This is a genomic window from Bradyrhizobium sp. USDA 376, from assembly GCF_054063675.1.
In genome coordinates this window covers 7,721,666-7,775,016 of sequence record NZ_JBSSGN010000001.1, presented here as the reverse complement: position 1 = coordinate 7,775,016, position 53,351 = coordinate 7,721,666, and the positions used below count along the sequence as shown (strand labels likewise).

The following is a 53,351-nucleotide window of genomic DNA, read 5'->3' as shown; positions in this document are numbered from 1 at the left end:
GCCTGTTTGGCCGCGCCGGCGGCTTCATGGGCGGCCTTGCGGCCGGCTTCCTCGGCGCAGGCCTGCTCGGCATGCTGTTCGGCGGCGGCCTGTTCGGTGGTCTCGGTGGCCTGTCGTCGATCATTGGCCTGATCATCCAGATCGCGCTGGTGGTGTTGGTGGTGCGGCTGGCGATGTCCTGGTGGCAGCGCCGCCACTCGCCGCAGGCAGCCTATGCCAATGCTGACGCCAGCGCCGGTCCGGGACCGCAGACGAACTACCGCAGCGGCCTCGGTGGCGGTGGACTTGGTGGCTTCGGCTTCGGCGCCAACAACGCGCCGCTCGAGATCAAGCCGGACGACTATGAAGCGTTCGAGCGCCTGCTCGGCGATGTTCAGACCGCATGGTCGAACGAGGACGTGGCCAAGCTGCACACGCTCGCAACGCCGGAAATGGTCTCCTATTTCGAGCAGGATCTCGCCCAGAACCGCGCGCGCAATGTCGTCAACAAGGTCACCAACGTGAAGCTGTTGCAGGGCGATCTCGCGGAAGCCTGGCGCGAAGGCGAGACCGACTACGCCACGGTGGCGCTGCGCTTCGCGCTCACCGACAAGACGGTGGACCGCAACACCGGCGCGGTCGTCGCCGGCAGCGAGCAGCCGGGCGAGGCCACCGAAGTCTGGACCTTCGCCCGTCGCCCGAACGGCGGCTGGGAATTGTCGGCGATCCAGCAGACCAACTGATCGCAGACGAGATGAGAAAACCAGGGCGTCGTGCTTCGGCACGGCGCCTTTTTCTTTTGGGCATCTCGCAGCGCGGCATCGGAATAAGCGGGCGTGCCTCGGGTTGAAAATCAGGCGGCCAACGAAAAACACAACTGGGAGGACAAGATGATCCGTATCGAGAGATCCGTGACGATTTCGGGCCTCGCGCTCGCGCTGGCCGTGCTCGCGGCACCATCCGTGCACGCGCAGTCGGCCGACATGACATTCTTCGTGACCTCCAGCGGCCCGGGCAAGGGCGCCGATCTCGGCGGCCTGGAGGGAGCCGATGCGCAGTGCCAGAAGCTCGCGCAGGCCGCCGGTGCCGGCGGCAAGACCTGGCGCGCCTATCTTTCGACGCAGGCCGCCGAGGGCAAGCCGGCCGTCAACGCGCGCGATCGCATCGGCAAGGGACCGTGGCAGAATGCCAAGGGCACGGTCATCGCCAAAGACGTTGCCGACCTGCACGGCGCGGCTAACAACCTCACCAAGCAGACCGTGCTCAGCGAGAAGGGCGAGGTCAACAACGGCGCCGGCGACACGCCGAACCGGCACGACATCCTCACGGGATCGCAACCGGACGGCACCGCTTTTGCCGCGGGTGACGACAAGACCTGCAAGAACTGGACGTCGAGCACGCAAGGCGCGGCGGTCGTCGGCCATGCCGATCGTAAGGGCCTGCGCGACGACGAACCGTCGAAGTCATGGAACAGCTCTCACCCCTCGCGCGGTCCCGACGGCGGCTGCTCGCAGGCCGATCTGAAGAGCACCGGCGGCGACGGGCTGTTCTACTGTTTCGCGTCGAATTGAATTAAGGCGCGAAGCTCTCTCCACGTGTCTTTGCGAGCGTAGCGAAGCAATCCAGAGTCTTTCCGCGGAGACAGTCTGGATTGCTTCGCTGCGCTCGCAATGCCGGAGTATGTCGCGCGGCCGTTCCGTCCGACCCTGACGGAACCTTAGCCTGCATGTTACATTGGTCCGATCGCCCCCACGTTCACGGACCCCTCCCATGAAATACGAGCTCTATTACTGGCCCGAGATCCAGGGCCGCGGGGAATATGTGCGGCTGGCACTGGAGGAGGCGGGGGCCGCTTACGTCGATGTCGCGCGGGGGCCGCGCGGGACGGCTGCGATGATGAAGATGATGGAGGCGCAGACGGGCACGCCGCCCTTTGCGCCGCCGTTCCTCAAAGCCGGCAAGCTCGTGATCGGCCAGACCGCCAACATCCTGCTCTATCTCGGCGCCCGCCATGCGCTCGCGCCGAAGACGGAAGCCGGCCGGCTCTGGGTGCACCAGCTCCAGCTGACGATCACCGATTTCGTGGTCGAGATCCACGACACCCATCACCCGCTCGGGCCGTCGATGTACTACGAGGACCAGAAGGCGCCGGCGAAGAAGCGCACGGCCGAGTTCTGGGACGAGCGCGTGCCGAAATATCTCGGCTATTTCGAGCAGCTGCTTGCGAGTAGTGGCGGCGCGTACGTCACCGGCCGTCGGCTCACTTACGTCGATCTCTCGCTGTTTCAGATCGTCGCCGGGCTGCGCTACGCCTTCCCTAAGCGCATGAAGGCGTTCGAGACAGACATCCCGGGCCTTGTCGGCCTGCACGACCGCGTTGCGGCGCGGCCGAACATCAAGACCTATCTCGACAGCCCGCGCCGCATCGCCTTCAACGAGCAGGGCATCTTCCGCCGCTATCGCGAGCTGGACAATTAGTCGGTCCGGAAAACGTCCGCATGTCGCACGGGCGTGTATGCGCACTCACCACACGCCGGGCACCAGGCGATAGCGCACCCGTGCGGCGTAGTCGGCATAGCCCGGCAGCCCCTCGCGCAGCGTGCGCTCCTCGATGCCGATGCGGACGACAAACAGCGCAAGGAACAGTGGCGCCATCGCCAATCCCCACCACGAGCCCAGCGCCAGCGGCAGGCCGGCGAAGAACAGGATCATGCCGCTATACATGGGGTGGCGCACATGCGCGTAGGGCCCAGTCGAGATCACGTGCTGCGCGCGCTCGGCTTGCAGCTTCACCACGGGCGCCGCGAACGAGTTCTCGCGGAACACTGACATCGTGAACAGCATGCAGAGCAGAAACAGCACGAAGCCGAGAACCACCAAGGCGAGCGGCATGTCAGACGCAAGCGAACGCCGGTCCAGCCCCATTACGATCAGCCAGGCCAGCATCGCCGCGATGAAGGCGGTGATGAAGGCTTTGTCGGCCGGAGGCTGGTCCCTCTGGATGACCGGACGCAGACGCTCCGCCAGCAGCGCCGGATCGAGACGGTAGAGCCACCAGCCGCAGAGTGGGCCGAGCAGGGCGGAGGTGACGAGGAACACCCAGGCCGAAGGCCAGTGCAGCGTGCCGGCGGATGCGAACAGCAGCGCGCCCATCGCGACGGTGAAGATCGTGTTCTGCAACAGGAGGCGTACGATCATGCGCAGCTCCCAGATTCGGGCGCGCGCGAGTGTGGTCCGGCTATCCGGCAAAGATGCGGCCGGACACGCAAAAAGCCCGATCGACCAGATCGGGCGATTCATCCTGAGGGGCCGATCAGGCGAGCTGATCGATCCGCGTGCCCTGACCCGGCGGCAGCGGCGCGGGCGGCTGCGGCTTGTAGGTCGCCTCGGTGTCCTCAGTCTTGGTCTGGTCGTCCTGCTGCTTGGTCGTGTCGTAGTTAGGTACCACGATCGCGATCGGCGGCGGCGCTAAAACCTTCATCCACAAATCCTCACGCATGGAAACAATTCAGCCTGCCCCGACAGGAGCGAAATTTCCTTCAAGGCAATCGTTAAAATGCGAGGGATTGGGAGGGGCGCTATGATGCGCTATTTCCGCGCCTCATCCGCGCCGTGCCACGAAGGCGACGAGACCTCCCTCGTCATTGCGAGGAGCCCTTGCGACGAAGCAATCCAATCTTTCACCGCGGAAAGATTCTGGATTGCTTCGCGGAGCCTGTCATCGGGCCGTGCTTCGCGCGGACCCGTGTGTGGAGAGAGCGAGTGTCCCTATTCGTCCTTGCCGCGCGTGATCGCGATGGACGCGTCCGTCTTGGTGCGGGTGCATTCCATGTTGAGGCGCCGGTAGCGCATGCTGATCTTGTCGCCGCGGAGCAGTCCCATCCGCTTCAGGCAGCGTGTCGCGCCGGTCGTGGTGTCGTCCTTGGTCACGGTGAAGACGATCGCCGCCATCGAGCCCACCAGCGCATAGAACTCCGGCGTCGGCTTGCGGTCGCCCTTGGCATAGAGCTCGATCGAATATTTGTCGCCTCGGCAACCCACCGACAGCTCCTTGGCCGCCGGGTGCGTCAGGTAGACGACGTTGGCGGCCCGGAAATTCACCTTGAGGCGGTCGATCTGGTTCGCCAGTTCCTTGGCGCTGTCGTCGCAGCGATCGGCGCGCGCGGGCGAGACGAGAGTCACAAGGCCGGTGATGGCGGCGGCGACCAGGATCGCGCCGCGGACGTTCAAGTTCAATGTCATGATAAAAAGCCCCTTGGGAGGCGCATTCAAGCGTTGGCGGACGCGGAGCGCAAGGGTGGGGTCTTCCTTGTTGGCAGGCGCGTGATATAAAGAACACATGAGCAAGGAGCAGGTAAAAGCCGTTCTGGACCGCGTTCTGACCTGGCCGCCCGAGCGCCAGGAGGACGCGGCGAAGATGCTGATACTCATGGAGTCGCAGGACGAGAGCGTTTACCGGCTGACCGATGAGCAGGTCGAGGAGGTTCGCCGCCGTCGGTCGGATCCGAACGCGAGGCGGCTCACGCTTGAGGAGTTTAAGGAACGCCTCAATCAGCGCCTCGGCGAATGAAGGTCGTCATTCACGAGTCGGCGGCTCGTGATCTCGACGAGATTATTGACTAGATTTCTCAGGATAATCCCCGCGCAGCGGCCCGGATAGCTAATCGCATCAGGGCGAAGATAGAGCGTATTGCTGTTTTGGGCCTGCCCAACATAGGCCGTCCGGGCCTGCTCGAAGGGACGCGAGAGCTTGTCGAGGCTCCCTACGTCATCGTTTACGCGGTCGACCAGCCAAACCAGCTAATCGACGTATTGGCCATCCTTCACGGGGCGAGGGATCGCGAAATCTAGGGTTCACCCATGAGCCAGGCGGGCTTTCGGGGCGCTTCCCTTTGCGACAAAAAAGCTTAGAACGCTTCTATGCTAGAGGCCCGCCAGGGCTCCAAAACCCCGAGATACGCCCCATGAACGCTCCCACCGCCTTTCCCGACCAGTCAAAGCCTGTTCCGCCCTACAAGCACACCCCGTTGTTCCCGCTGGGCAAGGATGAAACGCCCTACAAGAAGATCTCGTCCGAGGGCGTCAGGGTCGAGAAGGTTCTCGGCAAGGACATGCTGGTGGTGTCGCGCGAGGCGCTGCGGGTGCTGTCGGAGGCGGCTTTTGGCGACATCAACCATTATCTGCGCCCCGGCCATCTGAAGCAGCTCCGCGCGATCCTGGAGGACAGTGAGGCGAGCCCGAACGATAAGTTCGTGGCGCTGGACTTTTTGAAGAACGCGAATATCGCGGCCGGCGGCGTGCTGCCGATGTGCCAGGACACCGGCACTGCGATCATCATGGGCAAGAAGGGCTGCAACGTCATCACCGACGGCGACGACGAAGCCGCGCTGTCGGAAGGCGCGCGCGATGCTTACTTGCGCCGCAATCTGCGCTACTCGCAGGTCGCGCCCTTGTCGATGTACGAGGAGAAGAACACCGCCAACAACATGCCGGCGCAGTGCGAGATCTACGCCGAGGGCGACGACGCCTACAAGTTCATGTTCATGGCGAAGGGCGGCGGCTCCGCCAACAAGAGTTTTCTGTTCCAGGCGACGCCGTCCGTCCTGACCAAGGACCGGCTGCTCGCGTTCCTGAAGGAGAAGATCCTGACGCTGGGCACCGCCGCGTGCCCGCCCTATCACCTCGCCATCGTGATCGGCGGCACTTCGGCAGAGCTCTGCATGAAGACGGTGAAACTTGCCTCCGCACGCTATCTCGACGCGCTGCCGACCCACGGCTCGCCCGACGGCAATGCCTTCCGCGACGTCGAGATGGAGAAGGAAATCCACAAGATGACGCAGTCGCTCGGCGTCGGCGCGCAATTCGGCGGAAAGTATTTCTGCCACGACGTGCGCGTGATCCGCATGCCGCGCCACGGCGCCTCGCTTCCGATCGGGCTTGGCGTGTCCTGCTCGGCCGACCGCCAGGTGCTCGGCAAGATCACCAAGGACGGCGTCTATCTCGAGGAGCTCGAGCACAACCCGGCGCAATACCTGCCGCAGGTCGAGCAGTCGCTCGGCGGCGAGGTCGTCAAGATCGATCTCAACCAGCCGATGAAGGACATTCTGGCGACGTTCTCGAAGCACCCGATCAAGACGCGGGTCTCGATGACCGGCACCATGATCGTCGCGCGCGATAGCGCGCATGCCAAGCTGCGCGAACGCCTGGAGAAGGGCGAGCCGCTGCCGGACTACTTCAAGAACCACCCGGTCTATTACGCCGGTCCCGCCAAGACGCCCGAGGGCTATGCCTCCGGCGCGTTCGGCCCGACCACCGCGGGCCGCATGGATTCCTTCGTCGACCAGTTTCAGGCTGCCGGCGGCTCGATGGTGATGGTGGCCAAGGGCAACCGTGCGCCGGCTGTGCGCGAGGCCTGCAAGAAGTACGGCGGGTTCTATCTCGGCTCGATCGGCGGCGCCGCGGCGAATCTCGCCGAGCACTGCATCAAGAAGGTCGAGGTGCTCGAATATCCCGAGCTCGGCATGGAAGCGATCTGGCGCATCGAAGTCGTCGATTTCCCGGCGTTCATCATCATCGACGACAAGGGCAACGACTTCTTCAAGGAGTTGAATTTGGGCTAGCTCTTCACCTCGCCCCGCTTGCGGCGGGGCGATCGCCCTTGAAGCAGCTTCCCCGCGGCGCATCCTTCGAGACGCCCGCCGTTGGCGGGCCCTCAGGATGAGGCAGAGTACGCGGCTGCGGTTTCTGGGGACACCGACGTAGCTTAGCCTCATCCTGAGGAGACCGCGAAGCGGTCGTCTCGAAGGACGAGGCGCTTGCTCAGCCGTAGCCAGGAAGTATCTGCGATTGCCCCGCCGCTTGCGTGGCGAGGGGGATCAGATAGCTAACTGCAATTCGTGACCTGGTTGGAGCACAGCGAGCGCCACCAGCCGCGGACGCCATCGTGGCTCTCGACCAGTCCCCAAAAGCCGCTGCACGCCAATAGCCGCTTTGGTCCGCCGTCGCCGTCGATCGGGCCGCCGAGCTCGTGCTGGGCCGGCGTCCATTTGGCATCGACGAAGGGTGCCTGGAACAGTCCGCCCGCGCGCGTATAGCCGTTGGCGTAGTTCGCGCCGACCTTGTTGGAGGCGACCCAGCCGCGGCCGGCATAGGGCTTTGGCGCGCTGCGCGGATACCGCTTCTCGTCCTCGTAATCCTTGCCCGGCGGCTTGGCGCCCTCGATCAGGAACCAGCCATCCCTGAAGCCGATGATACGGAATTCGGTGAGCCAGCCGCCGTCGAGCGTGTTCTCGGCGCCGCCGAGCTTGAGCCGGTAGGGCGGCGGCAGGGTGCCGAGTACGCGCGCTTTCACTGAGGGCTCAGCGCGCACGTTGAGGCCGCTCGGGTCCTTGTCGATGGACCAGGCGCCGAGATCGCAGGGCTCGGTGCCATCAGGGAGGCCGGCGCGCTTTGCGGCGAGTTCGGCGTGCAGCTTTGCGAAATCGGTGTCGTCGTTATCAGCATCCGGCTCGGTGCGCGGCTTCAACTCGGCCGAGACCGCGCGCGTCGCATCCGGCGTCAGCGTGACGACGAGAGCCTGGCGCGCGGCGAACACGCTCGCCGGTGTCTTCGGATCGTTCGATGTCGCCGGATAGACCGCGAGATAGCCGGTCGAACCTTCGGTGCGGTAGGCGAGGCCTGCGACATAGCCTGCCGGCACCATGGCGAGCGCGCTTGCGCGCCACGCCGGTTCGCTGTCATCCGCGCGCGCTGCCTGTGTTGTGACACACAGCATCATCGCCGTGATGAGACGGAGCGCGCGCATCGGTGCAGCGTGCGCTTACGCCCGCGCGCCCGTGAACGGGAAGCTGCCCATCGGGCCGATGCCCATCTCGCCGTTGATGCTGTCGCCGGAGACGGTGCCGGTGAATTCGAGCGTGAGCGGCATCGGGTTGGTGATCGAGACCTTCCAGGAGACGTTGTCGCCAGAGACGGTGCCGTCGAAAATCTCGGCGGTATTACCTTCCGCGCCCTGCGTGCCCGTGAGCGTGCCGTCTGCAGCCTTCACGCTCAGCGTCGCCTGGCGGTCGCCCATCGGCGTCGTCATGGTCAGATTCCAGTTGCCGTCTACGGCCATTCCCGTCTCCCGAACAAATCCCGGCGGGCCGCGACGATCCGCGGCCCGTCCTGAGCGAGCCTATAGCCCAACTCGCAGCTCCTGCCTAACCCTCCGGTAGGGCATTTAGGCGCGGGCCGCGGCGCGCCGGCGGCTGGTGACGATGAGCCTGAGAACCACGTACTGCACGGCGAAGGCCAGGATCTTGGCGCCGCCCGCGACCACCGTGATGTAGAACGCCCACAGCTTCAGATCGCCGGTGGCGGCGACCGCGATCATGCCGGCGCCGATCACGAACATCAGCGCGGCCCAGGCATAACCCGCAGCGGTCACATATTCCGGGACGGTCTCGGTGACGATCGGCGGCATGTAGCGCAGCATCCAGCCGCGCTTGAGCATGATGGCGCCGATCGCGAAATGCGCGATCGAGGGCTTTGCCAGCATGAACCGGGGATCGTTGGTCAGCAGCGTGACCGTGCCCAGCACGACGACGAGCGCGAGACTCGCATAGGTCATGTAGTTGAGCTGCTGTCCCTTGACCCGGGCATAGATCACCTGCGCGATCGCGCCGGCGATCGCCACCGACGTCGCCAGCACGACGTTGTCGGTGATGAGATAGACGGCCAGGAAGACGATGGCGGAGAGAAAGTCGGAGGCGAGGCGGGCGAATACGTCCTTCATCGTCAATCCTGTTCAGCGGGCGTCGGGGAGAGCGCGGGCGGGCGTACCGTACTTGATCTGGCGATACTCGGGATACCATTTTGTGAAATAGATCGCACTGTTGCGGGCGGCGAAGGCGACCGCAAGGCTCGACCAGAGCGGCAGGCCGGGGACGTAGAGCAGCACGAGATTGGCGGCCGCCATCAGCAGCGCGGCCACAGTCCACGCGCCGGTGATGACGTAATTGGCAGTGAGAAAGCCGGGCATTGCCGCGGTCTCGGCCGGGACGGATTCGAGCGCATATTGCAGCGTGAAGGGATGGCGGAGAAGCATCGAGCCCAGCGAGATGACGAAGATCCCGACATCGACCGACAGCTTGACGCCGAGCGTGCCGAGCGCGGGATCGATCAGCGTAAGGTAAAGGCCGATTGCGGCGAACACGATCGCAGAGCCTGCAGCCAGGGTCTTCACCGAGCGGCCGCGCGCGACATCGATCGCGACGGTGGCGAGGCAGATCGCGGAGGCCGCGAGCACGCTGATCTTGGTTGACGTCACCAGCATTAGAAAAGTGAAGGCGCCGTAGGGCGCGAGGATCAGGAAAATCGCCATGGGCCGCCTCGGTCAGGCCTATCTTTACGATGTAAAGATTAGTAGTTCAGGCACGATGCCGGGTCAAGCGAAATCTTTACAGTGTCAAAATGACGTAAGCGACCTCTAGGAGGTGAAGGGCTGCAACGGCTTGGTCTGATGCCTCCTCGGCTAATTCCGCCCAGGGCAGGTGTGCCAGGAGCGGCAGCGCGGCGGCGGTCAACAGACCGAGGCAGAGCAGGATGCCGCCGTTGAAGACGGTATCGCGGCTCCGCCGCAGCCGGATCATCTGGAATGCGAGCGCGGCGCCGGACAGGGCGAGGAGGGCGAGGCAGGCCGTGGTGATCGAGGGCATGTGCATGGAAAACTCCTCTTTCGTCATTCCGGGGCGCGCGTCAGCGCGAGCCCGGAATCCATCGGGCAGCAAGGTGTGTAGCGAAATAGATTCCGGGCTCGCGCCAAGTGGCGCGCCCCGGAATGACGAGAGCTACGCCGCGCCCACCCAATTGCCGTGAAAGCCATCCGGCACGCGGTGACCGAGCTGCACCAATGCGGCGGGGCCGGCTTCGATGTCGGTGGCATTGAACACGGCGAGGTCGCTGCGGTTCTCTCGCGCGCGCCAGACCACCGCGAGCAGCCAGCCGTCCCCCTCGGGCGCATCCTTCGATCGCTCGACGAAAACAGGCTCGGAGATGGTGTCGCCGGCAGGGAGCAGGTAATGCCCGAGCCGCCTGCCGTTGCCGTCGACATGGACGATACCGGACAGTGCGCCGAACATCGGCAGTCTTGGATTGGCGCAGGCGTACCAGCCGTGACGGCTCTTCAGCCCGGCGCGGCGATCGTCGATGCGCGGAAATTCGCCGGTGAGGTCATCCAGGTATGTCTGCTGGAAGCGGTCGGTATTCCCGGAGAGATCGAACGTCCACCGGCAATGGCGGGCGCGCGATTTCTCCGGATCCGTCGGCCGGCCGTCGGGATGCGGAAACAGCGGCGCCTCCTCGAACTGCATGACGTCGGCGACGATGCGGTCTCCGTCCTCCCAGGCATTCATGACGTGGAAGACGTAGCAGGCCTCGCTGCGAAACCAGACGATGTCCTTCGCGGTGCCGCTGCGCTTCATCACGCCGACATAGGCGCCCTTGTCCGGCTCCCAGGCATAGGGCGGCCGTCCGCTCATCGCGCGCTCCATGCTGCCGGTGATGGGCAGGATCGGAAACAGCACGTGGTTCGCGGTGACGATGAAGTCGTGCACCATGCTGGCATAGGGCGCCTCGAAGCGTTCGAAACGCGTCGCCTTGCCGGAGGCATCGATCGAACCGTAGGAGAGGGCAGGCGTCAGCGGCCCCGCGGCGTTATAGCCGAAGAACACCAGTTCGCCCGTGACGGGATCGACCTTCGGATGCGCCGTAAAACTGCCGGCAACGCGGCCCTGGTAGTTGTGATAGCCGCGCGTCGCCAGCGAGCCCGGCTCGATCTCGGTCGGCAGATGCGCTTCTTCCAGCGCCAGCAGCTTGCCGGCGTGGAAGATGATGTTGGTGTTGGCGACGCCGCCATCGGTCAGATTTGCCGGGGCATCCGGCAGCTTGCGGCCGAAGCCGCCGAACAGCGCGCGGCCGGCGTCGTGCTCGGCGAGCCATTTCGGCGTGCGGACCCAGCGGTTGCGGTAGCTGGCGCGACCGTTCTCGAGATGAAAGGCGTGCAGCATGCCGTCGCCGACGAACCAGTGTGCGCCGGGAGAATCGAACTGCGGATTGGGGCCGTTGCGATAGAGCGTGCCGTTCAGTTCGCGCGGCAATTCGCCGATGATTTTCAGGTGGGGCGCGTCGGCCTCGAACGGGATCGGCCGGAGGTTGTTGCGGCGCTCGGCGATGGCGTCGTGCTGCACGGCATATCCCTCCCTATCTTTACATCGTAAAGATCGAATAAGGCGGATCTCGGCTTCCGTCAAGTGAAATCTTTACACTGTCAATATTGCGTCATATAGCTTGCAAATGGCCAAGACCGACACCAAGGACGAAACGGCGCGAAGCTCGCGCGCCCCCAAAAAAGCCACGTCGACCGCAGCATCGCGCACCTCGCGTCGCGCGACGAGCGCGAAGACCGAAACGCCGTATCATCACGGCGCCCTGCGCGAAGCGCTGCTCCAGGCCGCCGAACGCGTGCTCGAGCGCGACGGCCTCGCCGGCCTAACCTTGCGCGCGGTGGCGCGCGAGGCGGGCGTCTCGCATGCCGCGCCGACGCACCATTTCGGCGATCTCACCGGCCTGCTCAGCGAGCTCGCCGCCGTCGGCTTCCGCCAGTTCAACGCGGCGATGGCGTCGTCCTGCGATGCCGCCACCACGCCGCTCGAGCGCGCGCTGGCGCGGCCGAAGGCCTATGTCGCCTACGCACAGGCCTATCCCGGCATGTACGGCATCATGTTCCGCACCGAACGCCTCGATTATTCCCGTCCCTCCCTGGACGAGGCGGCGGAGGCTTCTTTCGCCGGGCTCGCCAACGCCATCGGCGCGATGCGGCAGGAGCAGATCAGCGGTGACGCGCTGACGCTGGAGCAGGGTGCCGCGATCGCGCGGGCCTGGTCGATGGTGCACGGCTTCACCACGCTGCTGCTGGACGGGCGCCTCAAGGATATTTTAGGGCGGCTACCCGAGGGGACCACGGCCGAACGCCTGCTCGAGGCGATGCTGACCGCGCCCATCACCACGAAATTTCCCGTGTAGCGGCGGTTTGGCGCTCTAAAGCACGATGAGATTTGGATGAATCGTCATCGCGCTTTAGGTTGTTGTTTACGCATGATCTTTCCGGAAAACCGCTTCGCACTTTGCGCTAACGCGGCCCTCCGGGTCCGGATCATGCTTTAGCGCATCGTCGCGAGCTCGACGGCGCGGCCGCGCGTGCCGACGATTCTTACCTCGTCCTTGCCGCAAGCGAAGCTGCGCGCGTCATCGTCCGCGGCCTTGCGCGCGAGCTCGTTGGCGTTTGGGTTGGCGATCGCATCGACATAGGCGACGTGGCAGACCGGGCCCGGCGGCAGCCTGGTCACGACCAGCATGGCCTTGGTGTTCGGCCGTCCCTGCTGGTCCGGATCGGCGCTGTCGGCGATGTGCCAGCGCTGGATGATCGCGAACGGCTTTGTGCCCGCGGCCCGCCATTCGACCGTGGTCTCCGATGAATTGAACGGGGCGAACCAGACCTTTGCCGCAGGTTCCCCGGCCGCTTCCTTGCGATTGCGCCCGACCGAGACGATCTCGCGAAGATCGTCTTCGGCGATCAGCACCATGAGGCCGGCCTTGCCCGGACAGATGCGCGTCGTGCTGCCGTCGAGCTCACTGGGCTTGCCGACCTGCCGGCAGTTCTTCGGTGCCGTCGAAGTATAGGTGCTGCCCACGGATTGGGCGTTCGCACCATCGAGGACGGTGCTCGTCAGCAACATGGCGAGGCACGCGGAGGTGATGCGGATCATCATTCGACCTTGATGCAGCGGGAACTCCGTACCATCAGACGTCTTCATTGTGGGCAAGGTTCAAACAGGCCCGCGAGAGACCTGACAGCGGCGCGGAATCGTTCTAGAAGAGCGGCTTCGCTTGAGGCATCGGGCCTCGTTCGCGTCCTCATTTCTCTCGATCATGCCAGCCATCGCTTCCAGCAAATCCTATCGCGTCGGCCGCTCCAAGACCGGGCTCGGCCTCTTCGCCACCAAACCGATCAAGAAGGGAACCCGGATCATCCGTTATTACGGACCGATCCTGGACTCCAGGATTCCCGAGCAGGACGAGATCGAGAACAAATACCTGTTCGAGCTCAACGGCCGCTGGACCATCGACGGCTCGGTGCGGAAAAATCTCGCGCGCTACATCAACCATTCCTGCCGGCCCAATGCGGAGTCGGACGTCCGCCCGCGCGAGCGCAAGGTCTTCATCCGCGCCATCAGGAACATCGAGCCGGGCGACGAGATCAACTACGATTACGGCACCGACTACTTTAAAGCCTATCTGAAGCCGATCGGCTGCAAGTGCGTCTCCTGCGAGGCCAAGCGCAAGAAGCTGCGTGCCGAGGCCCGGGCCGAACGCACCAAGGTGAAGGCGCGAACAGAGCGCAAGGCGGCCAAGAAGGCGGCTACAAAGGCGGCCAAAAAGAAGAAGCTCAACGGCCACGCGTTCGGTAAGGCCAACGGCCGCGCGCGGGCGTAGCCACGGAATCCAAGAAGCAGTCATTCCGGGGCGATGCGTAGCATCGAACTACGGTGCGCCCTTGCGCACCTGAGAATCTCGAGATTCCGGGTCTGGTGCTGTCGCACCAGCCCGGAATGACGGTGATCGGCAGGTCACGCCGCCATCACACCCGCACTCTTCCGCAATCCCACATATTGCAGCTCGGCAAACACGCCGGTGGCGATCGCCTGCGCCACGACCATGAGCTCGCCGGGGAGGTTCGGCGACACCGCGCCCGAAAACAGCAGTGCGATGCTGCCGACGGTCCAGGCCGCGTTGCCGATCACGACCAGCAGGACGAGCGGTTTTGGCACCGCGGCGCGCGAGGCAAGCCAGCCGACCAGCGCGGTGTAGGCGATCAGGAACAGGCCCGTCTCGCGCAGCAGCGCTTCGGGCAGGTTGAACAGCGTTGCGAACGCGCTCGCGCCGAAGGTGAAGCCGAGAGCGGCGACGCCGCTGAAGATGGCGTCGGCGAGCAGGGCACGGCGCAGGAAGGTGGATGCATCGATCATCGTAGGTCTCCTTGCTTGGGCTGGGTGGAATTCAATGCAGTCCGCGCCAAAAGGCGCGGAGCATGCGGGCGAGGCGGAATGGGCAGAGGCTCTTGCCGACGCCGTGCTCGAAGGCGATGACCTGCGCGACGACATAGTCGCCGGTCGAGTGCACCAGCGGCTCCGGCATGTTGAGGCTGCGCGCCAGCATCCGGGTTGCGAATGCCATGGCCCAGGGAAAGACGTGGTCTGCGAGGGTCCGGTAGAGCAGCAGCGCGATCATGGTCATCTCCTGTTGCGACCAAAGATGCGCGCGCCTGCGCCCCAATTCGATTACCTCGCGGGTAATGGAAGGGCCGAAATCCGCGTGCTAGGTTTTCGACCATGAACGCACATGCATCCACGGCACAGACCGAACGCAGCCAGCCGGTCCATATCGGCGACCATTTGCGCGAATGGCGGCAGCGCCGCCGCATGAGCCAGCTCGATCTGGCGGGCGAAGCCGAGATCTCGGCACGGCATCTGAGTTTTGTCGAGACCGGCCGCGCCGCGCCCTCGCGCGACATGGTGCTCAGACTCGCGGAGCGCCTCGACGTGCCTTTGCGCGAGCGCAACGTGCTGCTGGTCGCGGCCGGCTATGCGCCGGCGTTCCCGCAGCGCCCGCTGGAGGATCCCGCCTTGAAATCAGCCCGCCAGGCGATCGACCTCGTGCTCAAGGCACATGAACCCAATCCCGCGCTTGCGGTGGACAGGCACTGGAACCTGGTCTCCGCCAACCGCATGGTGGCGCCGCTGCTCGACGGCATTCCGCGGCATCTGCTCGGCCAGCCCTTCAATGTGCTGCGGCTCGCGTTCCATCCGGAGGCGCTGGCGCCGCGCACCGTCAATCTCGCGGAATGGTGCGGGCATCTTTTGGAGCGACTGCACCGGCAATGCGAGGCCACGGCCGATCCGGAGCTGATCAAGCTCTATAACGATCTCAAGAGCTATCCCATCCCGGCGCGTTCGGCTCCGCTGTCGAGCGACAATGTCGCGATCCCCTTCAAGCTGCGGCATGGCGGGGAGATCCTCAGCTTCTTCTCCACCACCATGGTGTTCGGTACGCCCGTCGACATCACGCTGTCGGAGCTGGCGCTGGAGACGTTCTTCCCGGCGGACGAGCGTACCGCCGAGCGCTTGAAGCAGATGGCGGCCGGCCTGCAGTAGCGCCGTTTACAGGAGGAAGCGGCGCTCGCATAATCCGCTCATGGACACACGCGCGTTCCGGCGATTGCGGCCGGCCAATCCCGTCGGCGATCTCCTGCGTGGCTGGCGCACGCGTCGCGTGTTGAGCCAGGCAGAACTGGCGTTCGAAGCCGGCATCTCGATCAAGCACCTGAGCTATGTCGAGACCGGAAAGGCGGCGGCAAGCCGGGACATCCTCCTGCAGCTCGCGTCCGCCCTCGATCTGTCGTTGCGTGATCGCAATGCGCTGCTCGAGGCCGGCGGCTTCGCGCGGCAATATGGCGAGCGCGATCTGTCTGCGCCAGAGCTTGCAGAGGCGCGGCGTGCCATCGTTCTTCTGCTCAGCCGTCACGAGCCGTTCCCCGCGATCGTCACCGACCGGCGCTGGAACGTGATGCAGGCCAATCGCGCCGCCTCGCGCCTGATGACCATGCTGCTGGGGAGAGAGCGCATGCAGCGGCCGCTCAATCACATGCGCATGTTCCTGGCGCCGGACGAGCTCAAGCCGTTCGTCGAGAACTGGCCGACTGTTGCGGCCGCGCTGCTGGCGCGGGCGCGGCATGAGGCGATGGCGGCGCCGCTCGACGAGGCCTTGCAATCGACCTGGCGCGAATTGATGCGGTTGCCGGAGCTTCCTGCGCCTGCGACCGAGGACAACGCCATGCCGGGGCCACTCTGCGAGGTGCGGCTGCGCAAGGGCGATATCGGCATTGGTCTGATCGGTGCGGTGCTGACGCTCGGCACACCGCAGGACGTGACGCTGCAGGAGCTTCGCGTCGAGATGTTCATGCCGGCGGATGCCGCATCCGAGGCCGCGCTGGCCGCGCTCGCGGCTCAGGACGCCTGAGCCTGCACGGTTTCGCGCCGCTCGAAGCTCATGGCCTGCATCACCTCCGCAAATGGTCCCTTGAGGTCGCTCAGCGTCGCCGTGGTAAGGCCCGCGCCGCTGGCGCCGACGCGCGTGGCGGCACGGATGAGGATCCATTCGTCCTCGGGCGGGCGGAAGAAATAGAGGCTGATCTCCGGATTGATGAAGGTCCAGTCGCGCATGTCGACGATCTGTGCGACGCCGCTGGCAAAGTCCGCGGCCTGCACCGCCTGGAGCAGCGGCGTGTTGGGCTCGCCCTCGACCAGCGGCGCATCGAGCCGCATCCAGGCCGCCGCCGGGCCCGGCTTCTCCAGTGCGCCCTCGATGAGGCGCACCGAGACGTTCTGGAAATAGGGGCTCCATTTCTGCGCGAAGGCCGGCGGCGGGCTGCCTGCCTCGGGCGCCTTGTCGAGTGCCACGGACCTCGCGAAGGGGTCGACGGGCGACTCCCCGCTCGGTGCCGTCAGCAGCGCCGTGCAGCGGCCGATCTCGTTCTCGCCGTCCATCAGCCGCACCTGCAAGGTTTTGGCCTTGCGGCCGTCGCGAAGCAGTTCGGTGACGGTCCTGAACAGGCGCAGGCCCGCCGGTCGCCACAGATCGAAGGTCAGGCGCCGCACCGCAAAGCCGGATTCGGCCGCGTGGCGCGCGACGTCGCGGGTCATCAGCGCGGTGGTGGCGCTCCCCTGCAACATGTCCGGCGACCACGGACCGCCGGCATGCTCGGTGGCCCGGAATTGATGGCCTTCCGGCTTGAAAATGGCGGTCATCGCGGTCTCCCTTGGGCTTGATGGTGGCCGCAACTATCGGGGCGGGGGCAACCTGCCACAATAACCGCAGAGGTGAAGTCGTGAGCCATGCAGGACGGGTGCCTTGCGCCGCCCCCGGTTCGGCTTATCTTCCGGCGAACCCTCGAAGTGCCCGAAGGAGGCGCCTGACATGAGCACGCTCAAACCGCTCCAGATCGATGTCGTCTCCGACGTGGTGTGCCCCTGGTGCTATATCGGCAAGCACCGGATCGAGAGCGCGCTGGCGCTGGTGCCCGACGTTCCCGTCAAGCTCAATTTCCGTCCCTTCTTCCTCAATCCCTGGGTGCCGCGCGAGGGCATCAGCCGCGAGGCCTATCTCACCCAGAAGTTCGGCTCGGTCGAGGCCTATAAGGGCATTGCCGGGCGCGTCGTCGCGGCCGCGAGCGAGGAGGGGCTCGTCTACAAGCCGGAGCTCGTGGCGCGCCAGCCCAACACGACCGACTGCCATCGCCTGATCCTGTGGGCCGAGGCAATCGGCAAGGCGCCCGAGATGAAGCAGCGGCTAATGGAGCTGTATTTCCGCGACGGCGGCGATCTCACCGATGTGAACGTGCTGGTGCAGGCGGCCGCCGACATCGGCCTCGATGCCGACGACGTGCGCAAGCGCCTTGCCACCGACGAGGACGTCGCACGCGTTTCGGCGGACGCGCAGGAAGCGGCCGAGAAGGGCATCTCCGGCGTGCCGACTTACGTGTTCGCGCAGAAATACGCCGTCTCCGGCGCGCAGGATCCGAACCTGCTTGCCCGCGCCATCCGTCAGGTCTCTGAGGAGATCAACGCGCAGGCGGCGGAGTAGCTTCTTATTTTCGAAGCAGACGGACCACGCGTCGCGCGGCATCGTGCGCGACGTTGAGGCCGATCAGTGCTGCGTGAACCAGCGTCACCACCGGATCGTTCCGCCGCAGCGGAATCAGCACGTCGCCAATTGCGAAACGCCCGCGCCAGATCGGGTTGATCATGGGATGGTCGGCGCTCGCCGTCGAATCCGCGCTGGCGATGGCGGGATCGGCGCAGAGGTGCCGGGTGAGGTCGAGCGTGAGCTGCACGCCCGGCGAATATCTTGCAAAGCGCTCGTCGATGCCGAGCTTGAAGAAGAAGGCACGGTCCTGGTGACGCAGCACGATGCCGGCGGCGACCGGTGTCGGACCAGAGCGAAGCGTGACGATCTCGCACTGCGCAGTCTCTGCCAGGGCCGGCACCGCGCGCCGGATGAAGGTTGCATCACCTGCATGCTGGACCAGTGCGGTGCCGCGCCTGCCCTTCCAGCCGCTGGCTTCGAGCTGCAAGAATGTTTCGAGCGCGGCCCCGATCTCGTCGGGCCGGCACGCGACGTCGAACGCGACAGGCCCATGTTCTTCGAGACGATGGCGCTGGCGGCGCAGCTCCTTGAGCTTCCTGGCGCCGAGCGCCTCCCGGAGCAGCGTCTCGCCGTCTTGCGTCGCATCGAGGCTGGCACGGATGTAGGAACTGAGGACACGCGGCTTCAGGCGATCGCGGTTCAGAACTTCATTGAGTGCGGTCATCGCCGCGCCGTCGAGCGCGATGTCGTTCAGCACGAGCGCATGTGCGCCGGCTTCGCGCGCCTGCTGCAACAGGCGCGTGGCCGCCTCGATCGGAACGTCGCGATCGATTAGCGGGCTGCACAGCGTGCCATAGGGATGCGCGCTCACCAGCGCGGGCAGGGGAATCTTGCAGGCGCGCCAGAGTGAGATCACCGGCATCAGTCCGACCAGCCGCGCCGAAGATGCGTCGAATGCTGGCAGTGCCGCGGCGTTGGTGCGACCGCGCGCACTTGCGCTGACGGCAAGCTCCCAGGCGGGCAGGTAATATCCGTTCGGCTCGACCGCGCGCTGCGCGAGCGCGCGCCATTGGCCGGCATCGACCGCCGCAAGCGGGACACGCGCGCGCGCGGTCGCGACATCCCTTGCCGATGCCGGATTGATCGCAGCCTGATGCGCGATGTCGACCACGTCCCGTCGTCCCCGTTCACGCGAGCTGAGCCCGTGTTCCGGGTCATGCTTAGCGCAAAGATTGGAAAATACCGTTGGGACGCCGCTGCAATTCGGGTGGTAATATTAACGTCTTGTTGAGCATCGGGGCGCCGATTGTACGGATGATGCGGTAGGATTGCTCCCGACCCGGAGGATCGCGATGATCGTCACGCCTTTCACACCAATGGCCTCGCTCCTGGGCGGAGCGCTGATCGGATTGTCCGCCGTTCTGCTGATGTGGGCAACGGGGCGCATTGCCGGCGTCAGCGGCATCGCGGCACGGCTGTTTCCGCCCTATGAGGACCGCGAATTCGCCGGGCGCCTCGCCTTCGTCGCCGGTCTCGTCGCCGCGCCCGTGCTGGTGCGGCTCGTCACTGGAGACCTGCCGGTGCAGACGATCGCGGCAGGGCCGGCCGTCCTGATCGTCGGCGGATTGCTCACCGGTTTCGGTTCGGTGTGGGGCAGTGGCTGCACCTCCGGCCACGGCGTTTGCGGCTTGTCGCGGCTGTCGGTGCGCTCGCTGGTCGCGACCATGACCTTCATGGCGGCCGGCATGGCGACCGTCTTCGTGATGCGGCACTGGAGTTGATGACGATGGCAATCCTGGTTCAATTCGCGATCGGCCTGATCTTCGGCATCGGCCTCATCGTCTCCGGCATGTCGAACCCGGCCAAGGTGCTGAACTTCCTCGACATCGGCGGCATTCCGGCAGGGACATGGGATGCAAGCCTCGCCTTCGTGATGGCGGGCGCGGTGGCCGTGACCTTCATCGGCTTCAGCCGCGTCCTGAAGCTCGCGCGTCCGTTTTTCGCCGATCGATTTTATCTGCCGACACGACGAGACATTGATCCCAGGATCATCGCAGGTCCCGCGATCTTCGGTGTCGGCTGGGGACTGGCGGGCTTCTGTCCGGGTCCGGCGCTGACCGCGCTCGGATTCGGTTCGGCCTCCGCCATCATCTTCGTTGCGGCGATGTGCGCCGGCATGGTGCTCGCCCGCTTCATCGCTCACCTGCCGTCATTGACGCGCGTCGTCACGCCGGCCGATCCGCTCGAAACCTGACGTCGCGGCTTACGCGCAATTCCCGCAGCAATCCATCGCCGCCTGATTTCGTTCAATAGGCATGCGAAAGCGGGACCGGGCGAGTTGTCTCGTCCGGTCCCCCCGTCAAGCCTTCATCGATCACCAGCGGTCGTCGCCGACGCCCACACCGACGCTGACGCCGGGCGTGCGAATGCCGACGCCGGCGCGCGGGCCGTCATCCCAGTCGCGGTGATACATCCGGCGCTCGTAATAGCGCTCGCGCGGCACGTAGTTATAGGAATCGCGCACGATGACACGCGAACCGCCGCGCGTGCGATAGCAGCGGCCGGCATCGTCGCAGACAAGTCGCACCTGCTGGACGAGATCCGGATTGGTGTATTCGCTGCTCGTGTAGATATCGGAAGCCTTCGCCCCCGAGGCGGCGGCCAAAGCACCCACGCCCGCCAACAGCGCAATAGTCAACGTCCTCATCATGTCCTCCTCGAAACTGCCCTCGGCGGTAACAAGAAGGGGAGGCGGTGATCGTTCCGGCAGAAATGCGGGATTTTCCCGGAACCGCATCTTTGTTGATGGCAGTTTGTTCCTAGATCGGCTCGTAAGTCTCGGTCCCGCAAATGTCGTCGGCTTCGGCGCGCCGGCGATCGACGACCTTTCCGCCATTGATGGTCACGATGTAGGTCTGCGCGCCGAGCGGGGTGCCGGTTGCGGAGGTGAGCTGGGCGCGAACGCAGGCGGTCCAGCCCGGCCCTCGCACCTCGTGATGGGGCGGGGCGACGTGAACCTCACGTGGATAGGACGTGGTGAGAAACACCACGTCGATCTGCTCGCGCACCACGCGCTTGACGTCGGGGGGCGGCTCCGGCGGAGGCTGCTCGGCTTCCTTGATGCGCATGAACTCGGGCACTGGCGCCCGGCTGTCGGCAAAGCCGCAAGCACCGAGCGCGAGCGCGCCGGCCAGCAGCGCCGCATTGGCAATGATCCGCAACATCCGTGAATGTCCCCTGCGGGCCAACAGATAGGCACGAATGCGATCCGGCGAAGCCCGCCCCGATCAAGATTTGCTGAAGGGGCGGAACCTGCGGGCATTTGCTATTACGGGATTGCAGGCTAGGTTTGTACCTCAGGCGAGGGGGATTGCACCAATGAGGGTTTTGGTCATAGCGGCTGCGGTGCTGGCGCTGGCGTGCGGCTCGGCTGAGGCGCAGGGTCGGCGCCAGCCCAATGACGGCGCCAAGCCGGCGGATAACAAGCCGAAGGTCGACGAGACAGCTTACAAGGCCGCGCTCGAGCGTATTCCCGAGCCGAAGGAAAAGTACGATCCGTGGGGCGGGGCCCGTCCGAGCGAACCCGCCAAGAAGCCGAAATGAACTGGGGCATCGCGGACTGGTCCGCGAATTCCGCCAGCGCTCGCTCTGATTACAATGCAGCCACGCGCCGCCCCGGGAGAGTTCGGTGGCGGCAATGGCGCAACGCGCGCTTCTCGCCACGATGAGACTCGACGGACACCGGCGGTCACTCCGAGGGTCAGCACCTCGATCGGCGACGGCAATGTTGCGTTTGGCGGACGAGGGCCGTCGCCGGGGTCGCGCGCGATCGATCGTCCCAGGGGACGATTTCTTGATGTCATCGGCGATCACACTCGCGATCATCGCACTCGTGGTCGCGAGCTTGCGCGGTCGCAAGCTTACGCCGGCGCGCCGTCACCATATCGAGCAATCATGATCGTGTTGTGCATGTGATGCGAACGCGCGTTCACATCGCGAGTGCTATTGCACGAAAGCGAGGCCGATGCGTTTGTGGCTGCGCCACACGGGACGGCAATTCCGCACGAAATTGTCGCGTGCGATCGAGAGTGTGAACGATTGCGGCAATGTGACGGGACTATCGATGTCGATCGCCGCGCCGCCCTCCGACATGTTTCGCACCGTGCACGCGATGCCGCCGTCTTCGAAGGTGATCGTTCCGCCCTTGAAAACACGGTGACGCTGTGCTGTGCGCTTCTCGATCATCGGCGTTAATCCATCGTGACGATTGTGAAATAGTGCATAGAAATTACGTTGAAATGAACTCAATACTGGCGCTACTTGCATGGCGCTTCAGACTTCGTTTACGACGTTGAAGCGGTGAGTCACGACCCGCCGACTTTCCTCACGATCCTTTCCTTTATGGCGTTACGCGCCGATGGAGATACTGATGAAGACTTCGCTTTCGCTTCTGTTCGCCGCAGCGCTCTCGCTGTCATCGATGCCCGCCCACGCCGTCAAGTGGGACCTTTCGACCATGACCTGCAAGCAATTCCTCGATAGCGGCGAAGACAACATCGCGGTCGTGCTGACCTGGATGGACGGCTGGTACAAGGGCGACGAAGACAATGCGATCATCGACACCGAGGTGTTCATCGAGAACGCCAAGAAGTTTGGTGCCTATTGCGGAAAGAATCCGACCGTCAGCGTCGTCACCGCGGCCGACGAGATCCTCGGCAAGTAATTCTTGAAGCGCGCCGACTGAGACGCGATCGCAATCGTGCCTCGGTCTGGCTTCGACGTCATCGAGAGCCGCGCTGCGCCTTGCGCTCACGCGGCTCTCTTCGTTTTGGATGCTGATCAGCCCGGCAGCATCGCGAACGCGCTCGACACCATCGCCACCGGCTTGTTGTCGGCGGCCGACAGCAGCGTGACGCGACCGAAGCTCATGGTGCGGCCGAGCCGCACCACACGGGCGTCGGCGAGCACGTCCGATGAGGAGGCCGCGCGCATGAAATGCGTGGTCTGGTCGACCGTGGTCATCGGACGGTAGCCGCGATTGGCGGCAAGGATGGCGATCACCATCGCGGTGTCGGCGAGGGCCATCAGCGCCTGGCCGCAGACCACTCCGCCGCTCCGGCAGAGCCGCTCCGAGAACGCCATGCGCAGCAGTGCGCCCGGCTGCCAGTCGGGCTCATCCGCCGGCGGTGCATGCTCGATGCGCTCGACCGAGAGGTTGAGGTCCTGGACCCAGGGCGCGAAGACCTCGCCGAGGATGCGTCGGGCATCATTGATGCCGAACTCGGCTTCTGGCTGCGATGGCATTGCTGGCGTGTCCTCCATTGTTGCCGGATGTTTCGGCCATTCTGCCCGCATCGGCGCGGCAAAGTCACCCGGCTGGTGCTGGTCCCGTCGGCTTGAAAATGCCCGACTTGGCCCGATATGATGCCGTGGTTGGGTAACGGGTGGGCGAATGTTGCGTCGGTATGTCCTCGTCTTTGGTCTGATTGCGCTCGGTCTTGCGCTGAACGGGTGCACCAAATGCGGCCCGATCTGGGACGACTGGCTGCGCGCGCCGAAATCGTGTCGATCGTAGCGGTCCCTGCGGCCCCCGGCGGCCGCGCTGGGATGACAAGGCACGGGCGATCCGCGCCTCCATGAAATGATCTGAGGAGTCAAAGATGAAGCTTTTCCGTATGGCGGCGGTGCTGCTGGCCGTGCTGGCGGGACCGGCCTACGCGCAAATGCCCAATCTCAATTTGCTGCAGGAGGGCCCGGGCAAGACCCCGGAGGAGAAGGCCGCGGAAGCCGAGCGCGACAAGGCCTACAAGGAAACGCTGAAGAAGATTCCGGACGCCAAGGCGTCCAACGATCCCTGGGGCGGCATGCGCTCCGACCCGCCGAAGGCGGCCGCCACCAGCGCACCGAAGAAGACCAAGACCGGCACGGCCGCGAACTGAGCCGTTCGGCCGGCGCGGCAGGCGCCTTCCGGCCGGGACTCCTCCTTGCCCGGCCACTCCCTACATTGAGCGCAGGTATTGCGTAGAGGAGGACGGGTCATGGCCGATCGTCCGCGGGATCTCGCCGAGCGGATGGCGCGCCGGCGCAGGACCGGCGGCAACACGCCGGGCGGGCGATCCGGCGACGGCTATCTGCGCGAGACCTTCACGCTGCCGCGTGCGGCGGCGCGGGCGAGGGCGGAGGCCTTCTTCGCCCGCTATCCCAAGGCCGGCTACATGAGCGCGGTCGAGACCTGGCGCGAACTGCCCGGCGGCGAGATCGAATTCACCATGCGGCGGCTGCCCAGCGCCGATTGAGGGACACGCGCCCCGCGTCTAGTCGAGCGTCTCGGCGACGATGCGGATGCGGAACACCGGCTCCTTGGCTTCGTCCAGCAGCTCCATGTGCCACTCGGAATTTTCCTGGAGCTTGCGGGCGATCCCGGCGGCCATGTCGGCGCAGACGCTGGTCATCTCCTTCCAGGCGGAATCGCGATCGGAAAATTCCGTCGCCTGGTCCGCACAGCCGGAATAGCGGCCGTTGCGGATTCGGAAGAAATAGAGCGGCATGGCTGGCACCGGTCGCGTGAAGGCCCCGCCCCCCAAGGCCAATGGGCGGGGCAGTGCAATCCCAAACTCCCGGCAGATCAATTCCGGACGGATACGGAGTACCCGGCGCCGCTGCCAGGGCCGCCGTGGCACCGCGCGCCGATTCCTGTCCAGAGCCGGTTCAGGCCGGCTTATTCAGGCTGTCTTGCGCCCGATGGCCTTCAGTTCCCGATCGATGCGCAGTTGCACCCGCCGGATCGCCAACAGGTCGATCTTGGTCTCGGTCTTGCCGGACTTGACCTGCTCCCCGATGCGGAACTGCCACTGCCAAACTCCGGGAGCTGCCGTCTTGGCAACGGTGAACTCGACGCCCCTGTGATTCATGGTCACCTCCCACGATTCACCCTCGATCACTGAAGACATGTTGGCCGTCACAATATTCCAGGTACAAGCAAAATGGGCCGTAAGCCGTGGATGGTTCACGGAAATCTCGAAAGCGCGCGCGTCATCGGCCGGCCCAGGAACTCTGTTCATGGCCGGAGAACCACGGAGCCAGTTCAATGCTTCTGCTGCCGCAGACTCTTGATCCAGATCAGCCTTCGACGTCGGAATCGCACTGAGCGGCAAGCAGGCGCATCCGGGTACGCGCCGCGGCACGTGCCTTGCTTGGCCGTATGACGGCAAGCAACAGGGCGCGTCATGCTCGGCATTCCCCGCCGCTACAGTCATTTCGTCTTCGGCGTCATCCAGTCCGGACTGACCTCGCTGATCGCGGCGGGAATCGCCAGCTTTCCCGCTGATGGCGCGATGCTGTTCGTTCGGCACTGGATGGTGTCGTGGCTGATCGCATGGGCCGCGATGCTGCCCATGGTGCTGCTGGCAGCGCCCGCGATCCGCGCCTTTTCGCTGCAGCTGACGCGGGAGGAGAGCGGTGCGTGAACGACCGGCGCGCATGAAAAAACCCCGCCTGGGGAGAGCCAAGCGGGGAGAAGGTTATTGGAGGCTGAGGTGCTGGGCTGCAACACCATAAGCCCGGTGACCCTAACCGGCTGAGCTTACGGCAGCCTGACAGGCTCGCGATTGCGATCCGCACCCGGCATCACCGCGCACAGGCTCGCAAACAGAAAACCCCGCTCGGTGAGAGCGGGGTCGTCGACTGGGTATGGAGGCCCGGTGTTGGTCCACCGGGCTCATCGACACTAGGCGAGTTGGCTTACAGGCGCCTGACGGCGGCAGCGACAGCAGCGCTGAGCAGGCCGCAGACTGGCCCCGCACCGGTCCCAATTTGGCCACCCGATCGCACCACTCGGGCCACAGCAGCAGGCGAGATTCCGCAACGTCCGGTCGTGCCATGGGGGAAACGTGGCGCGCCGGCTACGGGGTGGCATCATGGATAACGTAGAGCGGTCATTCGCCGCCGCGACAGCGGCTGGCTTCGTGGTATTGGTCATCGGCATCGCGCTGCTAATGCTGCTGTAGGGATCACGGAACGCAGGCAGTCGGCGGCCGGCTCCGGGCCAGCATGGCCCGCGCGCGGACAGGGAGTCCTGCAAAAGCTGCAAAACAACCCCATGCACAGTAGGTCGCTGCGCGGTTCTCTCGCGCGATCAATGGCTTACGGGTGGTGTTTGAATACCTTTAGCGGCCGCACCGCTGATGCGGCCGTTTCGCTGGCGCGTTGGCGAACCTAGTGAACCTTGACCGCGTCCAGCGGGAGGCGGAGCTCGGCGGCGCGCTCTTCGCGGTCCTTCTTGCGGAACTCGTTTTCCTTGCGCTCGAACTTGATCATCTCCTCGAGCGCCGCTTCCAGCAGGTGATTGCGCTTGGTGGCATCGGGCTGCGTATTTTCCGTCATGACCGAAATCCCCATTGTTGCGGTCCAACCCCAGTGAAGGCCGCAGAGCACCGATAGGTTCGATGCCGCAGGATTGCAGAAGCATGACGGCACGCAGCGGCTGCGTCTTTGATGCGCGTCAGCTTCCGCTGAAGACGAACGGCGAAGCGGCCTCACTCGTCCTCGTTGAACCACGAGAGCGGTTCGGCTGCGCGCCGCGTCTGTTGTCGTTGCCGTTCAGCATGTTCGCGCGCTTGCCGCGCTCGTCGCGCGTCCTCGACCAGCTTGCGAGCGGTCTCTTGCGCGTCGTCGGCGCGCCGGAAAAGCGGGTCTGTTTCCATGGACCCCATAACGCAGAAACAAGGGAGTGGGTTCAGGCGCGGGCCTTCTCCCAGGGAAACGGCTCCTGTGTCTTGCGGCCGAGGAACGTGTCGGGCACCGGCAGTTGCAGCGCTTTCGATGCCTCGGCCACCAGCTCGCGCATGAGGGCGTTCTGCGCGGCAAGTTCGACAGCCAGATCGTGCACGCGCGAAATGTGAGTGTAGTCGGCCATGGCGGCGCTCCCCTTGCTTCGCAGGCGGGAGCGCGCTTGGTCTCTCAGCCACCGACGCCTACGGGCAGAGCCTCGGCCGGTGATGCCGGGTAAACTGCCACGGGTCGCTTTGGTTCACCATTGAACTTTGGGGTGCTGCTGGCGCCTTAGTCCGGCGGCTGTAGGCCGGGCGATCTCAGCCACTGGCTCATGTGCGAACCGGTTTCCGCTTGGCGGGCTTTGCGGCGTCGCGTCATCCAAGGAATTTGTCAAACGCCACCAAGGCACCAAAGGCCGTCGCGGTGACGGCAAGGAAGGCGGCAAAATACCAGAGGCGATACATGCCGGGATAAACCCGGGCGCATTGCAAAGGTTCTGGGGGCGACACCTGTCGGCGTTCGGCTCAATGGACCTTGATGATCTTATCCAAGGGAAGGCGAAGCTCCGCCGCGCGCTCCTGGCGGTCCTTCTTGCGGAACTCCATTTCTCGCCGTTCGAACTCGGTCAGCTCTTTTTGGGCTGCATCCAACAGGCGATCTTTTGGCGCCATGCCAAGATGGGTTGGTTCCGTCATCACTTTGCGCTCCCCGTCCTTGTCGCTGATTCCTAGACAAGACCGGGAACAGCGGGAAGCTCGGATGACGTAGAATTACGGATTTATGACGGCGAGTGGCCGTCTCAGGGTTGGAAAAAAGCGCGGCCGGGCTCGAAATAAGCGTCCCGGCGGCGCTTTATTTTCTAACTGAGCGCTGAAATCCCAGTTGAGCTCAAATGTGCAACGGCCATGCCACAGGTTTGTGACGCGATCATCGATGGTCAATCAGCGATAGGATCGAGTTGGGACACCCCGTGAGAACAAACTGGGACACTGGTGATCAAATACGGACAGTACCCAAATGGCGGCGCTAATCGCGCATGGACCTGACGGATGGTTCGATCGTGAGGCGATAGGCAATCAATCTGCTGCCGTCGAAAGTCTCCAGCGGCGCGTCGCAAGCCGGGCAGCGATACTCGCCTTTTTCCCCAGGCTGTGACCATAATTCCAGGCGACGAAAGCCGGCGCCGCATTCGGAACAACTCACGTCGCTCTTTCTCATAGCGGTCTCACGCTGCGCGCTGTCTCAATTCCTTAGCATGAGTTCAGTTGCTGCAGAACGGATTTCCGAAAATGCCGGATATTTTGATCATTTGTCCCGTGACAGGGCAGGCCGTCTTCACCGGATTGAATACGGAGACCGTTGTGTTCGAAACGCTTCCGGCCATCGAAATACCTATCAAGTGCCCGCGCTGCGGCCAGACGCATCGCTGGAAGCCGAAGGACGCTTGGGTGTCTCAGCCGAGCGATCCAACGCGGCATTAGCGAAGTAGGCACATGCGAGGGCTCAAATACTGATAGGTCATGCCACAGGGGTTTGTGACGCAATCACCCATGGCCAAGCAGCAATAGAATCCCCGCCAGCAACATCGTCACGAACACAGCCGGTACAACGATCCAGGAAGTCTCGTTTTTCATGGTGCGCATGGTTTCACGCCTTGCACCCGTGCCGCTACCTATACCTGGGGATATCAGGACAATGCGGGATTCAACTCGGGCACTTGGGACAGTGGCGCCGATCTCGAGGATTATCTCGAGCTACTTTGGCGCAAGTCCAAGCGCCACGCCGACAAGACTGCTGCCGAGCGCTACGGCCGCAATCAGATGAGAAATGAAGAGGCCGCCAACCGAGGCGGCCTTGCGAGGAAGTCAATGAGCAGGACAGCGTTGAAATGGACGCTGCTCGGCAGCGTTCGTTGTCTACTTGTTGCCGACGCTCATTGACCTCACGGATGACGGCGGGACCAAGCCCGTTCGGGTCATATGATGGGCGATGATCCCAGGCCTCGCCGCGTGGTTGGTCATAACCCGCAAGAGGTCGTCTGCAAATCCGGACTCTCACAAGTTCTAAACAGGATACCGGGCGTCAAATACGTGCTGTCCTATTGGGATCGCGGCGATTTGAAATGAGGACGGGAACGTTTGCGCGATTGCCAAGTTTTCCCGATGCCCTTCCCCAAAGGGCGACACCCCAAGCGGGCCCCAGCTCATCGCCCCCCAACCCTGCGAGCTGGGGCCTTCTTTTTGGTGCTTTCCTAATTGGGACACCCGCGATTTGAAAATGAGGACAGGAACGTGTCTCGCCTTGTCTGTGGGGATACGGCAATCGTCGAGCCGAGGTGAGGCCAGATTTCGAGAGCGGTAAGCCCTCGCAGTTCGCGAGCTCAAACGCCCGTTAGCGCCCGGCACCGGACCGCGCTGCACAAAAGGAGATGTTTCGCGTGCAGGTTGACATATGATAGTGCGGGAACTTTCGGCAATTGTGTATCTTGCGCGTATCGCCATTTATGCCGTATCGCCGTTTATTACGTCCTCGGTCTGAGGAGCTGTCGTTGAACCGGGAATTAAAGGAATTCTGCAGGCTCGAACGCGCTTGCAGAGAGCACGCGGCCATCGCTTCCCTCGATCTTGAGCGTGAAGGTCTTCTTGCGGTGGCGGAGTATTATCGGAAAGCTATTGAAGCCCTTCAACGCCGCCCCACAGGGCGCAGCCGCGCGTAAATTTTCTCGGTGCCTTCCTGATTAGGACAATACGGACGGTCCCCCCAGCTGAGGTCATTTTGCGTTTGAGCACCCGCAGAGGCGGATTAGGACAGTCCGAAATGAGTGCCTCTTCCGAGCAATCGTTATTCTCGGTCAGCCGTCGTAAAATCTGGTGGTCTCCGGGCTTCAGCCTGCCCAAGCCTGCACCCGGAGGACAGGCAACTCCGGGGCCACGGCCGCCAAGCCCAGACCCGGAGCGCAGGCGGCCCCGCCACGCCGGTTGCGGGGCCGCGGCTCCTCGCAGAGCAGCCCCCAAAATCGGGTGCTGTCCTCATCAGGACACCCGAGACGGCAAATCAGGACACTGCAAATCCGGGGTAGGTCGGTTGCTCAATCGCTAGTTACCCGGCGCCGATGCAAGTTGTTGCGCCTGGGCTAGCGTCAGCCTTGGCTGGCCCAGCACCTTTGGCCTCAACTCGGCCAACCCCCGAGTTGGGGCCGTTTTTGGACACCCGCAAAGGCGGATCAGGACACCGGCTCATCTTCGGATGTGACGGGGGCAAGTACGGACAGTGGGCGCCAACTGAGGCGGCCTGACTACTCCTAGCGATCGGGCCGTGCAGACATGATCTCGCCCGTCCTGGGGTCGGCGTGAAACTTCATTTTCTGGCCATCCTTGATGCCTTCGCCTTCCCATCGACCGTCGTCGGCTTCAATTTTGCTAACCAGCGTAAAGCCCGCCTTGAGAACCTTCTCGACGACTTGCTGGATTGGCATCCAGTCCGCCCCCGGTTGTTCGGCGCGCGCGAAGTCTACCGAACCCGCCGATAGCACCACCGCGAGAACAACAGGTGCAATCCTATCCATGCGGGACCTCCTTGCGGCTGGGGGACCAACTGGTTTTGCGGCATTGTGGAATAGAGGACACTCCCAAATTCAACTTAGGGCAGTGAGGGGCAAATACGGACAGTACCGCGCCCCGGGTACTGTCCTAAATAGGACAGCCCATTTCGACGGCCTCTTCTTTGAATATAAACGGCCCCAATTGGGGGCCGCCAACCCGCTGATGGGGTTTTCCTCCAGCAGTCTGGGGGGCACCTTTCGTGCTGGGGGCATCGTAGAGATGCGCTGCTAGGCGGATAGTTCCTCAGCCGCTTAGACTGGTACCCAGCCATGAAAGAGGCCGCCACGGGAGGCGGCCTCGCGCTTTTCTCAAGTGGGTGTCTAGTTCATCACGGCATGCAGAAAGCTAATTAGGCACCTCGAAATTCAACTTAGGACACTAGGGGTCAAATACGGACAGCGCCAGTAGATGCTCCAAAATGAAAGAGGCCGCCAACTGAGGCGGCCTTTCTCCTACAGATTGAAATACAGCATATACGCTAGGACGGTCGAGAAGGCGCTTAGTCCTATGATAGCAATTTTCAAAACTAGGTCGGCTGCCAAGTACACCTCCCTCGGTTTGCAAATCACCAAGAATCATACGCCTTACTTCGGTGGCTGCAATCCGGGAGAGGAAAGCCATTCATCAATATGGGCGGTGATATCGGCTGCGTGGGCCTTTCTCAAAAGGTCTTCACGTTCCGCGCCCGGAGGCAATTGTTCTGCCTTTTTCCTTGCTAGCCTAGCTTCCTCGATAAGCCGTTCGCCTAGCGCTCTATCCTGTTTGAACCGGTGGCGTTTCATGAACGTCCTCCCGACATGAATCTGCTTCGCTTAAAACGCTCCCATAGGCCTGCGCGTTCCGATGGTGGAACCCTACACCCTGTGTTCGTTTAGCGGAACACCCTCGTTCGCAATCCGTTTCTTGAAATCCAAATTAGGACACTCCCAAAATCAACTTAGGACACTAGGGGTCAAATACGGACAGTACCCAAAACCGCAAAAGAACATATTGCGAACCTAGAACAAATGGGGTACATTGTTTTTATCGCCGGCCCGCCTCTCAATCGTTTGTCCCCCTAGCGAATCCTCGCCATAAGGAGCACGACCCAATGTCCGCCACTGCGCTGCGTATCGTCGAAGGATCTTCTATGGACAAGAGTAAAGCCCTGGCTGCCGCGCTCTCTCAGATCGAGCGCCAGTTCGGCAAGGGATCGGTGATGAAGCTCGGCAAGAGCGACCGCTCCATGGACATCGAGGCGGTGTCCTCCGGCTCGCTCGGGCTCGATATCGCGCTCGGCATCGGCGGCCTGCCCAAGGGGCGCATCGTCGAGATCTACGGGCCGGAATCCTCGGGCAAGACCACCCTGGCGCTGCATACGGTGGCGGAAGCGCAGAAGAAGGGCGGCATTTGCGCCTTCATCGACGCCGAGCATGCGCTCGACCCGGTCTATGCGCGCAAGCTGGGCGTCAACATCGACGAGCTGCTGATCTCGCAGCCCGACACCGGCGAGCAGGCTCTGGAAATCTGCGACACGCTGGTGCGCTCGGGTGCGGTGGACGTGCTGGTGGTCGATTCGGTTGCGGCGCTGGTGCCGAAGGCCGAGCTCGAAGGCGAGATGGGTGATGCGCTGCCGGGCCTGCAGGCTCGTCTGATGAGCCAGGCGCTGCGCAAGCTGACCGCGTCCATCAACAAGTCCAATACCATGGTGATCTTCATCAACCAGATCCGCATGAAGATCGGTGTGATGTACGGATCGCCCGAAACCACGACCGGCGGCAACGCGCTGAAGTTCTATGCCTCCGTCCGTCTCGACATCCGCCGCATCGGCGCGATCAAGGAGCGTGACGAAGTGGTCGGCAACACCACGCGCGTCAAGGTGGTGAAGAACAAGCTGGCGCCGCCCTTCAAGCAGGTCGAGTTCGACATCATGTACGGCGAGGGCGTTTCCAAGATGGGCGAGATCCTCGATCTCGGTGTCAAGGCCGGCATCGTCGAGAAGTCCGGCGCCTGGTTCTCCTATGACAGCCAGCGCCTCGGCCAGGGCCGCGAGAACTCGAAAGCGTTTTTGAAGGCCAACCCCGACATCACCGCCAAGATCGAAACCTCGATCCGCCAGAACTCCGGCCTGATCTCCGAGCAGATTTTGGCCGGCACGCCCGAGAGCGACGCCGATGGCGAGGAGCCGGCGGAAGAGTAAGCCTTAACGCGAAGAGTTTTTCGCGAGGAGCGGGCGCTGAGGACGTTGAGTTGCCGACGTCTTCGGTGCCCGTTTCGTTTTGCGTTGCGTTGATCAGGTGGTGTGATGAAGCGTCTGATCCTGACCAGCTCGTCCGGCTTTGATCTCGGGAAATCGGGACTGGCGGAAATTGTTGTTCTGTTCTCTTTTCGCTTCCAGTGGGGTCGCCTGCCTTCACCTGAGGTGCTTGCAGCCTATTTTGCTGCACGTTCGGAGGCTGTTCCGCCTGGGGATCACTGGTCAGACTGGGGCATCCATTGGCCTCGCGCCATCAGGGATCGCAAAGACCTATCCTTCGTCGATTTTTGCGAACTGTACGATGTGATCGAACTCTGGTTCGATCCGAGTCCAGAAGATCAGTTGCAGCTCATTTGGTTGCTCGATTACCTCAGCTCTCATTCAGGCCCCGCGCAAAGACTCAGACTGCGCCTGGTGACGGACGATCTGATTATGATGAGAGCCGAAGAACTGGGAAAGTCCGCATCGCATATTCCGGTCTTTGTTGTCACCGTAAGGGAGTTTGAGGCTGCCAGAATGGCATGGCAGGCCTATCGTGCACCGACACCTGAGGCGTGCGTCGATCTTCTTCACGGCGATCTGAGTGCGTTGTTGATGCTGCGGCCAGCATTGCTCAATCTGCTGGCAGAGCTGCCGGCGCCCTTGACGGGCCTGGGCGCGACTGAGACGCGCTTTCTGGAGCTTCTTTCCAGAGGATTTGCAAACACAAACGCCTTGTTTCATCTACGCTCGCAACGGCGCACATATGTATTCCGTGAATTCGAGTTGGGTTCGTTGCTTGAGGGGCTCGCGCTCGGCCCCAAGCCCGCAGTGGCCGGTTTGGGCGACGAGCTGCGCACAATCGACCCTAAGAATTTGCGAGCTCGGCACGAAGTCTATCTCCGCAGCCGTCTTTCGTTGACCGAATTTGGTGAAGCCGTCCTTGCCCATCAAGAAGACTTCAGTCGTCACAATCCGATCGATCGCTGGTGGGGTGGCACACATCTGACCAACGATCGGCTGTGGCGCTATGGCGCTGTCTTAACGAAACCCTGAGGCCGCGAGCATGGCCCGGCTCATCGTCACGACAGACTCGTCCATCGCCGGCGCCATCCAACAGGCAGGGCTCGCCGACCTCGTGATCGCGATCGAACGCCGGCTGGTCTGGGGGCCGTTGCCGTCAGATGCGGAAATCGACGCGTTCTTTGCGCCACGTACGACGCAACCACACGGCCTTCATTGGCTCGACGATACGCCGTCCTGGCGTCTCGAGGAAGCGGATGCGAAGGACCAAGGATTTATCGAACTGCTTGCGGCATACGACTCAATCGAGTTTTGGCGAGGGCCGGAGCCAAATGCGCAATTGATCTTGCTTTGGCTGCTCGATTATTGGCGCCGCCGATGCAATGCGAGTCCCAATTTTGTCGTGCGCTCTCTGTTGCTGGGCGTCAAGGATGTCGACCCACCGCGAGGGGAACTCCATCCGCCGGTTGTCACGATCACACCTCGACAACTTAAATCGGCCAGCCGTGCATGGCGGGCCTATTGTGCGCCGACCCCGCAAAGTTGGCGCGATCTTTTCAAGACGGATTTGAGCTGGCTGCCGCAGCTCGCCCCTCACGTGACGGCTCTTCTCAAAGAGCTTCCGCGCCCCGCCTCAGGCCTTGGAGCCACGGAAGCGCGGATACTCCAGCTCGTCGCGCGAGGAGGCATGCAACCTTTTGATGTCTTTCCGGGGCATCAGAAGCACAACGAGCTGCATGTATACGGATATTGGGAGGTCGGCTTCCTGCTTGACGGGCTCGCCCGGTGCGAGAGACCGGCGGTGTCAGGACTGGATGAAGCTCCATTTTCGCTGGAGATGCACAACGATTCAATCCGCTTCGATCGGTACAAGCGGTCGCGATTGTCGTTGACCGAATTCGGCAAGGCGGTACTGGGAGGCGACCAGAATTTTCGCCGGCACAATCAGATCGATCGTTGGTGGGGCGGCACTCACCTGACCAACGAACGGCTCTGGTGGTGGGACCCCGAGACCCGGTCGTTGATTGCGCCTGCCTGATGCGGGGGCGCAGCTGATAGCACTGCTGATTCTCATATCGGTTTTGTTGAGAGGTCACCTTGTCACATCTAATCCTGACAACGAACGATTTTGCGGCGAACGCGCTTCGCCAGTCACGTGCGGCGAACGTCGCGCTTGGGTTCCGGTTGCGCTTCGTCTCGGGAAAATTGCCTTCCGAGGAGCAACTGTTGATAGGGCTGGCGCGGCGATCCGCAAAGCACAGCAATCCGGGGGATCATTGGCTCGACGATGCGTGCCGCGCCTTGCTGGACGGCGTTGGCACGCGCGACATCGGTTTCTTCGAGCTCTGCGAGAAGTTCGACTCAATCGAATTGTGGGTCGATCCCAGGCCCAACGATCAGCTTGTACTCGTCTGGCTGCTCGACCTGCTTCGTCCCTACAAGGAGATCACGACGAAGCTGAGCCTTGTGCATACCGACGACATTGTTGCGAACTATGCTCCGCAATCGGTCGCAAAATGGAAGTTGCCGGCCTTCAAGGTGGCCGAGAACCATTTGGTGACGGCAAGCCGCGCCTGGCGAGCCTATCGGGCTGAAACACCAGAACCTTGTTTCGATCTGCTGATGACGGATCTGATGATCCTGCCGAGACTTCGATCGGCGCTGATTGCGGTGCTTGAAGAGCTTCCGGACAGCGTGACGGGACTCGGTGCCAGCGAAATGGATCTGCTGGATTTTGTGAACGACGGGCACACCGACCCGAGGCGCGTCTGCGAGGCGACGTGGATTCGCGATGTATTCGACGGACGCGACGCACAAGAGGCTTTGATCGAACTGGGGGAGCATTCGGTCCCGCCGATCCTGCTGGGCGATCCGTCGTTCAACAATGAAGACCGCTACTTCGGCAAGAGCGAGTGGAAAGTCACGCTGACTGAACTCGGGCGTTCGCTTGTCGCCCGCGAAGACGACATGTGGCGCCACAACCCGATCAAACGCTGGTGGGGCGGTACTGAACTCACCAACGAACAGGTCTGGCGATGGGATCGCGAAAGCCGATCGTTGGTTGCGCCTTAGAGGCGCGTTGAGTGCCGTAGGACCTCCTACCCGTGGTCAAGAGGTAGACGTCCTTGATGGGCGAGCATAGCGCCGTGCTCGCCGCCGTCCAGGACGCTTCGCGCCGGCGTTGCCGGTGCCGACGGCCTCCTGGACAGCGTCTGCGCGCGGCGCTGTGGCGATCGGTGCGGATTTCACGGATCGTGAGCATCGATTTCGCGCGATCGTGAGCACTGAATTCAGACGATCGTGAGCAGCCCGCTACGGCCGATGGGAGATAGAGTCAGTGTTCTGGTTGGCCGTCAAGGGTGATGGTTTTGGCGCTGCGTTTTCGCATGCTTTCTCCGGTGAGCTGGAGGCGGTGGGCGTTGTGGACGAGGCGATCGAGAATGGCGTCGGCGACCGTGGGGTCCCCAATGGCTCCATGCCAGGTGTCCACGGGGAGCTGACTTGTGACGATGGTGGATGCGCGGCCATGGCGGTCCTCGAGGATTTCGAGCAGATCGCGGCGTTCCGCGGCGGTGAGCACCGATAGTCCCCAATCATCCAAAATCAGAAGCTGAGCGCGGCCGAGGCTTTTGAGGAGCCGAGCGTAACGTCCGTCTCCGCGCGCGAGCGCGAGCGCCTCGAACAGCCTTGGAACGCGATGATAGAGGACTGATCGGTTGTCGCGGCAGGCCTTGTGGCCGAGCGCGCAGGCTAACCAACTTTTGCCCAGGCCGGTTGCCCCGGTGACGAGCAAATTCTCGTGGCGATCGATCCAGCGACCTTCGACGAGTTTGGCGAAAACGGCGCGGTCGATGCCCCGCGGGGTGCGCAGATCGACGTCCTCGACGCAAGCAGTCTGGCGCAGTGCGGCGATCTTGAGGCGCGTGGTGAGCCGCCTGGTGTCGCGTTCGGCGGCTTCGCGGTCGACCAACAGGCCGATGCGATCTTCGAACGGCAGGGCTTCGAGATCGGGCGATCGGCGCTGCTCCTCGAAGGCCTTGGCCATTCCGGTCAGGCCAAGCTCGATCAGCCGTTCGTGGGTTGGGTGGTTAAGCATGCCGGGTCTCTCCTTGCTTCAGTGGAAGTAGTCGCGTCCGCGGATGTTGCCGTGGCGCAGGGGCTGGTGCTCGAAAGATTCGTCGAAGAACGTGCGATCGAGGCCGTTCTGGAGGATCGATCTAATCGAGGCGACGGAGCGCGCCTTGATGAGGATGCCCCTCCGGCAGGCTGCGTCGAGGCGTTCGGCGCCGTAGCTTTTGACGAGCGCCAGAATGCCAAGGCAGGTTCGAAAGCCTTGTTCTGGATGGGGCCGGGCGTCGATCACGGCCTGGAAAAACGCTGCTGTCGAAGGACCGATCCGCTCGCCGGCGGCGATCACCGCGGCGGGGGTCCATTTGCCGTAGCGGCGATGGGCGCTGGGCATGTGGTCGGCGATGGTGGTGTGTCCGCGTCGGTTGGGCGCGCGGGCATGGCTGGCGATCCGCTGGCCCTTGTGGAAGATCTCGACCGTCCGATCGTCGATACGGGCATCGACCAGCTCGCCAATCAGACGATACGGCGCGGAGTACCAATGGCCGTCGACCTCGACATGATAATCGGGAGCGAGGCGGCAGCGCTTCCAGCGTGCGAAGGCATAAGGCTGATCTGGCAGCGGGGTTAGCTTGGGTTTGTCGAGTTCGGCAAACAGTTCGGCGCGGCTTGAGCCGAAGCCACGCATTTGACGAGCATTGAGTTCGTCGACGAGTGTCTTGATGGCGGCGTTGAGCTCGGCCCGGGAAAAGAAGCGCTGATTGCGCAGCCGGGCCAGAATCCAGCGCTGGGCGATTTGCACCGCGACCTCGACCTTCGCCTTGTCTTTTGGGCGCCGCGGCCGTGCGGCGAGAATGGCCGTGCCGTAATGGCTCGCCATCTCGGCATAAGTGCGATTGAGGCCGGGATCGTAGCGGTCGGGGTTGCTGACGGCGGCTTTGAGGTTGTCGCAGACCACGAACGTCGGCGTTCCGCTCAAAAACGTGAACAAGTTGACGTGGGCCCGGATCCAGTCGGCCAAGCTCTCGCTGGGGCAGGCCTCGGCGTAGGTGTAGTTCGAAGCGCCCATCGCCGCGACGAACAGCTTCATCGGCTGCACTTCCCCGGTCAGGGGATCGACGATGTCGATGGTGTCGCCGGCGAAATCCACGAACACCTTCTCGCCGCCCAGATGAATCTGCCGCATCGAAGGTCGGACCCGCCCCTTCCAGGCCTCGTAGGTAGTGCAGAACCACGTGTACCCGAAACCGTCGGGATTAACGGCGCGATACTCCTCCCAGAGCAGGCGACGGGTTACGTTGCGCCGGCGGAGCTCTTTATCGATGTAGCTCCAGTCGGGCACCGGCCGCTGCGGGCTCTGAGACGCTGGTCGTGGGGCCGGGAAAAGCAAAAGCTCCAGGTCTTCATCGGTCATTCCCTCCGGAAGCGGCCAGCTCAACCCAGCAGAGCGGGCGCGGCTCAGGTAGCTGTGCACAACGCCGTTGCTGACGCCCACGCTCCGCGCGATGGCCCGCTCTGGCAGGCCTTGAAAATGTTTTAACCGAAGGACTTCCTTGATCCGGCGCATCGACAATCTCTGGGTAGGCATTGGACTTCCTCGTTAACCACGAGGTCATCCCTAAGCCGGTTGAGTTGTCGGCCGAAGCGCTGCAAGGCTCCGAAAGCCTTGCTCACGATCCCGCGAAATCGTTGCTCACGATCGTCTGAAATCTCTGCTCACGATCCCCTGAAATCCGCGCTCACGATCCCGCGAAACGCGCAGCGATCGGCAGGTCGGGACGAAGGAATGGTCACACCGGCCGAACAAAGGAATGAGGCTCAGGCTTTAGTGGAGGTCCTTGCGCTATAGTCCGCCTCGTATGGGGTGTGTCGCTTGAGCGTCGTGCACAAGGCAAAGAGCAAGCGATCCCCTACAGTGCGCAGAGCACGCGCGTGGCCATGTCCTCGCTGTCGCAAGGCATCATAGCGTCGCCTGCTGGCCTCATCGTGTTGGATGGCGACCCGCGACCAGTGATGGACGGCGCTCTGTAGCCGCCTGTTGCAGGCGAGGCGACGGATCACGAAGCGTTGCTTGCCGCTTTGCCGCGTCACCGGCGCGGCCCCTGCCAAGGCGCGCAGAGCATGATAATCTCGCCTGCGCAGAGGCTCTGCGGCCTCGGCGAGCAGTGTGGCGAGATGGATCCTGCCGATTCCTGGCCAGGAGCGAAGGATCGTCACGTCGCACTGCTCCGAGCTCTGCCCCGAGGCCTTCTCCTCGCCTTCGATTGCGACGCACAGACGGTCCAGGTTCTGATGCGCCTCCTTGATCTGCTGATTGACCAGGTGCAGTCGTGCCGCCAAGCTGCGGATGTGTGCGCAGGCGGCCTCGGTGGTGCCGGGTGCCACGAACAGCGGGGCCTCGCGTAAAGTTTCAAGCACCCCCGCCGCATCAAGGCGGCGGATGCGATGGGCTTTCAGAACGCGTGCAATTGCCTTCTCGCTGGCCTTGGCCGCACGGGCCGGCGTCGGCACCATCTGCCAAAGCGCCAGGAACCATTCGTCAGCGACATCGTCGGTCAGCTTGGTGGCCTGCGGATAATATCGCCACAACTGCTTGCGCAGCCGGTTGGCAAGACGTGTGCGCTCCTGCTGCAGTTCGTCGGCCAAGCGCGACCACTCGCGCAGCTCGATCATCGTGGGATCGTCGACCACAAGCCGACGGAACGCCGCGCGATCCGTGCGGAGCGAAGCTCCGAGCACATGGGCATCGCGGCGGTCATCCTTGGCACCAGCCACCGTGAAGCGATCACGGAAGCGGTCAAGCTGCTTGGGATTGATCGCGAACACCGCAAACCCGTGTTCGAGCAACACCTCCACCACCGGGCCGTGCGGCATCTCGATCGCCACGGCGATCTGCCCCGGTGCGGCGTTGGTCTTCTGCAGCAGCCAGTCGCGCAACTCCGTCAGGCCCGCACCCTCATGGGCGAACTCGCAGTGAGCAACCTGTCTTCCTTCGGTATCCAGCAGGCAAACGCTATGGCTCTGCGTTGCCCAATCGATCCCGACGAACCAGCGTACATCTTCGAGCATTGTTGGGACCTCCTTGCTCTCAAAAAGCGGGCCACCGCGATCCTGATCGATCCCTGTACTGGCGCTCTCGGCGCGAACCTCCTACTGGATCTCGACCGCGGCCGCTCTGCCGGGGCGCGGCTCCTACGTCGGTGTTCAAGACACAGGTGGGCAAGGCTGCTCCCGGCGGATCGGCCCGTGTTCCAGTCTACACCTTCGACTGGATGCGAACCCCAAAAGGGTACAGGGTGGGTTAGCCGAACGGGCTGCGCGAAGCGCGGTCCGCTCGGCGTAACCCACCACTGTTTATATCCGTAGAGACTGAAGAGGTGGGTTACGCCAAGGGACTGCGCTTCGCGCAGCCGCCCGCTAACCCACCCTACGAAGCCTTACTCCGCGGCTTGCGCGTAATCGCTCACCGGCGGGCAGGAGCACACGAGGTTACGATCACCGTAGACGTTGTCGACACGGCCGACCGGGCACCAGTATTTGTCGGTCCGCGAGACGCCGTCGGGGAAGACGCCCTCACTGCGCGTGTAGGCGCGCTTCCAGTCGTCGTCCGCGATGTCGTGGACGGTGTGCGGGGCGTGGCGCAGCGGCGAGGCTTCGATCTTGAAGCGGCCGGCCTCGACCTCGGCGATTTCTTTCCGGATCGCGATCATTGCGTCGCAGAAGCGGTCCAGCTCCGCCTTCGATTCCGACTCGGTCGGCTCGATCATCAGCGTGCCCGGCACCGGGAAGCTCATGGTCGGAGCGTGGAAGCCGTAGTCGATCAGGCGCTTGGCGATGTCGTCGACGGTGACGCCGGATGTCGTCTTCAGCGGACGGGGATCGACGATGCATTCATGTGCAACGCGGCCCCTGGCGTTCTTGTAGAGCACCGGGAAGTGCGCATCGAGGCGGGCTGCGATGTAGTTGGCATTGAGGATCGCGATCTCGGTGGCGCGCTTCAATCCTTCGCCACCCATCATCAAAATGTAGATGTAGGAGATGGTCAGGATCGAGGCCGAGCCGAACGGTGCGGCCGAGACAGGGCCTACCGCAGCGTCAGCTTGCGTCGCCGGATGGCCGGGCAGGAACGGCGCGAGATGCGCCTTGACGCCGATCGGGCCCATGCCGGGGCCGCCGCCGCCATGCGGGATGCAGAAGGTCTTGTGCAGGTTGAGATGGCTGACATCGGCGCCGTAATCGCCGGGCCGTGACAGGCCGACCTGCGCGTTGAGGTTGGCGCCGTCCAGATACACCTGGCCGCCATGGCCATGCACGATCTCGCAGATCTCGCTGATGTGCTCCTCGAACACGCCATGGGTCGAGGGATAGGTGATCATCACCGCGGCGAGATCGTTCGAATGCTTTTCCGCCTTGGCGCGGAGATCGTTGACGTCGACGTCGCCGTTCTTCTCGCAGGCGACCACCACCACGTCCATGCCGACCATCGCGGCCGAGGCCGGGTTGGTGCCGTGGGCGGAGGAGGGGATCAGGCAGATCTTGCGATGGCTCTCCCCGCGCGCGGCGTGATAGCCGCGGATCGCGAGCAGCCCGGCATATTCGCCCTGCGCGCCCGAATTCGGCTGCAGCGAGATCGCGTCATAGCCGGTGATGTCGCACAGCCACTTCTCCAGCCGCGCGAACAGCGCGTGGTAGCCCTTGGCCTGCTCGCGCGGGACGAACGGGTGCAAGCTGCCGAATTCCGGCCAGGTCAGCGGCATCATCTCCGTCGTCGCGTTCAGCTTCATGGTGCAGGAGCCCAGCGGGATCATTGCGCGGTCGAGCGCGAGATCGCGATCGCTGAGCTTGCGCATATAGCGCAGCAGCTCGGTCTCCGAACGATGCGTATTGAACACTGGATGGGTCAGGAAGGACGTCGCTCGCTTCAAGGCGTCCGGCAGCGCCTCGCGAGTCGAGGCGTCGATCTCGGCATAAGCGAGCTTGCCACCGAAGGTGCGCCAGACTGCTTCGATTATTGCGGGCGTCGTTGTCTCGTCCAGCGCGATGCGCAAGGCGCCGTCGCTGAGGCCAAGATTGATCTTCTCGGCCACAGCGCGCGCGACGATCTCGTCGCGCTTCGCGCCGACGTCAACCGTCACCGTGTCGAAGAAGCTGTCCGACTCCGGGGCAAAGCCGAGCTTGCGCAGGCCGGCGGCGAGCACGGCGGCGCGGCGATGCACGGTACGAGCGATCTGCGTCAATCCTTCGGGGCCGTGATAGACCGCATACATCGAAGCGATCACGGCGAGCAGCACCTGCGCGGTGCAGATGTTGGAGGTCGCCTTCTCGCGGCGGATATGCTGCTCGCGGGTCTGGAGCGCGAGGCGATAGGCGGGCATCCCGCGCGAATCCACGGAGAGGCCGACGATGCGGCCGGGCAGGGAGCGCTTCAGCGCATCGCGCACCGCCATATAGGCCGCGTGCGGTCCGCCATAGCCCATCGGCACGCCGAAGCGCTGCGCCGAGCCGATCGCGATGTCGGCGCCAAGCTCGCCGGGCGAGGCGAGCAACGTCAGCGCCAGCAGATCGGCGGCCACGATCGCGAGCGCGCCCTTGGCCTTCAGAGCCGCGATCGCGGGCCGGAGGTCGCGCACCGCGCCGGAAGAACCCGGATATTGCAGCAGCGCGCCGAGCACGTCTGATTTGTCGAGATCGGTGAGGGGATCGCCGACGACCAGCGTCCAGCCGAGCGGCTCGGCGCGGGTGCGCATCACCGCCAGCGTCTGCGGATGCACGTCCTTGTCGACGAAGAAGGCCTTGGCCTTCACCTGCGAGTGCCGCTCCGCGAGCGCCATGGCTTCGGCCGCGGCGGTCGCTTCATCGAGCAGCGAGGCGTTGGCGACGTCGAGCCCGGTGAGGTCGCAGATCATGGTCTGGAAGTTGAACAGCGCCTCAAGCCGGCCCTGGCTGATCTCGGGCTGGTAGGGCGTATAGGCCGTGTACCAGGCCGGGTTTTCCAGAATGTTGCGCTGGATCACCGCGGGCAGGATGGTGCCGGAATAGCCCTGGCCGATCAGCGAGGTGAAGACCTGGTTCTGCGCGGCGAGCTCGGCCATATGCGCGATCGCCTCGGTCTCGCTCAGCGGCTTGCCGAGGTCGAGCGGGGTGGCCTGCCGGATCGAGGCCGGCAGCGTTTCTGACATCAACGCATCGACGCTTCTAGCGCCGACCGTTTCGAGCATTGCGGTGACATCGCGCGCCGACGGACCGATGTGGCGGCGAACGAAACTGGCGGCGGTCTCGCCGCTGGATTTACGGTGCGCGGTCATCGCTTGCTCCATAGTCCCTAAGCCGTATGTGCCTTGTAGGCGGCTTCATCCATGAGGCCGCCGAGTTCGCTCTTGTCGGCAATCTTGATCTTGAAGAACCAGGCCGCGCCTTGCGCGTCCGAATTGATCAGCGCCGGCTCGGCGGCTAGCGCCTCGTTGGTCTCGAGCACTTCGCCGGTAACAGGGGCGTAGACGTCCGAGGCCGCCTTCACGGATTCCACGACGGCGGCGGCTTCGGCCTTCTTCAAGCTGCGGCCGACCTTGGGCAATTCGACGAACACGACGTCGCCGAGCTGCTGCTGCGCGTAGTCGGTGATGCCGACCGTGGCGGTATCGCCGTCGATGGCGAGCCATTCATGGTCGGAAGTGTACAGCGTCGTGGTCATTGTCTCGTCCTCAGCGTTTGTAGGTGTTTTTCACGAAGGGCATGGCGGCGACCTGCAAGGGCAGGCGCTGGCCGCGCACCTCGGCGAACAGTTTTGTGCCGAGCGCGCTCAGGCTCACAGGCACGTAGCCCATCGCGACCGGCGCGCTCAGGCTCGGGCCGAAACCGCCCGAGGTGACCTTTCCGATCGGCTCGCCGCCCGCGCTCTCAGCAAACACCAGCGCGCCTTCGCGCACCGGCGCACGGCCCTCTGCGCGCAGGCCGACGCGGCGGCGGGATGCACCGTTATCGAAGTGACCGAGGATCTTTTCGGCGCCGGGGAAACCGCCGGCGCGGGCGCCGCCGGTGCGGCGGCTTTTCTGCACCGACCATTCCAGCGCGGCTTCGACCGGCGTGGTGGCGGTGTCGATGTCGTGGCCGTAGAGGCAGAGCCCGGCTTCCAGCCGCAGGCTGTCGCGGGCCCCGAGGCCAATCGGCAGCACGTCCGGATTTTCAAGCAACGTCCTGGCGAGGCGTTCGGCATCGCTGGCGGGAACCGAGATCTCGAACCCGTCCTCGCCGGTGTAGCCGGAGCGCGAGACGAAGCACTTGATGCCGGCGACCTCATGCGGGCCGGCGTCCATGAACTTCATGCCGGGCGCCGCTGCACAGAATTTCGCCAGCACCGCTTCCGCCTTCGGACCCTGCAGCGCGATCAGCGCGCGGTCGGCAAACGAATCGATGATGCAGTCGCCAGACAGATTCGCGCGCAGATGCGCCTCGTCGGCGTCCTTGCAGGCGGCGTTGACCACCAGGAACAGGTGATCGCCGAAGTTGGCGACCATCAGATCGTCGAGAATGCCGCCCTCGGCATTGGTGAACTGGGCATAGCGCTGCCGGCCCGGCGCAATCGCCACGATATCCTGCGGCACCAGCCGTTCCAGCGCGCGGGCGGCGTCCTCGACCTTGCCCGACTTCGGCCGAAGCGCGATCTGGCCCATATGGGAGACGTCGAACAGGCCGGCTTGGATGCGGGTATGAAGGTGTTCCTTCAGCACGCCCGCGGGGTATTGCACGGGCATGTCATAGCCCGCGAACGGCACCATCTTGCCGCCCAGGGACACATGGAGGCCGTAGAGGGGCGTCCGTTTCAGGGAGTCTTGGTTGTGCGCTAGCATCTCAGGGGCCCTCGGCGGTTCCCCGGGGACGATTCCCCGATGGACACCAGTCGAAGCCCCATCTGTCGCTGTGCCTGAGAGTATTATCCCGTCGGCGGACGCAGTCCGGGTCTTAAGCCCGTCGGCGCCTCTTTCCAGATGCTGTCAAAGCCACGCGGTCCTTTTGCCTGAGAGTTTCCGGGGCGGTTGCTCCTTCGGCGCCGGCTGCCTAAAGCCGGTCTCTCCCGACGTGGCCGTACGATACAGATGGGTAGAGACCACAGGGTAGCCAAGCCTGTCAACGCGACTTCAGCGGCTTTCAACCGGATTGAGCCCCTGCGGCAACCCTCTGATCTCCTTGCACAGTTTCTGGACAGCGAAGCTGGCCTTGTCTAAAAGCGCTTTGGCCCGCAGATATCAGCCTTAATTTCCGGTTTGGACGGCGGCAGCGGGTCCAAGCACACCCGATTGGATGAACATGAGCGGCGTCAACGAGATCAGGTCGACCTTTCTGAACTTCTTTGCCGAGAACGGCCACGAGATCGTGCCGTCCTCGCCACTCGTGCCGCGCAACGACCCGACCTTGATGTTCACCAATGCCGGCATGGTGCAGTTCAAGAACGTTTTTACCGGCGTCGAGAAGCGGCCGTACCAGCGCGCCACCACCTCGCAGAAATGCGTGCGCGCCGGCGGCAAGCACAACGACCTCGACAATGTCGGCTACACCGCGCGCCATCTCACCTTCTTCGAGATGCTCGGCAATTTCTCGTTCGGCGATTACTTCAAGGAGCGCGCGATCGAGCTCGCCTGGAAGCTGATCACGAAGGAGTACGGGCTGAAGAAGGACAAGCTGCTCGTCACGGTCTACCACACCGACGACGAGGCGGCGGGCCTGTGGAAGAAGATCGCCGGCTTCTCCGACGACCGCATCATCCGCATCCCGACCTCGGATAATTTCTGGGCGATGGGCGACACCGGCCCGTGCGGCCCGTGCTCGGAGATCTTCATCGATCGCGGCGAGCACATCTGGGGCGGGCCTCCGGGCTCGCCGGAAGAGGACGGCGACCGCTTCCTCGAATTCTGGAATCTCGTGTTCATGCAATACGAGCAGGTGACGAAGGAGGAGCGCGTGGATCTGCCGCGTCCCTCGATCGACACCGGCATGGGCCTGGAGCGCATGGCCTGCGTCCTCCAGGGCGTCGACAGCGTGTTCGAGACCGACCTGTTCCGCCATTTGATCGACGCGACGTCGTCCGCGCTCGGCAGCGGGCCGAACGAGCAGAATGTCGCCTCGTTCCGCGTCATCGCCGACCATTTGCGCTCCTCGGCCTTCCTGGTTGCGGACGGCGTGCTGCCCTCGAACGAGGGCCGCGGCTATGTGCTGCGCCGGATCATGCGCCGCGCGATGCGCCACGCACAGCTGCTTGGGGCGAAAGAGCCGCTGATGCATCGCCTGGTCTGGGCGCTGGTCCGCGAGATGGGCCAGGCCTATCCCGACCTGATGCGCGCGGAGAATCTGATCGAGGAAACGCTGCGGCTGGAAGAGACCCGCTTCCGCAAGACGCTGGCGCGCGGCCTTGCCATCCTCGACGAGAAGAGCGCGTCCCTGAAAAAGGGCGACATGTTCGACGGCGACGTCGCCTTCACGCTGTACGACACCTACGGCTTCCCGCTCGACCTGACCCAGGACGCGCTGAAGTCGCGCGGCATCGGCGTCGACCAGTCCGCCTTCACCGACGCGATGGAGCGTCAGAAAGCCAAGGCGCGCGAGTCCTGGAAGGGCTCGGGTGAGGCCGCCTCCGAGGCGATCTGGTTCCCGCTGCGCGAAAAGCTCGGCGCCACCGAGTTCCTGGGCTACGAGACGGAGAGCGCCGAGGGCGTGGTGTCCGCACTGGTCAAGGACGGCCAGGAAGTCGCCAGCCTCAAGGCCGGCGAGACCGGTGCGCTCGTGCTGAACCAGACGCCGTTCTATGCGGAATCCGGCGGCCAGGTCGGCGACACCGGCGTGCTCACCGGCGAGGGCGGCATCAAGGTCCGCGTCACCGACACGCAGAAGAAGCTCGGCGATTTCTTCGTCCACATCGGCACCGTCGAGAGCGGCGAGCTCAAGCTCGGCACGGCGCTGCAGCTCGAAGTCGACCACGGCAGGCGCTCGTCAATCCGCGCGCATCACTCGGCGACGCATCTGATTCATGAAGCGCTGCGTCAGGTGCTCGGCGATCACATCGCCCAGCGCGGCTCGATGGTCGCGCCGGACCGGCTGCGCTTCGACTTCGTGCATCCGAAGCCGATCACGGCGGAGGAGCTTGCCCGCGTCGAGGACATCGCCAACGACGTGGTGCTGGAGAATGACGAGGTCACCACCCGCGTGATGGGCGTCGACGAGGCCCGTGAAGCAGGGGCGCGCGCGCTGTTTGGCGAGAAATACGGCGACGAGGTCCGCGTCGTCTCCATGGGCAGGACCGCGCGCGAGCGCGGCGCCAACGTGCTTGGCTGGTCGGTCGAGCTCTGCGGCGGCACGCACGTCAAGCGCACCGGCGACATCGGCCTGATCACGCTGACGAGCGAAAGCGCGGTCGCCTCGGGCGTGCGCCGCATCGAGGCGCTAACGGGCAACTACGCGCGAAAACACGCCAACGAGACCATGGCGCTGGCGAAGACCGCGGCGAACGAGCTGCGCACCTCGATCGACGACGTGCCGGCGCGCATCGCCGCGCTGATGGAGGAGCGCAAGAAGCTCGAGCGCGAGCTGTCCGACGCCCGCAAGAAGCTCGCAATGGGCGGCGGCGCATCCAGCGGCAACGGCGCAGCGAGCGGCGTGCGCGAGGTCGGCGACGTCAAGCTGATGGCGCGCGCGGTCGAGGGCATCGAGATGAAGGATCTCAAGGGCCTTGCCGATGACGGCAAGAAGCAGATCGGCTCGGGCGTCGTCGCCATCGTCGGCGTCACCGAGGACGGCAAGGCCGGCGTCGTGGTCGGCGTCACGCCGGACCTCACCGCGCGCTTCAACGCCGTGAACCTCGTGCGCGTCGCCTCCGAAGCGCTCGGCGGCAAGGGCGGCGGCGGCCGGCCCGACATGGCGCAGGCCGGTGGCCCCGATGGCGCCAACGCGACCGCGGCGCTTGCGGCGATCGAAAAAGCGATGGCAGGCGCTTAAAGCACCATGCGCCTCGTTCCGCGAGGACGTGGGCCTGGCGATCCCGACTTGCGGGATCGCCTCTACGAATTGCTGGAGCACGACCCCCTGGCCTATTCGGTCGGGTCGCGCTTCATCCAGCTCATCATCGCCGTCATCGTGCTCAATGTGGCCGCGATGATCCTCGCCTCGGTGCCGGAGTTAGATGCGCAATTCGGCATGCTGTTCGCAGGCATCACCATCCTCGCGGTGATCGTGTTCGCGCTGGAATATGCGGCACGGCTGTGGACCGTGGCCGGCCATACGCCGCGCAAGGGCTCCGCGCTCGCCGACCGGCTGGGCTACGTCTTCTCGGCGCTCGGCATCATCGACCTCATGGCGTTCCTGCCGGCGGCAATCGTGCTCGCGACGGGACGGCATGCGACGCTGGCAGCGCTCGGCGTGCTGCCGTTCTTCAAGCTGATCCGCTATTCCCCGGCGATGCGCTCGCTGCTCGCCGCGGTGCATGCCGAGCGTCGCGCGCTGATCGGCTGCATCGTCATCCTGGTCGGCGCGGTCTTGACCTTCGCCTCGCTGCTCTACGCCATCGAGCGCGACGTGCAGCCGGACAAGCTCGGCACCATTCCGCAGGCGATGTGGTGGGCAATCGTGACGCTCGGCACCGTCGGTTATGGCGACGTCGTGCCGGTGACGCCGCTCGGCAAGTTCATCTCGACCTTCGCCATCATCAGCGGCTTCGCCATGATCGCGCTGCCGGTGGCGATCATCTCCTCCGCGTTCGCGGAAGAGGTGAGGCGGCGCGATTTCGTCGTCACCTGGGGCATGCTGGCGCGGGTGCCGCTGTTCTCGCACCTGTCGGCCTCCGAGATCGCCGACATCATGCGTCTCCTGCGCGCCCGCACCATCGAGCAGGGCGAGATCCTGGTACGGCGGGGCGATGCCGCTTCGTCGATGTATTTCATCACCGCGGGCGAGGTCGAGATCGCGCTGCCGAGCCAGCAGGTGCGGCTCGCCGACGGCACCTTCTTCGGCGAGATCGCGCTGCTGCATAAGACAAAACGCAGCGGCACCGTCACGGCGACGCGCAAGACGCGCCTGCTCGTGCTCGACGCCCAGGATTTTCACGCCTTGATCGCGCGCATGCCAACGCTGGCCGAGCACGTCCATACCACCGCCAAGGCGCGGCTCGCCGATAGCGGCGACCTCGCGCAGGCCGAATTGGCGCAGGCGGAGAAGGAAGACACCGACCGCTGAGCGGTCAGCCCTTCTTCAGGAAGACGTATTCGGCCGAGTAGGGCAGGCTTTGAAAGGTGCCCGCCGTATCGCAGGGACCGTCATTCAACCAGCCGCCCTTGGTATGAATACGTTGTACCGTCGTGACATCGCTCAGAAGCCCGGTGCCGCGGTGGCTGGTCACTTCCAGTTTGAGCCACGGGATATCGGTGGTCTGGCCTGACGCGTTAGCGATGGCCAGCCTGCCAATCATCTTGCCGACGACGGCGCTGCCGTCGGCAAGCTCCCAATTTGGCCCGGCATAGTGACGGCCGACGGTCTTGCCCTCGGACAGCAGCGTCGCGACCGGCTCGCGGAAGGCCCAGGCGAGCTTGCCGTCGGCGGCGGCCTTGCACTCATAGACCTGCGCGCCCTCGGCGTGGACGTTGAGCACGATGGTCTCGCCGGGTGCGGCGATGGCGTCGGGGAGCGGATCGGCGGCGGCCGGCCCGGCCATTACGGCGAGCAGCATCAGGCAGGGGATGGCAAGCTTGGTCGACATGATCGCATCTCCGCAAAAGCTCTCAAAAAAAGAAACGGGCCGCGCCCAAAGGCGCGGCCCGTGATGATGTCTGGCCCAGTCGGGCGAAATTGCGGTCGGCTTACGCCGCCAGCTCTTTCGTCAGGTTCTCGGCGACCTTGTCGAGGAAGCCGGTGGTCGAGAGCCAGCGCTGGTCGGCGCCGACCAGGAGCGCGAGGTCCTTGGTCATGTAGCCGGCCTCGACGGTGTCGACGCAGACCTTCTCCAGCGTGGCGGCGAACTTGGCGAGCTCGGCGTTGTTGTCGAGCTTGGCGCGGTGCGACAGGCCACGGGTCCAGGCGAAGATCGACGCGATCGAGTTGGTCGAGGTCTCCTTGCCCTTCTGGTGCTCGCGGTAGTGGCGGGTCACGGTGCCGTGGGCGGCTTCGGCCTCGACGGTCTTGCCGTCGGGGGTGAGCAGCACCGAGGTCATCAGGCCGAGCGAGCCGTAGCCCTGCGCGACCGTGTCGGACTGCACGTCGCCGTCGTAGTTCTTACAGGCCCAGACATAGCCGCCGGACCACTTCAGGGCCGAGGCCACCATGTCGTCGATCAGGCGGTGCTCGTAGGTCAGGCCCTTGGCGTCGAACTCCTTCTTGAACTCCTTGTCGAAGATCTCCTGGAAGATGTCCTTGAAGCGGCCGTCATAGACCTTGAGAATGGTGTTCTTGGTCGACAGGTACACCGGGTAGCCGCGCAGCAGGCCGTAGTTGAAGGAGGCGCGGGCGAAGTCGATGATGGAGTCGTCGAGATTGTACATCTCCATGGCGACGCCGGCGCCCGGAGCCTTGAACACTTCCTTCTCGATCACGGTGCCATCCTCGCCGACGAACTTCAGCGAGAGGGTGCCCTTGCCCGGGAACTTGATGTCGGTGGCGCGATACTGGTCGCCATAGGCGTGGCGGCCGATGATGATCGGCTTGGTCCAGCCGGGAACGAGGCGCGGCACGTTCTTGCAGATGATCGGCTCGCGGAAGATCACGCCGCCGAGGATGTTGCGGATGGTGCCGTTCGGCGACTTCCACATCTGCTTGAGGTTGAACTCCTTCACCCGGGCCTCGTCCGGGGTGATGGTGGCGCACTTGACGCCGACGCCGACCTTCTTGATCGCCTCGGCGGCGTCGATGGTGACCTGATCGTTGGTGTGGTCGCGGTATTCCATGCCCAGGTCGAAATACATCAGCTCGACATCCAGGAACGGGTTGATCAGCTTGTCCTTGATGTACTGCCAGATGATCCGGGTCATCTCGTCGCCATCGAGTTCGACGACGGGATTGGATACCTTGATTTTTGCCATGATCGGGGAAGCCTCTTGGGAACGGCGCTTTTGGCGCGCCAACGTGAATATCCGCCGCCTCTTAGCACCTGATAGCAGCGGGCGAAAGCCAAGTGATTATGCACTTTTAGCTCATCCAGCTTCCACAGATGGGGAGCGGGATCCGGGGGGGCGGGGGTGAGGTTTCAGGCGAGATTCAAAAGTTGAATCCAACCCGTTATTTCCCTTGAGAATTTTGTCAGGACAGGCAAACGACAGGCGGGCGAGGCCGGACGGGCCGGTGGCTGGCTTTGAATCAATTCCTCAGGTGGCATTGCCAAGGCCTTGAGAAACAGTGTGAAAGCGGAGCGAGATGTCGGGGACTGACAGAAGCAAGACGGGCCTTTCCCTCGACGGTCCCATCGTCATCCTGGTCGAGCCGCAGCTGGGCGAAAACATCGGCATGGCCGCGCGCGCCATGGGCAATTTCGCGCTTGGCGCCTTGCGCATCGTCAACCCCCGGGACGGCTGGCCCAACATCGCGGCCCAGCGGGCCGCGGCCGGCGCCGACCACATTCTGGAAAAGGTCGAATTGTTCGACACCGTGGAGCAGGCGGTCGCCGACCTCGACCTCTTGTTCGCCACCACGGCTCGCCCCCACGACCAGGCCAAGCCCGTGGTCGGGCCGGAGGCGGCAGTCAACGAGATCGCCGGGCACGTCGCGACCGGCGGCAAGGCCGGCATCCTGTTCGGCCGGGAGCGCTGGGGCCTGACCAACGAGGAGGTCGGGCTCTCCAACCGCATCATCACCTTCCCGGTCAATCCCGGCTTTGCCTCGCTCAACCTCGCCCAGGCCGTGCTGCTGATCGGCTATGAATGGTTCAAGCGGGCCACATCCGGCGAACTGCCGCACGCCATGCCCGAGCGCTCCGAGCGCGCCTCGCAGCACCAGATGCAGGCCTTCTTCGACAATCTCGTGCGCGAGCTCGACAAGGTCGAGTTCCTGCGGCCGGCCGAGAAGCGCGACACCATGCTGGTGAACCTGCGCAACATTTTCAGCCGCATGGAGCCAACCAAGCAGGACATGCATACACTCCATGGCGTCGTCATGGCGATCGCGGAGGGGCGCAAGGGCCCGGCCAAGGGCGGCGTGCTCGACGGCGAGCAGGCAACACGCCTGCGCGCGCTGCTGGCCGAGCACGGGCAGGGCGGCGGCGTGCCCGACAGCGGCTCCACGGTGCGCGGGCTCGCCCGCCTGCTCCGCCGCAATCCGACCGACGCCGAGCGCCTGCTGTGGCAGGCCCTGACCCGCGACCGCCGCTTCGCAGGTGGGTTCAAGCGCCAGACCCCTGTGGGGCGGCACATCCCGGACTTCGTCTCGTTCCCGCACCGGATCGCGATCGAGCTGGTCAACCCGGGCGAGGGCGAGGCCATCGCCGCCGACCGCGCCGGGCGCCGGACCTGGCTCGAGGCGCGCGACTATCGGGTGCTGGAGATCCGCGCGGCGGATGTGGAGCGGGATCTGGAGGCGGAGCTGGTTCGGCTGCAGGGGATGATGGAGCAAGGCGCGTAAGGTTCGTCGCGCGCAGCTCTCGTAGGGTAGAGCTGGCCCCGCAAATTCGGACAGTAGCTTGAGTGGATTTTCTGCCTGACAGCGGCGAGGATTCTTGCTGCGAATCAGGAGCGAAGATGACGAAGAAGAGCCGCCGGACGCATTCTCCGGCATTCAAGGCGAAGGTTGCTTTGGCTGCGGTCAAAGGCGACAAGACACTGGCGGAGCTGGCGCAACTGTTTGATGTTCATCCGAACCAGATCACGATCTGGAAAAACCAGCTCCTGGAAGGCGCCGCCGGCGTGTTTGGGCATGACAAGACATCGGCCGAGACGCCGGTCGATTTGAAGGCGTTACATGCCAAGATCGGCGAGCTGGCGTTGGAAAACGATTTTTTGTCCGGCGCGCTCACCAAGGCGGGCCTGCTGAGCGCAAAGCGATGATCGACCGCGATCATGATCTTTCTATCGTGCGCCAGGCGAAGGTCCTGAAGCTGGCTCGCAGCACGGTCTACTATGAACCTCGGCCAGTTTCGGCCGAGGACCTTGCCTTGATGCGTCGGCTCGATGAGCTGCATCTCGATTATCCCTTCGCGGGAGCGCGTATGCTGCGATCGTTGCTGCGGCGGGAGGGCGTATACGCCGGTCGCCGCCACATCGCGACGCTGATGAAGCGCATGCGGATCGAGGCGGTCTATCGTCGCCCGAAAACGAGCAAGCCGGCTCCGGGTCACAAGATCTACCCGTACCTGTTGCGCGGATTGAAGATCGAGCGGCCCGACCATGCGTGGGCAATGGACATCACCTACATTCCGATGCGGCGTGGCTTCGTCTATCTCGCGGCGGTCGTCGATGTGTTCAGCCGACGGGTCCTGGCCCATCGCGTCTCGATCACAATGGAGGCGGCCTTCTGCGTCGAAGCGGTCCAGGAGGCGTTGGCGAAGCACGGCAGGCCCGAGATTTTCAACACGGATCAGGGCAGCCAGTTCACCAGCCTCGAGTTCACCGATGTGCTGCTGGACGCGAAGATCGCCATCAGCATGGACGGCAAGGGCGCCTGGCGCGACAACGTGTTTGTCGAGCGGCTCTGGCGCACGGTCAAATACGAAGAAGTTTATCTCCGCGCCTACGACAGCGTGTCCGAGGCGCGAGCGTCAATTGCCAAGTATCTGGCCTTCTACAATCAGGGACGCCCTCACTCGAGCCTTGACGGGCGCACGCCCGACGAGGCTTACTTCGGCACGCAAGCTATGGTGATGGCCGCATGACCGTCGCCGACGGTTTTGTCGTCGCTCTGGTCGGGCTACGCCCTCCCGACGCAACGACAAAACCGTAAAGCCCCGCGTTCAGCATAACCCGGCAGGAATCCACTTAAATCCAGCGGGGCGC

60 protein-coding genes and 1 riboswitch (1 of these 61 cut by a window edge) are annotated in these 53,351 nt (G+C 63.9%); of the genes, 26 read left to right on the top strand and 34 right to left on the bottom strand.

Annotation, left to right across the window (positions count from 1 at the left end; translation table 11 throughout):
- From ACVJ19_RS36685 to ACVJ19_RS36675, 3 genes are all read left to right on the top strand, one after another.
- Positions 1–722, top strand: the 3' portion of a protein-coding gene (locus ACVJ19_RS36685) for a Tim44 domain-containing protein (RefSeq protein ID WP_453953907.1). 283 nt of this gene lie to the left of the window's left edge; only the last 722 of its 1,005 coding nucleotides appear in the window; the start codon falls outside the window, past its left edge; it ends in the stop codon at positions 720–722.
- Positions 723–869: 147 nt separating this feature from the next.
- A complete protein-coding gene (locus ACVJ19_RS36680; protein ID WP_453953906.1) occupies positions 870–1,550 on the top strand; it encodes a lectin in 681 nt (226 codons plus the stop codon).
- A gap of 199 nt (positions 1,551–1,749) precedes the next feature.
- Positions 1,750–2,457, top strand: a complete 708-nt coding sequence (locus tag ACVJ19_RS36675) for a glutathione S-transferase (RefSeq protein WP_453953905.1) — start codon at positions 1,750–1,752, stop codon at positions 2,455–2,457.
- 45 nt (positions 2,458–2,502) lie between these two features.
- Here ACVJ19_RS36675 and ACVJ19_RS36670 read toward each other — a convergent pair whose 3' ends face one another.
- From ACVJ19_RS36670 to ACVJ19_RS36660, 3 genes are all read right to left on the bottom strand, one after another.
- Positions 2,503–3,177: a methyltransferase family protein gene (locus tag ACVJ19_RS36670; protein ID WP_453953904.1), complete on the bottom strand. Its 675-nt coding sequence runs from the start codon at positions 3,175–3,177 to the stop codon at positions 2,503–2,505.
- Between the two features lie 115 nt (positions 3,178–3,292).
- On the bottom strand, positions 3,293–3,460 hold the full coding sequence (locus ACVJ19_RS36665; protein WP_453953903.1) for a hypothetical protein: 168 nt from the start codon (positions 3,458–3,460) through the stop codon (positions 3,293–3,295).
- Between the two features lie 287 nt (positions 3,461–3,747).
- Positions 3,748–4,221, bottom strand: a complete 474-nt coding sequence (locus ACVJ19_RS36660; protein WP_453953902.1) for a hypothetical protein — start codon at positions 4,219–4,221, stop codon at positions 3,748–3,750.
- A 97-nt stretch (positions 4,222–4,318) separates the two neighbouring features.
- Here ACVJ19_RS36660 and ACVJ19_RS36655 point away from each other — a divergent pair, with 97 nt between their 5' ends.
- The 3 genes from ACVJ19_RS36655 to ACVJ19_RS36645 all read left to right on the top strand — a co-directional run bounded on the left by ACVJ19_RS36655 (position 4,319) and on the right by ACVJ19_RS36645 (position 6,599).
- The gene (locus ACVJ19_RS36655) at positions 4,319–4,549 is read left to right on the top strand and encodes a hypothetical protein (protein ID WP_453953901.1); all 231 of its coding nucleotides are present in this window, start codon (positions 4,319–4,321) and stop codon (positions 4,547–4,549) included.
- 53 nt (positions 4,550–4,602) lie between these two features.
- The gene (locus ACVJ19_RS36650; protein WP_453955276.1) at positions 4,603–4,830 is read left to right on the top strand and encodes a type II toxin-antitoxin system RelE/ParE family toxin; all 228 of its coding nucleotides are present in this window, start codon (positions 4,603–4,605) and stop codon (positions 4,828–4,830) included.
- A 113-nt stretch (positions 4,831–4,943) separates the two neighbouring features.
- Positions 4,944–6,599: a fumarate hydratase gene (locus ACVJ19_RS36645; RefSeq protein ID WP_453953900.1), complete on the top strand. Its 1,656-nt coding sequence runs from the start codon at positions 4,944–4,946 to the stop codon at positions 6,597–6,599.
- Positions 6,600–6,862: 263 nt separating this feature from the next.
- On the opposite strand, the gene ACVJ19_RS36640 is transcribed toward ACVJ19_RS36645, so the two are convergent.
- The 6 genes from ACVJ19_RS36640 to ACVJ19_RS36615 form a co-directional block, all read right to left on the bottom strand.
- Positions 6,863–7,783 (bottom strand): SH3 domain-containing protein, encoded by a 921-nt coding sequence (locus tag ACVJ19_RS36640; protein WP_453953899.1) that lies wholly within the window; start codon positions 7,781–7,783, stop codon positions 6,863–6,865.
- Between the two features lie 15 nt (positions 7,784–7,798).
- Complete coding sequence (locus ACVJ19_RS36635; protein ID WP_453953898.1) at positions 7,799–8,095, bottom strand: hypothetical protein; 297 nt, start codon at positions 8,093–8,095, stop codon at positions 7,799–7,801.
- Between the two features lie 105 nt (positions 8,096–8,200).
- Positions 8,201–8,755 (bottom strand): inner membrane-spanning protein YciB, encoded by a 555-nt coding sequence (locus tag ACVJ19_RS36630; RefSeq protein WP_080139138.1) that lies wholly within the window; start codon positions 8,753–8,755, stop codon positions 8,201–8,203.
- Between the two features lie 12 nt (positions 8,756–8,767).
- A complete protein-coding gene (locus ACVJ19_RS36625; RefSeq protein WP_453953897.1) occupies positions 8,768–9,343 on the bottom strand; it encodes a hypothetical protein in 576 nt (191 codons plus the stop codon).
- A gap of 76 nt (positions 9,344–9,419) precedes the next feature.
- Positions 9,420–9,683, bottom strand: a complete 264-nt coding sequence (locus tag ACVJ19_RS36620; RefSeq protein WP_453953896.1) for a hypothetical protein — start codon at positions 9,681–9,683, stop codon at positions 9,420–9,422.
- A 126-nt stretch (positions 9,684–9,809) separates the two neighbouring features.
- On the bottom strand, positions 9,810–11,207 hold the full coding sequence (locus ACVJ19_RS36615) for a carotenoid oxygenase family protein (protein ID WP_453953894.1): 1,398 nt from the start codon (positions 11,205–11,207) through the stop codon (positions 9,810–9,812).
- A gap of 106 nt (positions 11,208–11,313) precedes the next feature.
- Between ACVJ19_RS36615 and ACVJ19_RS36610 the strand changes: the two genes are divergently transcribed.
- A complete protein-coding gene (locus ACVJ19_RS36610; RefSeq protein WP_453953892.1) occupies positions 11,314–12,042 on the top strand; it encodes a TetR/AcrR family transcriptional regulator in 729 nt (242 codons plus the stop codon).
- A 137-nt stretch (positions 12,043–12,179) separates the two neighbouring features.
- Here ACVJ19_RS36610 and ACVJ19_RS36605 read toward each other — a convergent pair whose 3' ends face one another.
- On the bottom strand, positions 12,180–12,785 hold the full coding sequence (locus ACVJ19_RS36605; RefSeq protein WP_453955275.1) for a hypothetical protein: 606 nt from the start codon (positions 12,783–12,785) through the stop codon (positions 12,180–12,182).
- A gap of 163 nt (positions 12,786–12,948) precedes the next feature.
- Here ACVJ19_RS36605 and ACVJ19_RS36600 point away from each other — a divergent pair, with 163 nt between their 5' ends.
- Positions 12,949–13,512 carry an SET domain-containing protein gene (locus tag ACVJ19_RS36600; protein ID WP_453953891.1) on the top strand — a complete coding sequence of 188 codons (564 nt, stop codon included), beginning with the start codon at positions 12,949–12,951 and terminating at the stop codon, positions 13,510–13,512.
- 134 nt (positions 13,513–13,646) lie between these two features.
- Here the strand turns inward: ACVJ19_RS36600 and ACVJ19_RS36595 are convergent, their stop codons facing one another.
- A complete protein-coding gene (locus tag ACVJ19_RS36595) occupies positions 13,647–14,045 on the bottom strand; it encodes a hypothetical protein (protein ID WP_453953890.1) in 399 nt (132 codons plus the stop codon).
- Positions 14,046–14,076: 31 nt separating this feature from the next.
- Positions 14,077–14,307, bottom strand: coding sequence for a hypothetical protein (locus ACVJ19_RS36590; RefSeq protein WP_453953889.1), 231 nt, complete (start codon positions 14,305–14,307; stop codon positions 14,077–14,079).
- A 101-nt stretch (positions 14,308–14,408) separates the two neighbouring features.
- Between ACVJ19_RS36590 and ACVJ19_RS36585 the strand changes: the two genes are divergently transcribed.
- Positions 14,409–15,230: a helix-turn-helix domain-containing protein gene (locus tag ACVJ19_RS36585; protein ID WP_453953888.1), complete on the top strand. Its 822-nt coding sequence runs from the start codon at positions 14,409–14,411 to the stop codon at positions 15,228–15,230.
- A gap of 40 nt (positions 15,231–15,270) precedes the next feature.
- Positions 15,271–16,095 carry an MmyB family transcriptional regulator gene (locus ACVJ19_RS36580; protein WP_453953886.1) on the top strand — a complete coding sequence of 275 codons (825 nt, stop codon included), beginning with the start codon at positions 15,271–15,273 and terminating at the stop codon, positions 16,093–16,095.
- On the opposite strand, the gene ACVJ19_RS36575 is transcribed toward ACVJ19_RS36580, so the two are convergent.
- Complete coding sequence (locus tag ACVJ19_RS36575; protein WP_453953884.1) at positions 16,083–16,883, bottom strand: thioesterase family protein; 801 nt, start codon at positions 16,881–16,883, stop codon at positions 16,083–16,085. The two genes, ACVJ19_RS36580 and ACVJ19_RS36575, sit on opposite strands and share 13 nt — an antisense overlap.
- 169 nt (positions 16,884–17,052) lie before the next feature.
- Here ACVJ19_RS36575 and ACVJ19_RS36570 point away from each other — a divergent pair, with 169 nt between their 5' ends.
- Positions 17,053–17,718 carry a DsbA family oxidoreductase gene (locus tag ACVJ19_RS36570; protein ID WP_453953883.1) on the top strand — a complete coding sequence of 222 codons (666 nt, stop codon included), beginning with the start codon at positions 17,053–17,055 and terminating at the stop codon, positions 17,716–17,718.
- A 4-nt stretch (positions 17,719–17,722) separates the two neighbouring features.
- Here the strand turns inward: ACVJ19_RS36570 and ACVJ19_RS36565 are convergent, their stop codons facing one another.
- Entirely contained in the window at positions 17,723–18,892 is a 1,170-nt protein-coding gene (locus tag ACVJ19_RS36565; protein WP_453953882.1) for a GNAT family N-acetyltransferase, read from the bottom strand.
- Positions 18,893–19,073: 181 nt separating this feature from the next.
- Here ACVJ19_RS36565 and ACVJ19_RS36560 point away from each other — a divergent pair, with 181 nt between their 5' ends.
- Both ACVJ19_RS36560 and ACVJ19_RS36555 read left to right on the top strand, forming a co-directional pair.
- Positions 19,074–19,502: a YeeE/YedE family protein gene (locus tag ACVJ19_RS36560; protein WP_453953881.1), complete on the top strand. Its 429-nt coding sequence runs from the start codon at positions 19,074–19,076 to the stop codon at positions 19,500–19,502.
- A gap of 5 nt (positions 19,503–19,507) precedes the next feature.
- Positions 19,508–19,975 carry a DUF6691 family protein gene (locus ACVJ19_RS36555; RefSeq protein ID WP_453953879.1) on the top strand — a complete coding sequence of 156 codons (468 nt, stop codon included), beginning with the start codon at positions 19,508–19,510 and terminating at the stop codon, positions 19,973–19,975.
- Between the two features lie 120 nt (positions 19,976–20,095).
- Here ACVJ19_RS36555 and ACVJ19_RS36550 read toward each other — a convergent pair whose 3' ends face one another.
- Together ACVJ19_RS36550 and ACVJ19_RS36545 are read right to left on the bottom strand one after the other, a co-directional pair.
- Complete coding sequence (locus ACVJ19_RS36550; RefSeq protein WP_453953877.1) at positions 20,096–20,431, bottom strand: hypothetical protein; 336 nt, start codon at positions 20,429–20,431, stop codon at positions 20,096–20,098.
- A 109-nt stretch (positions 20,432–20,540) separates the two neighbouring features.
- On the bottom strand, positions 20,541–20,945 hold the full coding sequence (locus ACVJ19_RS36545) for a hypothetical protein (RefSeq protein ID WP_212343052.1): 405 nt from the start codon (positions 20,943–20,945) through the stop codon (positions 20,541–20,543).
- 154 nt (positions 20,946–21,099) lie between these two features.
- Between ACVJ19_RS36545 and ACVJ19_RS36540 the strand changes: the two genes are divergently transcribed.
- A complete protein-coding gene (locus tag ACVJ19_RS36540; protein WP_453953875.1) occupies positions 21,100–21,324 on the top strand; it encodes a hypothetical protein in 225 nt (74 codons plus the stop codon).
- A 399-nt stretch (positions 21,325–21,723) separates the two neighbouring features.
- On the opposite strand, the gene ACVJ19_RS36535 is transcribed toward ACVJ19_RS36540, so the two are convergent.
- A complete protein-coding gene (locus ACVJ19_RS36535) occupies positions 21,724–22,047 on the bottom strand; it encodes a PilZ domain-containing protein (RefSeq protein WP_453953873.1) in 324 nt (107 codons plus the stop codon).
- A 103-nt stretch (positions 22,048–22,150) separates the two neighbouring features.
- Here ACVJ19_RS36535 and ACVJ19_RS36530 point away from each other — a divergent pair, with 103 nt between their 5' ends.
- Positions 22,151–22,444 carry an HdeA family protein gene (locus ACVJ19_RS36530; protein WP_453953871.1) on the top strand — a complete coding sequence of 98 codons (294 nt, stop codon included), beginning with the start codon at positions 22,151–22,153 and terminating at the stop codon, positions 22,442–22,444.
- Positions 22,445–22,560: 116 nt separating this feature from the next.
- On the opposite strand, the gene ACVJ19_RS36525 is transcribed toward ACVJ19_RS36530, so the two are convergent.
- Complete coding sequence (locus ACVJ19_RS36525) at positions 22,561–23,025, bottom strand: PaaI family thioesterase (protein ID WP_453953869.1); 465 nt, start codon at positions 23,023–23,025, stop codon at positions 22,561–22,563.
- A gap of 356 nt (positions 23,026–23,381) precedes the next feature.
- Between ACVJ19_RS36525 and ACVJ19_RS36520 the strand changes: the two genes are divergently transcribed.
- The gene (locus ACVJ19_RS36520; RefSeq protein WP_453953868.1) at positions 23,382–23,660 is read left to right on the top strand and encodes a hypothetical protein; all 279 of its coding nucleotides are present in this window, start codon (positions 23,382–23,384) and stop codon (positions 23,658–23,660) included.
- A gap of 99 nt (positions 23,661–23,759) precedes the next feature.
- Positions 23,760–24,017, top strand: a complete 258-nt coding sequence (locus ACVJ19_RS36515; protein WP_453953867.1) for a hypothetical protein — start codon at positions 23,760–23,762, stop codon at positions 24,015–24,017.
- A gap of 18 nt (positions 24,018–24,035) precedes the next feature.
- Here ACVJ19_RS36515 and ACVJ19_RS36510 read toward each other — a convergent pair whose 3' ends face one another.
- The gene (locus tag ACVJ19_RS36510) at positions 24,036–24,269 is read right to left on the bottom strand and encodes a DUF6894 family protein (protein WP_018642771.1); all 234 of its coding nucleotides are present in this window, start codon (positions 24,267–24,269) and stop codon (positions 24,036–24,038) included.
- Positions 24,270–24,443: 174 nt separating this feature from the next.
- Positions 24,444–24,632, bottom strand: coding sequence for a hypothetical protein (locus ACVJ19_RS36505; RefSeq protein ID WP_453955274.1), 189 nt, complete (start codon positions 24,630–24,632; stop codon positions 24,444–24,446).
- 315 nt (positions 24,633–24,947) lie between these two features.
- Here ACVJ19_RS36505 and ACVJ19_RS36500 point away from each other — a divergent pair, with 315 nt between their 5' ends.
- On the top strand, positions 24,948–25,187 hold the full coding sequence (locus ACVJ19_RS36500; RefSeq protein ID WP_453953865.1) for a DUF2798 domain-containing protein: 240 nt from the start codon (positions 24,948–24,950) through the stop codon (positions 25,185–25,187).
- Positions 25,188–25,935: 748 nt separating this feature from the next.
- On the opposite strand, the gene ACVJ19_RS36495 is transcribed toward ACVJ19_RS36500, so the two are convergent.
- The 6 genes from ACVJ19_RS36495 to ACVJ19_RS36470 all read right to left on the bottom strand — a co-directional run bounded on the left by ACVJ19_RS36495 (position 25,936) and on the right by ACVJ19_RS36470 (position 30,877).
- Positions 25,936–26,103 carry a hypothetical protein gene (locus tag ACVJ19_RS36495; protein WP_453953863.1) on the bottom strand — a complete coding sequence of 56 codons (168 nt, stop codon included), beginning with the start codon at positions 26,101–26,103 and terminating at the stop codon, positions 25,936–25,938.
- A 152-nt stretch (positions 26,104–26,255) separates the two neighbouring features.
- Positions 26,256–26,423: a hypothetical protein gene (locus tag ACVJ19_RS36490; RefSeq protein ID WP_453953862.1), complete on the bottom strand. Its 168-nt coding sequence runs from the start codon at positions 26,421–26,423 to the stop codon at positions 26,256–26,258.
- 32 nt (positions 26,424–26,455) lie between these two features.
- A complete protein-coding gene (locus ACVJ19_RS36485) occupies positions 26,456–26,635 on the bottom strand; it encodes a hypothetical protein (protein ID WP_453953860.1) in 180 nt (59 codons plus the stop codon).
- Positions 26,636–27,017: 382 nt separating this feature from the next.
- Entirely contained in the window at positions 27,018–27,188 is a 171-nt protein-coding gene (locus tag ACVJ19_RS36480; protein WP_453953858.1) for a hypothetical protein, read from the bottom strand.
- A gap of 2,606 nt (positions 27,189–29,794) precedes the next feature.
- On the bottom strand, positions 29,795–30,058 hold the full coding sequence (locus ACVJ19_RS36475) for a PepSY domain-containing protein (RefSeq protein WP_453953857.1): 264 nt from the start codon (positions 30,056–30,058) through the stop codon (positions 29,795–29,797).
- Positions 30,059–30,679: 621 nt separating this feature from the next.
- On the bottom strand, positions 30,680–30,877 hold the full coding sequence (locus tag ACVJ19_RS36470) for a hypothetical protein (RefSeq protein ID WP_453953856.1): 198 nt from the start codon (positions 30,875–30,877) through the stop codon (positions 30,680–30,682).
- Between the two features lie 308 nt (positions 30,878–31,185).
- Between ACVJ19_RS36470 and recA the strand changes: the two genes are divergently transcribed.
- The 4 genes from recA (at position 31,186) to ACVJ19_RS36450 (ending at position 35,406) form a co-directional block, all read left to right on the top strand.
- Positions 31,186–32,274: a recombinase RecA gene (gene recA / locus ACVJ19_RS36465; protein ID WP_260389605.1), complete on the top strand. Its 1,089-nt coding sequence runs from the start codon at positions 31,186–31,188 to the stop codon at positions 32,272–32,274.
- Positions 32,275–32,379: 105 nt separating this feature from the next.
- Entirely contained in the window at positions 32,380–33,366 is a 987-nt protein-coding gene (locus ACVJ19_RS36460; RefSeq protein WP_453953855.1) for a hypothetical protein, read from the top strand.
- Positions 33,367–33,376: 10 nt separating this feature from the next.
- Complete coding sequence (locus ACVJ19_RS36455) at positions 33,377–34,372, top strand: hypothetical protein (protein ID WP_453953854.1); 996 nt, start codon at positions 33,377–33,379, stop codon at positions 34,370–34,372.
- Between the two features lie 59 nt (positions 34,373–34,431).
- A complete protein-coding gene (locus ACVJ19_RS36450) occupies positions 34,432–35,406 on the top strand; it encodes a hypothetical protein (protein ID WP_453953853.1) in 975 nt (324 codons plus the stop codon).
- A gap of 262 nt (positions 35,407–35,668) precedes the next feature.
- On the opposite strand, the gene istB is transcribed toward ACVJ19_RS36450, so the two are convergent.
- The 6 genes from istB to gcvT all read right to left on the bottom strand — a co-directional run bounded on the left by istB (position 35,669) and on the right by gcvT (position 44,249).
- Positions 35,669–36,430 (bottom strand): IS21-like element ISFK1 family helper ATPase IstB, encoded by a 762-nt coding sequence (gene istB, locus ACVJ19_RS36445; RefSeq protein ID WP_011090937.1) that lies wholly within the window; start codon positions 36,428–36,430, stop codon positions 35,669–35,671.
- An 18-nt stretch (positions 36,431–36,448) separates the two neighbouring features.
- A complete protein-coding gene (gene istA, locus ACVJ19_RS36440; RefSeq protein WP_060907903.1) occupies positions 36,449–37,990 on the bottom strand; it encodes an IS21-like element ISFK1 family transposase in 1,542 nt (513 codons plus the stop codon).
- A 230-nt stretch (positions 37,991–38,220) separates the two neighbouring features.
- Complete coding sequence (locus ACVJ19_RS36435; RefSeq protein WP_453948482.1) at positions 38,221–39,471, bottom strand: IS110 family RNA-guided transposase; 1,251 nt, start codon at positions 39,469–39,471, stop codon at positions 38,221–38,223.
- A 368-nt stretch (positions 39,472–39,839) separates the two neighbouring features.
- On the bottom strand, positions 39,840–42,707 hold the full coding sequence (gene gcvP / locus ACVJ19_RS36430) for an aminomethyl-transferring glycine dehydrogenase (RefSeq protein WP_453953852.1): 2,868 nt from the start codon (positions 42,705–42,707) through the stop codon (positions 39,840–39,842).
- Between the two features lie 17 nt (positions 42,708–42,724).
- Positions 42,725–43,093, bottom strand: a complete 369-nt coding sequence (gcvH, locus tag ACVJ19_RS36425; RefSeq protein ID WP_172782933.1) for a glycine cleavage system protein GcvH — start codon at positions 43,091–43,093, stop codon at positions 42,725–42,727.
- A gap of 10 nt (positions 43,094–43,103) precedes the next feature.
- Positions 43,104–44,249, bottom strand: coding sequence for a glycine cleavage system aminomethyltransferase GcvT (gene gcvT, locus ACVJ19_RS36420; RefSeq protein WP_453953851.1), 1,146 nt, complete (start codon positions 44,247–44,249; stop codon positions 43,104–43,106).
- 146 nt (positions 44,250–44,395) lie between these two features.
- Positions 44,396–44,486: riboswitch (glycine riboswitch) on the bottom strand.
- A 220-nt stretch (positions 44,487–44,706) separates the two neighbouring features.
- Between gcvT and alaS the strand changes: the two genes are divergently transcribed.
- Positions 44,707–47,385, top strand: a complete 2,679-nt coding sequence (gene alaS / locus ACVJ19_RS36415) for an alanine--tRNA ligase (protein ID WP_453953850.1) — start codon at positions 44,707–44,709, stop codon at positions 47,383–47,385.
- Between the two features lie 6 nt (positions 47,386–47,391).
- Entirely contained in the window at positions 47,392–48,618 is a 1,227-nt protein-coding gene (locus ACVJ19_RS36410; protein ID WP_453953849.1) for a cyclic nucleotide-gated ion channel, read from the top strand.
- Positions 48,619–48,622: 4 nt separating this feature from the next.
- On the opposite strand, the gene ACVJ19_RS36405 is transcribed toward ACVJ19_RS36410, so the two are convergent.
- Both ACVJ19_RS36405 and ACVJ19_RS36400 read right to left on the bottom strand, forming a co-directional pair.
- Positions 48,623–49,138 carry a DUF3455 domain-containing protein gene (locus tag ACVJ19_RS36405; protein ID WP_453953848.1) on the bottom strand — a complete coding sequence of 172 codons (516 nt, stop codon included), beginning with the start codon at positions 49,136–49,138 and terminating at the stop codon, positions 48,623–48,625.
- 100 nt (positions 49,139–49,238) lie between these two features.
- Positions 49,239–50,453: an NADP-dependent isocitrate dehydrogenase gene (locus ACVJ19_RS36400; protein WP_453953846.1), complete on the bottom strand. Its 1,215-nt coding sequence runs from the start codon at positions 50,451–50,453 to the stop codon at positions 49,239–49,241.
- A 331-nt stretch (positions 50,454–50,784) separates the two neighbouring features.
- On the opposite strand from ACVJ19_RS36400, the gene ACVJ19_RS36395 reads away from it, so the two are divergent.
- Positions 50,785–51,984, top strand: a complete 1,200-nt coding sequence (locus ACVJ19_RS36395; protein ID WP_453953845.1) for a TrmJ/YjtD family RNA methyltransferase — start codon at positions 50,785–50,787, stop codon at positions 51,982–51,984.
- A 116-nt stretch (positions 51,985–52,100) separates the two neighbouring features.
- A protein-coding gene (locus ACVJ19_RS36390; protein WP_453947781.1) for an IS3-like element ISRj2 family transposase occupies positions 52,101–53,230 on the top strand; the annotation gives its coding sequence in 2 pieces (ribosomal slippage) (positions 52,101–52,353 and positions 52,353–53,230; 1,131 coding nt in all).
- The last annotated feature ends 121 nt before the right edge of the window (positions 53,231–53,351 follow it).

What these genes read in the sequence shown, in the direction of transcription:
- ACVJ19_RS36680 (WP_453953906.1), top strand. Translation starts at nt 870, where the DNA reads ATGATCCGTATCGAGAGATCCGTGACGATTTCGGGCCTCGCGCTCGCG.
- ACVJ19_RS36525 (WP_453953869.1), bottom strand. Translation starts at nt 23,025, where the DNA reads ATGCCATCGCAGCCAGAAGCCGAGTTCGGCATCAATGATGCCCGACGC.
- ACVJ19_RS36400 (WP_453953846.1), bottom strand. Translation starts at nt 50,453, where the DNA reads ATGGCAAAAATCAAGGTATCCAATCCCGTCGTCGAACTCGATGGCGAC.
- alaS (WP_453953850.1), top strand. Translation starts at nt 44,707, where the DNA reads ATGAGCGGCGTCAACGAGATCAGGTCGACCTTTCTGAACTTCTTTGCC.
- gcvH (WP_172782933.1), bottom strand. Translation starts at nt 43,093, where the DNA reads ATGACCACGACGCTGTACACTTCCGACCATGAATGGCTCGCCATCGAC.
- ACVJ19_RS36515 (WP_453953867.1), top strand. Translation starts at nt 23,760, where the DNA reads ATGGCCGATCGTCCGCGGGATCTCGCCGAGCGGATGGCGCGCCGGCGC.
- ACVJ19_RS36455 (WP_453953854.1), top strand. Translation starts at nt 33,377, where the DNA reads ATGGCCCGGCTCATCGTCACGACAGACTCGTCCATCGCCGGCGCCATC.
- ACVJ19_RS36530 (WP_453953871.1), top strand. Translation starts at nt 22,151, where the DNA reads ATGAAGACTTCGCTTTCGCTTCTGTTCGCCGCAGCGCTCTCGCTGTCA.
- ACVJ19_RS36550 (WP_453953877.1), bottom strand. Translation starts at nt 20,431, where the DNA reads ATGATGAGGACGTTGACTATTGCGCTGTTGGCGGGCGTGGGTGCTTTG.
- ACVJ19_RS36635 (WP_453953898.1), bottom strand. Translation starts at nt 8,095, where the DNA reads ATGGCCGTAGACGGCAACTGGAATCTGACCATGACGACGCCGATGGGC.
- ACVJ19_RS36630 (WP_080139138.1), bottom strand. Translation starts at nt 8,755, where the DNA reads ATGAAGGACGTATTCGCCCGCCTCGCCTCCGACTTTCTCTCCGCCATC.
- ACVJ19_RS36585 (WP_453953888.1), top strand. Translation starts at nt 14,409, where the DNA reads ATGAACGCACATGCATCCACGGCACAGACCGAACGCAGCCAGCCGGTC.
- ACVJ19_RS36590 (WP_453953889.1), bottom strand. Translation starts at nt 14,307, where the DNA reads ATGATCGCGCTGCTGCTCTACCGGACCCTCGCAGACCACGTCTTTCCC.
- ACVJ19_RS36600 (WP_453953891.1), top strand. Translation starts at nt 12,949, where the DNA reads ATGCCAGCCATCGCTTCCAGCAAATCCTATCGCGTCGGCCGCTCCAAG.
- ACVJ19_RS36575 (WP_453953884.1), bottom strand. Translation starts at nt 16,883, where the DNA reads ATGACCGCCATTTTCAAGCCGGAAGGCCATCAATTCCGGGCCACCGAG.
- ACVJ19_RS36545 (WP_212343052.1), bottom strand. Translation starts at nt 20,945, where the DNA reads ATGTTGCGGATCATTGCCAATGCGGCGCTGCTGGCCGGCGCGCTCGCG.
- ACVJ19_RS36460 (WP_453953855.1), top strand. Translation starts at nt 32,380, where the DNA reads ATGAAGCGTCTGATCCTGACCAGCTCGTCCGGCTTTGATCTCGGGAAA.
- ACVJ19_RS36495 (WP_453953863.1), bottom strand. Translation starts at nt 26,103, where the DNA reads ATGACGGAAAATACGCAGCCCGATGCCACCAAGCGCAATCACCTGCTG.
- istB (WP_011090937.1), bottom strand. Translation starts at nt 36,430, where the DNA reads ATGCTTAACCACCCAACCCACGAACGGCTGATCGAGCTTGGCCTGACC.
- ACVJ19_RS36570 (WP_453953883.1), top strand. Translation starts at nt 17,053, where the DNA reads ATGAGCACGCTCAAACCGCTCCAGATCGATGTCGTCTCCGACGTGGTG.
- ACVJ19_RS36620 (WP_453953896.1), bottom strand. Translation starts at nt 9,683, where the DNA reads ATGCACATGCCCTCGATCACCACGGCCTGCCTCGCCCTCCTCGCCCTG.
- istA (WP_060907903.1), bottom strand. Translation starts at nt 37,990, where the DNA reads ATGCCTACCCAGAGATTGTCGATGCGCCGGATCAAGGAAGTCCTTCGG.
- ACVJ19_RS36485 (WP_453953860.1), bottom strand. Translation starts at nt 26,635, where the DNA reads ATGGCCGACTACACTCACATTTCGCGCGTGCACGATCTGGCTGTCGAA.
- ACVJ19_RS36655 (WP_453953901.1), top strand. Translation starts at nt 4,319, where the DNA reads ATGAGCAAGGAGCAGGTAAAAGCCGTTCTGGACCGCGTTCTGACCTGG.
- ACVJ19_RS36540 (WP_453953875.1), top strand. Translation starts at nt 21,100, where the DNA reads ATGAGGGTTTTGGTCATAGCGGCTGCGGTGCTGGCGCTGGCGTGCGGC.
- ACVJ19_RS36625 (WP_453953897.1), bottom strand. Translation starts at nt 9,343, where the DNA reads ATGGCGATTTTCCTGATCCTCGCGCCCTACGGCGCCTTCACTTTTCTA.
- ACVJ19_RS36605 (WP_453955275.1), bottom strand. Translation starts at nt 12,785, where the DNA reads ATGATCCGCATCACCTCCGCGTGCCTCGCCATGTTGCTGACGAGCACC.
- ACVJ19_RS36580 (WP_453953886.1), top strand. Translation starts at nt 15,271, where the DNA reads ATGGACACACGCGCGTTCCGGCGATTGCGGCCGGCCAATCCCGTCGGC.
- ACVJ19_RS36640 (WP_453953899.1), bottom strand. Translation starts at nt 7,783, where the DNA reads ATGCGCGCGCTCCGTCTCATCACGGCGATGATGCTGTGTGTCACAACA.
- ACVJ19_RS36475 (WP_453953857.1), bottom strand. Translation starts at nt 30,058, where the DNA reads ATGGATAGGATTGCACCTGTTGTTCTCGCGGTGGTGCTATCGGCGGGT.
- ACVJ19_RS36560 (WP_453953881.1), top strand. Translation starts at nt 19,074, where the DNA reads ATGATCGTCACGCCTTTCACACCAATGGCCTCGCTCCTGGGCGGAGCG.
- ACVJ19_RS36480 (WP_453953858.1), bottom strand. Translation starts at nt 27,188, where the DNA reads ATGACGGAACCAACCCATCTTGGCATGGCGCCAAAAGATCGCCTGTTG.
- gcvP (WP_453953852.1), bottom strand. Translation starts at nt 42,707, where the DNA reads ATGACCGCGCACCGTAAATCCAGCGGCGAGACCGCCGCCAGTTTCGTT.
- ACVJ19_RS36670 (WP_453953904.1), bottom strand. Translation starts at nt 3,177, where the DNA reads ATGATCGTACGCCTCCTGTTGCAGAACACGATCTTCACCGTCGCGATG.
- ACVJ19_RS36470 (WP_453953856.1), bottom strand. Translation starts at nt 30,877, where the DNA reads ATGAAACGCCACCGGTTCAAACAGGATAGAGCGCTAGGCGAACGGCTT.
- ACVJ19_RS36395 (WP_453953845.1), top strand. Translation starts at nt 50,785, where the DNA reads ATGTCGGGGACTGACAGAAGCAAGACGGGCCTTTCCCTCGACGGTCCC.
- ACVJ19_RS36660 (WP_453953902.1), bottom strand. Translation starts at nt 4,221, where the DNA reads ATGACATTGAACTTGAACGTCCGCGGCGCGATCCTGGTCGCCGCCGCC.
- ACVJ19_RS36610 (WP_453953892.1), top strand. Translation starts at nt 11,314, where the DNA reads ATGGCCAAGACCGACACCAAGGACGAAACGGCGCGAAGCTCGCGCGCC.
- ACVJ19_RS36645 (WP_453953900.1), top strand. Translation starts at nt 4,944, where the DNA reads ATGAACGCTCCCACCGCCTTTCCCGACCAGTCAAAGCCTGTTCCGCCC.
- ACVJ19_RS36435 (WP_453948482.1), bottom strand. Translation starts at nt 39,471, where the DNA reads ATGCTCGAAGATGTACGCTGGTTCGTCGGGATCGATTGGGCAACGCAG.
- ACVJ19_RS36500 (WP_453953865.1), top strand. Translation starts at nt 24,948, where the DNA reads ATGCTCGGCATTCCCCGCCGCTACAGTCATTTCGTCTTCGGCGTCATC.
- recA (WP_260389605.1), top strand. Translation starts at nt 31,186, where the DNA reads ATGTCCGCCACTGCGCTGCGTATCGTCGAAGGATCTTCTATGGACAAG.
- ACVJ19_RS36510 (WP_018642771.1), bottom strand. Translation starts at nt 24,269, where the DNA reads ATGCCGCTCTATTTCTTCCGAATCCGCAACGGCCGCTATTCCGGCTGT.
- ACVJ19_RS36405 (WP_453953848.1), bottom strand. Translation starts at nt 49,138, where the DNA reads ATGTCGACCAAGCTTGCCATCCCCTGCCTGATGCTGCTCGCCGTAATG.
- ACVJ19_RS36535 (WP_453953873.1), bottom strand. Translation starts at nt 22,047, where the DNA reads ATGCAAGTAGCGCCAGTATTGAGTTCATTTCAACGTAATTTCTATGCA.
- ACVJ19_RS36410 (WP_453953849.1), top strand. Translation starts at nt 47,392, where the DNA reads ATGCGCCTCGTTCCGCGAGGACGTGGGCCTGGCGATCCCGACTTGCGG.
- ACVJ19_RS36505 (WP_453955274.1), bottom strand. Translation starts at nt 24,632, where the DNA reads ATGAATCACAGGGGCGTCGAGTTCACCGTTGCCAAGACGGCAGCTCCC.
- ACVJ19_RS36665 (WP_453953903.1), bottom strand. Translation starts at nt 3,460, where the DNA reads ATGAAGGTTTTAGCGCCGCCGCCGATCGCGATCGTGGTACCTAACTAC.
- ACVJ19_RS36520 (WP_453953868.1), top strand. Translation starts at nt 23,382, where the DNA reads ATGAAGCTTTTCCGTATGGCGGCGGTGCTGCTGGCCGTGCTGGCGGGA.
- ACVJ19_RS36595 (WP_453953890.1), bottom strand. Translation starts at nt 14,045, where the DNA reads ATGATCGATGCATCCACCTTCCTGCGCCGTGCCCTGCTCGCCGACGCC.
- ACVJ19_RS36490 (WP_453953862.1), bottom strand. Translation starts at nt 26,423, where the DNA reads ATGGAAACAGACCCGCTTTTCCGGCGCGCCGACGACGCGCAAGAGACC.
- ACVJ19_RS36555 (WP_453953879.1), top strand. Translation starts at nt 19,508, where the DNA reads ATGGCAATCCTGGTTCAATTCGCGATCGGCCTGATCTTCGGCATCGGC.
- gcvT (WP_453953851.1), bottom strand. Translation starts at nt 44,249, where the DNA reads ATGCTAGCGCACAACCAAGACTCCCTGAAACGGACGCCCCTCTACGGC.
- ACVJ19_RS36675 (WP_453953905.1), top strand. Translation starts at nt 1,750, where the DNA reads ATGAAATACGAGCTCTATTACTGGCCCGAGATCCAGGGCCGCGGGGAA.